The organism is Campylobacter sp. BCW_4321, assembly GCF_001763075.1.
GTDB lineage: Bacteria > Campylobacterota > Campylobacteria > Campylobacterales > Campylobacteraceae > Campylobacter_D > Campylobacter_D jejuni.
The window spans coordinates 114,364-169,561 of the sequence record NZ_MJYA01000035.1 but is presented as its reverse complement, the minus strand read 5'-3'; the positions used below and the strand labels follow the sequence as shown (position 1 = coordinate 169,561).

At 30.3% G+C, this 55,198-nt stretch carries 53 protein-coding genes and 1 pseudogene (1 of these 54 cut by a window edge); 30 read left to right on the top strand and 24 right to left on the bottom strand.

From position 1 onward, the window contains the following. The first annotated feature begins 291 nt into the window (after positions 1-291). The 4 genes from AJN58_RS05895 (at position 292) to dnaK (ending at position 4,893) form a co-directional block, all read left to right on the top strand. Entirely contained in the window at positions 292-1,473 is a 1,182-nt protein-coding gene (locus tag AJN58_RS05895) for a hypothetical protein (protein WP_070233301.1), read from the top strand. Between the two features lie 207 nt (positions 1,474-1,680). Continuing rightward, on the top strand, positions 1,681-2,472 hold the full coding sequence (locus AJN58_RS05890; RefSeq protein WP_070233302.1) for an HrcA family transcriptional regulator: 792 nt from the start codon (positions 1,681-1,683) through the stop codon (positions 2,470-2,472). Beyond that, positions 2,469-2,999, top strand: a complete 531-nt coding sequence (gene grpE, locus AJN58_RS05885; RefSeq protein ID WP_070233303.1) for a nucleotide exchange factor GrpE — start codon at positions 2,469-2,471, stop codon at positions 2,997-2,999. The genes AJN58_RS05890 and grpE overlap by 4 nt, the downstream gene beginning before the upstream one ends. 22 nt (positions 3,000-3,021) lie before the next feature. Next, the gene (gene dnaK, locus AJN58_RS05880; RefSeq protein WP_002861408.1) at positions 3,022-4,893 is read left to right on the top strand and encodes a molecular chaperone DnaK; all 1,872 of its coding nucleotides are present in this window, start codon (positions 3,022-3,024) and stop codon (positions 4,891-4,893) included. A 57-nt stretch (positions 4,894-4,950) separates the two neighbouring features. Here the strand turns inward: dnaK and AJN58_RS05875 are convergent, their stop codons facing one another. Then, on the bottom strand, positions 4,951-5,733 hold the full coding sequence (locus AJN58_RS05875) for a flagellar basal body-associated FliL family protein (RefSeq protein WP_410002398.1): 783 nt from the start codon (positions 5,731-5,733) through the stop codon (positions 4,951-4,953). A 147-nt stretch (positions 5,734-5,880) separates the two neighbouring features. Between AJN58_RS05875 and AJN58_RS05870 the strand changes: the two genes are divergently transcribed. Next, entirely contained in the window at positions 5,881-6,891 is a 1,011-nt protein-coding gene (locus tag AJN58_RS05870; RefSeq protein WP_070233304.1) for an MBL fold metallo-hydrolase, read from the top strand. A gap of 81 nt (positions 6,892-6,972) precedes the next feature. Next, a complete protein-coding gene (locus AJN58_RS05865; RefSeq protein WP_044794551.1) occupies positions 6,973-7,314 on the top strand; it encodes a cupin domain-containing protein in 342 nt (113 codons plus the stop codon). Positions 7,315-7,335: 21 nt separating this feature from the next. On the opposite strand, the gene AJN58_RS05860 is transcribed toward AJN58_RS05865, so the two are convergent. From AJN58_RS05860 to AJN58_RS05790, 15 genes are all read right to left on the bottom strand, one after another. After that, positions 7,336-8,502, bottom strand: coding sequence for a pyridoxal phosphate-dependent aminotransferase (locus AJN58_RS05860; RefSeq protein ID WP_070233305.1), 1,167 nt, complete (start codon positions 8,500-8,502; stop codon positions 7,336-7,338). A 170-nt stretch (positions 8,503-8,672) separates the two neighbouring features. Further along, the gene (gene cysE / locus AJN58_RS05855; protein WP_070233306.1) at positions 8,673-9,311 is read right to left on the bottom strand and encodes a serine O-acetyltransferase; all 639 of its coding nucleotides are present in this window, start codon (positions 9,309-9,311) and stop codon (positions 8,673-8,675) included. Then, positions 9,312-11,147, bottom strand: coding sequence for a biosynthetic arginine decarboxylase (gene speA, locus AJN58_RS05850; RefSeq protein ID WP_032595244.1), 1,836 nt, complete (start codon positions 11,145-11,147; stop codon positions 9,312-9,314). Beyond that, complete coding sequence (hisS, locus tag AJN58_RS05845; RefSeq protein ID WP_070233307.1) at positions 11,144-12,370, bottom strand: histidine--tRNA ligase; 1,227 nt, start codon at positions 12,368-12,370, stop codon at positions 11,144-11,146. The genes speA and hisS overlap by 4 nt, the downstream gene beginning before the upstream one ends. Next, positions 12,367-12,945, bottom strand: coding sequence for a dTMP kinase (gene tmk, locus AJN58_RS05840; RefSeq protein WP_070233308.1), 579 nt, complete (start codon positions 12,943-12,945; stop codon positions 12,367-12,369). The genes hisS and tmk overlap by 4 nt, the downstream gene beginning before the upstream one ends. Then, positions 12,936-13,412, bottom strand: a complete 477-nt coding sequence (coaD, locus tag AJN58_RS05835; RefSeq protein WP_002852633.1) for a pantetheine-phosphate adenylyltransferase — start codon at positions 13,410-13,412, stop codon at positions 12,936-12,938. Before coaD ends, tmk begins: the two co-directional genes overlap by 10 nt. Positions 13,413-13,451: 39 nt before the next feature. Next, positions 13,452-14,015 carry a UbiX family flavin prenyltransferase gene (locus AJN58_RS05830; protein ID WP_002871446.1) on the bottom strand — a complete coding sequence of 188 codons (564 nt, stop codon included), beginning with the start codon at positions 14,013-14,015 and terminating at the stop codon, positions 13,452-13,454. Then, positions 14,012-14,674, bottom strand: coding sequence for a flagellar basal body P-ring formation chaperone FlgA (flgA, locus tag AJN58_RS05825; protein ID WP_002852578.1), 663 nt, complete (start codon positions 14,672-14,674; stop codon positions 14,012-14,014). Before flgA ends, AJN58_RS05830 begins: the two co-directional genes overlap by 4 nt. Before the next feature lie 83 nt (positions 14,675-14,757). Further along, positions 14,758-15,534 carry a MetQ/NlpA family ABC transporter substrate-binding protein gene (locus AJN58_RS05820; RefSeq protein WP_070233309.1) on the bottom strand — a complete coding sequence of 259 codons (777 nt, stop codon included), beginning with the start codon at positions 15,532-15,534 and terminating at the stop codon, positions 14,758-14,760. 9 nt (positions 15,535-15,543) lie between these two features. Then, positions 15,544-16,314 carry a MetQ/NlpA family ABC transporter substrate-binding protein gene (locus tag AJN58_RS05815; RefSeq protein ID WP_070292071.1) on the bottom strand — a complete coding sequence of 257 codons (771 nt, stop codon included), beginning with the start codon at positions 16,312-16,314 and terminating at the stop codon, positions 15,544-15,546. 47 nt (positions 16,315-16,361) lie between these two features. Further along, on the bottom strand, positions 16,362-17,135 hold the full coding sequence (locus AJN58_RS05810; protein ID WP_002872575.1) for a MetQ/NlpA family ABC transporter substrate-binding protein: 774 nt from the start codon (positions 17,133-17,135) through the stop codon (positions 16,362-16,364). A gap of 189 nt (positions 17,136-17,324) precedes the next feature. Further along, complete coding sequence (locus tag AJN58_RS05805; protein WP_044780307.1) at positions 17,325-18,236, bottom strand: methionine ABC transporter permease; 912 nt, start codon at positions 18,234-18,236, stop codon at positions 17,325-17,327. Next, positions 18,233-19,243, bottom strand: coding sequence for a methionine ABC transporter ATP-binding protein (locus tag AJN58_RS05800; RefSeq protein ID WP_070275167.1), 1,011 nt, complete (start codon positions 19,241-19,243; stop codon positions 18,233-18,235). The genes AJN58_RS05805 and AJN58_RS05800 overlap by 4 nt, the downstream gene beginning before the upstream one ends. Positions 19,244-19,247: 4 nt before the next feature. Beyond that, positions 19,248-21,860 carry a valine--tRNA ligase gene (locus AJN58_RS05795; RefSeq protein WP_070275166.1) on the bottom strand — a complete coding sequence of 871 codons (2,613 nt, stop codon included), beginning with the start codon at positions 21,858-21,860 and terminating at the stop codon, positions 19,248-19,250. Positions 21,861-21,882: 22 nt separating this feature from the next. Then, positions 21,883-22,902, bottom strand: coding sequence for a hypothetical protein (locus AJN58_RS05790; protein ID WP_002861422.1), 1,020 nt, complete (start codon positions 22,900-22,902; stop codon positions 21,883-21,885). 128 nt (positions 22,903-23,030) lie between these two features. Here AJN58_RS05790 and AJN58_RS05785 point away from each other — a divergent pair, with 128 nt between their 5' ends. From AJN58_RS05785 to purU, 14 genes and pseudogenes are all read left to right on the top strand, one after another. Further along, the gene (locus tag AJN58_RS05785) at positions 23,031-25,061 is read left to right on the top strand and encodes an ATP-dependent helicase (RefSeq protein WP_070275165.1); all 2,031 of its coding nucleotides are present in this window, start codon (positions 23,031-23,033) and stop codon (positions 25,059-25,061) included. Positions 25,062-25,084: 23 nt separating this feature from the next. Beyond that, positions 25,085-25,851, top strand: a pseudogene (gene peb2, locus AJN58_RS05780) (AcfC family adhesin PEB2). Positions 25,852-25,948: 97 nt separating this feature from the next. After that, complete coding sequence (tpx, locus tag AJN58_RS05775) at positions 25,949-26,476, top strand: thiol peroxidase (protein WP_070276072.1); 528 nt, start codon at positions 25,949-25,951, stop codon at positions 26,474-26,476. A gap of 223 nt (positions 26,477-26,699) precedes the next feature. Beyond that, complete coding sequence (gene napA / locus AJN58_RS05770; RefSeq protein ID WP_070275163.1) at positions 26,700-29,474, top strand: periplasmic nitrate reductase subunit alpha; 2,775 nt, start codon at positions 26,700-26,702, stop codon at positions 29,472-29,474. A 17-nt stretch (positions 29,475-29,491) separates the two neighbouring features. After that, complete coding sequence (gene napG, locus AJN58_RS05765; protein WP_070275162.1) at positions 29,492-30,232, top strand: ferredoxin-type protein NapG; 741 nt, start codon at positions 29,492-29,494, stop codon at positions 30,230-30,232. Then, positions 30,229-31,011 carry a quinol dehydrogenase ferredoxin subunit NapH gene (napH, locus tag AJN58_RS05760; RefSeq protein WP_074469907.1) on the top strand — a complete coding sequence of 261 codons (783 nt, stop codon included), beginning with the start codon at positions 30,229-30,231 and terminating at the stop codon, positions 31,009-31,011. The genes napG and napH overlap by 4 nt, the downstream gene beginning before the upstream one ends. Beyond that, on the top strand, positions 31,008-31,532 hold the full coding sequence (locus AJN58_RS05755) for a nitrate reductase cytochrome c-type subunit (RefSeq protein WP_010891887.1): 525 nt from the start codon (positions 31,008-31,010) through the stop codon (positions 31,530-31,532). The genes napH and AJN58_RS05755 overlap by 4 nt, the downstream gene beginning before the upstream one ends. Before the next feature lie 4 nt (positions 31,533-31,536). Further along, entirely contained in the window at positions 31,537-32,451 is a 915-nt protein-coding gene (locus tag AJN58_RS05750; protein ID WP_070275161.1) for a WD40 repeat domain-containing protein, read from the top strand. After that, complete coding sequence (locus AJN58_RS05745; RefSeq protein ID WP_002852435.1) at positions 32,444-32,782, top strand: chaperone NapD; 339 nt, start codon at positions 32,444-32,446, stop codon at positions 32,780-32,782. The genes AJN58_RS05750 and AJN58_RS05745 overlap by 8 nt, the downstream gene beginning before the upstream one ends. 9 nt (positions 32,783-32,791) lie before the next feature. After that, complete coding sequence (tatA2, locus tag AJN58_RS05740) at positions 32,792-32,965, top strand: Sec-independent protein translocase subunit TatA2 (protein ID WP_002852615.1); 174 nt, start codon at positions 32,792-32,794, stop codon at positions 32,963-32,965. Between the two features lie 78 nt (positions 32,966-33,043). Then, entirely contained in the window at positions 33,044-33,292 is a 249-nt protein-coding gene (locus AJN58_RS05735) for a tetratricopeptide repeat protein (RefSeq protein ID WP_002859818.1), read from the top strand. Further along, a complete protein-coding gene (locus AJN58_RS05730) occupies positions 33,289-33,780 on the top strand; it encodes a CiaD-like domain-containing protein (protein WP_044794316.1) in 492 nt (163 codons plus the stop codon). The genes AJN58_RS05735 and AJN58_RS05730 overlap by 4 nt, the downstream gene beginning before the upstream one ends. Then, positions 33,749-34,867 (top strand): CCA tRNA nucleotidyltransferase, encoded by a 1,119-nt coding sequence (locus tag AJN58_RS05725; protein WP_070275160.1) that lies wholly within the window; start codon positions 33,749-33,751, stop codon positions 34,865-34,867. Before AJN58_RS05730 ends, AJN58_RS05725 begins: the two co-directional genes overlap by 32 nt. Beyond that, positions 34,864-35,688, top strand: coding sequence for a formyltetrahydrofolate deformylase (gene purU / locus AJN58_RS05720; RefSeq protein ID WP_070292070.1), 825 nt, complete (start codon positions 34,864-34,866; stop codon positions 35,686-35,688). The genes AJN58_RS05725 and purU overlap by 4 nt, the downstream gene beginning before the upstream one ends. Here purU and AJN58_RS05715 read toward each other — a convergent pair. Beyond that, positions 35,685-36,959, bottom strand: coding sequence for an aminotransferase class V-fold PLP-dependent enzyme (locus tag AJN58_RS05715; RefSeq protein ID WP_074469910.1), 1,275 nt, complete (start codon positions 36,957-36,959; stop codon positions 35,685-35,687). The genes purU and AJN58_RS05715 overlap by 4 nt on opposite strands. A gap of 35 nt (positions 36,960-36,994) precedes the next feature. Between AJN58_RS05715 and AJN58_RS05710 the strand changes: the two genes are divergently transcribed. The 3 genes from AJN58_RS05710 (at position 36,995) to AJN58_RS05700 (ending at position 40,320) form a co-directional block, all read left to right on the top strand. Beyond that, positions 36,995-37,873 (top strand): DUF234 domain-containing protein, encoded by an 879-nt coding sequence (locus AJN58_RS05710; RefSeq protein WP_044794322.1) that lies wholly within the window; start codon positions 36,995-36,997, stop codon positions 37,871-37,873. 3 nt (positions 37,874-37,876) lie between these two features. Further along, a complete protein-coding gene (gene flgS, locus AJN58_RS05705; RefSeq protein WP_032582703.1) occupies positions 37,877-38,896 on the top strand; it encodes a fla regulon two-component system sensor histidine kinase FlgS in 1,020 nt (339 codons plus the stop codon). Between the two features lie 98 nt (positions 38,897-38,994). Further along, positions 38,995-40,320: a Cj0814 family flagellar-dependent secreted protein gene (locus AJN58_RS05700; RefSeq protein WP_070287140.1), complete on the top strand. Its 1,326-nt coding sequence runs from the start codon at positions 38,995-38,997 to the stop codon at positions 40,318-40,320. 58 nt (positions 40,321-40,378) lie between these two features. Here AJN58_RS05700 and AJN58_RS05695 read toward each other — a convergent pair whose 3' ends face one another. The 6 genes from AJN58_RS05695 to AJN58_RS05670 are packed head-to-tail and all read right to left on the bottom strand — an operon-like array spanning position 40,379 to position 46,239. Then, positions 40,379-41,806 (bottom strand): Mur ligase family protein, encoded by a 1,428-nt coding sequence (locus AJN58_RS05695; protein WP_070278358.1) that lies wholly within the window; start codon positions 41,804-41,806, stop codon positions 40,379-40,381. Further along, positions 41,807-42,526, bottom strand: a complete 720-nt coding sequence (locus AJN58_RS05690; protein ID WP_052949979.1) for an alpha/beta fold hydrolase — start codon at positions 42,524-42,526, stop codon at positions 41,807-41,809. It abuts the gene before it with no gap. Between the two features lies 1 nt (position 42,527). Next, complete coding sequence (locus AJN58_RS05685; RefSeq protein ID WP_002852622.1) at positions 42,528-42,743, bottom strand: type II toxin-antitoxin system Phd/YefM family antitoxin; 216 nt, start codon at positions 42,741-42,743, stop codon at positions 42,528-42,530. A 59-nt stretch (positions 42,744-42,802) separates the two neighbouring features. Then, entirely contained in the window at positions 42,803-43,843 is a 1,041-nt protein-coding gene (locus AJN58_RS05680) for a D-alanine--D-alanine ligase (protein WP_070275158.1), read from the bottom strand. A 9-nt stretch (positions 43,844-43,852) separates the two neighbouring features. Beyond that, positions 43,853-44,404 carry a Holliday junction branch migration protein RuvA gene (gene ruvA / locus AJN58_RS05675; RefSeq protein WP_070275157.1) on the bottom strand — a complete coding sequence of 184 codons (552 nt, stop codon included), beginning with the start codon at positions 44,402-44,404 and terminating at the stop codon, positions 43,853-43,855. Continuing rightward, positions 44,380-46,239 (bottom strand): flagellar assembly protein A, encoded by a 1,860-nt coding sequence (locus AJN58_RS05670; protein WP_070287139.1) that lies wholly within the window; start codon positions 46,237-46,239, stop codon positions 44,380-44,382. Before AJN58_RS05670 ends, ruvA begins: the two co-directional genes overlap by 25 nt. Positions 46,240-46,342: 103 nt before the next feature. Here AJN58_RS05670 and murJ point away from each other — a divergent pair, with 103 nt between their 5' ends. From murJ to AJN58_RS05635, 7 genes are read left to right on the top strand one after another with little or no spacing between them, the layout of a single operon-like run. Next, positions 46,343-47,794 carry a murein biosynthesis integral membrane protein MurJ gene (gene murJ, locus AJN58_RS05665; RefSeq protein ID WP_002856935.1) on the top strand — a complete coding sequence of 484 codons (1,452 nt, stop codon included), beginning with the start codon at positions 46,343-46,345 and terminating at the stop codon, positions 47,792-47,794. Continuing rightward, on the top strand, positions 47,794-49,182 hold the full coding sequence (gene cysS, locus AJN58_RS05660; protein ID WP_070278354.1) for a cysteine--tRNA ligase: 1,389 nt from the start codon (positions 47,794-47,796) through the stop codon (positions 49,180-49,182). Before murJ ends, cysS begins: the two co-directional genes overlap by 1 nt. Next, on the top strand, positions 49,175-50,917 hold the full coding sequence (locus tag AJN58_RS05655) for an ABC transporter ATP-binding protein (RefSeq protein ID WP_002881145.1): 1,743 nt from the start codon (positions 49,175-49,177) through the stop codon (positions 50,915-50,917). The genes cysS and AJN58_RS05655 overlap by 8 nt, the downstream gene beginning before the upstream one ends. 31 nt (positions 50,918-50,948) lie before the next feature. Beyond that, complete coding sequence (locus AJN58_RS05650) at positions 50,949-52,007, top strand: quinone-dependent dihydroorotate dehydrogenase (RefSeq protein WP_002872967.1); 1,059 nt, start codon at positions 50,949-50,951, stop codon at positions 52,005-52,007. After that, complete coding sequence (locus tag AJN58_RS05645; RefSeq protein WP_070278352.1) at positions 52,004-53,254, top strand: M16 family metallopeptidase; 1,251 nt, start codon at positions 52,004-52,006, stop codon at positions 53,252-53,254. The genes AJN58_RS05650 and AJN58_RS05645 overlap by 4 nt, the downstream gene beginning before the upstream one ends. Further along, the gene (gene dapA, locus AJN58_RS05640; protein ID WP_070275152.1) at positions 53,247-54,143 is read left to right on the top strand and encodes a 4-hydroxy-tetrahydrodipicolinate synthase; all 897 of its coding nucleotides are present in this window, start codon (positions 53,247-53,249) and stop codon (positions 54,141-54,143) included. Before AJN58_RS05645 ends, dapA begins: the two co-directional genes overlap by 8 nt. Next, positions 54,143-54,922, top strand: coding sequence for an enoyl-ACP reductase (locus AJN58_RS05635; RefSeq protein ID WP_070278348.1), 780 nt, complete (start codon positions 54,143-54,145; stop codon positions 54,920-54,922). The genes dapA and AJN58_RS05635 overlap by 1 nt, the downstream gene beginning before the upstream one ends. A 40-nt stretch (positions 54,923-54,962) precedes the next feature. Here the strand turns inward: AJN58_RS05635 and AJN58_RS05630 are convergent, their stop codons facing one another. After that, positions 54,963-55,198, bottom strand: the 3' portion of a protein-coding gene (locus tag AJN58_RS05630) for a hypothetical protein (protein ID WP_070278346.1). Its footprint extends 70 nt past the window's final position; only the last 236 of its 306 coding nucleotides appear in the window; the start codon falls outside the window, past its right edge; its stop codon occupies positions 54,963-54,965.

The following is a 55,198-nucleotide window of genomic DNA, read 5'->3' as shown; positions in this document are numbered from 1 at the left end:
TGATACTACGCCTTACTGGCAGGGGGAAAGTAGCTCATTGCGGACTTGTTAAATGTCTTCATTGCTTACTTTATATATAAATCCTATGTTTATTTTTATTGTTGTTTTAGATGGTGCTTAGAATCGTGTTTAAAAAAGAGTTTGTTGCTGGTTAAGGTTTTTAAGAGAATAGGGTGTTTTTAGGGGTTTGGAAAATAATAGAGGATAAAATTTAAAATTTTATAAGTTAAAATTAAATAAAATATATTAGCAATATTTTTGAAAAGATGTCGAAAATTTGAAGGCATCAAAATGGATTTTATAAAATTTCTTAATCATTTTCAACCCATATCTAAATCTTCTCAGCAAGCTAGTGTATACAAATCTTTTAAGTTGAATTTAAAACCAAATATTCTTAATGAAAAAGACGAAAATTCCTCTTCATTTCAAGAGCAAAAAACAGATGTAGCTCAAACTATGCTTCAAAGATTAGAAGATGAAAAAGTTTTCAATCAAAAGGTAAGTGATAAAGTAAAAAAAGCTGAAAGAGGTATGACTACTATATATTTTAGAGATCCTATTACAAATAAACTCGTTCGTAGTGCTTTAAGTTCAACAGCTATTAATAAAATGGGGATTGAATTTGACAAAGAAGATATGACTAAAAGACTTGATGGATCATATATATTAAGTGGAAAAGCTGAAAATTTCGTGTCTGGATGGTATGCTGATATAGCATATACTAGAGCTTATGTGGCTAGTGATAGAAATAATGATGGATATTTAGAAGATTATGAACTTGAAGATACGAAAAGTGGTTTTGTAGCACAGGAAACAAATTTAGGACTTTTTGTGCAATCTTATACACAATTAAATGGTAGCGTGGATACTCTATTTGGTTTTGAAAAAGATTTTAGAGAAATGCGCCCAGATGATACCAAGGATACAGATTATGCTGGTAGAACTATAGGTTTAGAGCTTGATAAAATGATAAGAAAAGATGGAGATTTTAATGGGAAGCTTAGTTTTAGCGAAACTGGCATGCAAGCAGTAAAAACCAAAGCTCCAAATTCTGGATGGACTGAAAGTGTAGGTATGTTAACTTTAACTAAATTTAATCAAACTAATACAATAGAAATTAAAGATATCTTGGATAAATTAGGTAAAGGTGTAAAATATGATGATTTAAGTGAAGATGAAAAATCTCTACTTAAAATGCAATTATCTGATAAAATTTTTGATGAAGTTGAAGATAAAGAAACTGGTAATAAAAAACTTGTTTTTAATCTGGATAAATTTAAAATTTTCTATGAAGGTTTTGTTGATTTATTCAAACAAAGAAGTGCAAAAATGCTAGGTTTAAAACCTGAAGATGCAACTAAACTTAATTATAACAATCTTAGTGAAATTGTCAACGAAATGAAGCAAACTTATTTTGATACAAATTCTACAAGTTATGGAAAAATAGCTGATTTAATTAAAATTTGGGCTTAGTTTTTATAATTATCTTGTAAAGTGTATTGTTATTTTTTATTTTGATATATTGTATTTTTATAAAAAATAACTAATAAAAGTTTAGTCATATAGACTAAATAAAATTAAGTATATTTTTTATATTTATACTTGACAAAATAACACTCAATGTTGTATAATACTTCTAGCAATCAAAAAATAGAGTGCTAAAAATTTAAGGAAAGAGCTATGAAAAGCCGAGATAAAAAGGATTTGATTTTAGATTCCATCATCCAAACTTATCTTTTAGATAATGCTCCTATTGGTTCAAATGAATTGAATTTAAATCTTTGCATCCCTGCTTCAACTATACGCGTTTATCTTAAAAGGCTTAGCGACGAGGGTTTGATCACTCAGCTTCATATAAGTAGTGGTAGAATTCCTACTATTTTGACAATGCAAAATTACTGGCAAAGTTTTTGGAAAAAAGAACAAGATCAAGATATCAATATCAAAAGTGAGAATTTTTTAAAAGAATTGAGCAAAGAATTTGAAATTTATTGTCTTGTTTATGGTGGTAGAAGCTTAGTACTTAAAGAAGTGCTTGATTTAAATGCTAAGTTTATAGTGCTTGATTTTAAAGAAGAAGAGCTCGTTTTAAAATATGAAAAAGAAGCATGGAATTTTTTACAAAGTCTTATAGGATTAGATCTTTTTAGTATAGAAAAAATAGCTTTGAGAGTTCATTTTATGGATCTTGTAGAAAAAATAGCTAGCTTAAGACAAAATTTGATTTGCTATAGAAGTAATGAAGAAAGAGCTTATCAAATTTATCAAAATGATGAATTTGTTAAGCTCTTAGATTGCGGAGTTCATCGTTATTTTAAAGAAAGTCTTGAATTTGAACCTTTATTTAAAGAAGGTTTTATGGGGCTTAAGGTGGATGCGCAGTTTTTGGGCGAAGATGTAAATATTATCTTAGCAGGTAGTGTTTATACGGATTATAAAAAAATATTACAATACATAAAGGAGGCGGCGTGAGCGAGCAAAAGCAAGAATTTGAAAACGAAAACGCAGAAAATTCTGAACATTTGCAAGATGAGAATTTGCAAAATATCGAAGATGTTGAGCAAAACAAATTGCAAAAAGACTATGATGAATTAAAAGACAAATTTATGCGTGCAAACGCTGAATTTGAAAATATTAAAAAAAGAATGGAAAAAGAAAAGCTAAGTGCTATGGCTTATGCAAATGAAAGCTTTGCAAAGGATTTGCTTGATGTTTTAGATGCTTTAGAAGCAGCTATCAATGTCGAATGCCATGATGAAATTAGCTTAAAAATCAAAGAAGGAGTGCAAAACACTTTAGATTTGTTTCTTAAAAAACTTGAAAAGCATGGAGTGGCTCTTATTAAAGAAGAAAAAGAGTTCGATCCAAATTTACATGAGGCAATGTTTCATGTAGATAGTGAAAATCATCAAAGTGGTGAAGTGGTTACCGTGCTTCAAAAAGGCTATAAAATAGCCGATCGCGTAATCCGCCCAACTAAAGTTAGTGTAGCAAAATAAATTTTAATAAAAAGGATAAAAAATGAGTAAAGTTATAGGTATAGATTTAGGAACAACCAATTCTTGTGTTGCTGTGTATGAACGTGGTGAGAGTAAAGTAATCCCAAATAAAGAAGGTAAAAATACAACTCCTTCTGTGGTAGCTTTTACAGATAAAGGCGAGGTTTTAGTAGGAGATAGTGCAAAACGCCAAGCGGTGACTAACCCTGAAAAAACTATTTATTCTATTAAAAGAATTATGGGTTTGATGATCAATGAAGACGCGGCCAAAGAAGCTAAAACAAGACTTCCTTATCATATCACTGAAAGAAATGGTGCTTGTGCGATTGAGATCGCAGGTAAAATTTATACTCCGCAAGAAATTTCAGCAAAAGTTTTAATGAAACTAAAAGAAGATGCTGAAGCTTTCTTAGGCGAGAGTGTTGTAGATGCGGTTATTACTGTGCCTGCATATTTTAACGATGCGCAAAGAAAAGCGACAAAAGAAGCAGGAACAATAGCAGGACTTAATGTATTAAGAATTATCAACGAGCCTACTTCAGCAGCTCTAGCTTATGGACTTGATAAAAAAGATAGTGAAAAAATCGTGGTTTATGATCTAGGTGGGGGAACTTTTGACGTTACCGTGCTTGAAACTGGCGATAATGTAGTAGAAGTTTTAGCAACGGGTGGTAATGCTTTCTTAGGTGGCGATGATTTTGATAATAAACTTATAGATTTTCTAGCTAATGAATTTAAAGATGAAACAGGCATAGATCTTAAAAATGATGTTATGGCTTTACAACGCTTGAAAGAAGCAGCGGAAAATGCTAAAAAAGAATTAAGCTCAGCTAATGAAACTGAAATTAATTTACCATTTATCACAGCAGATGCAAGTGGGCCAAAACATTTGGTTAAAAAACTTACTAGAGCTAAATTTGAAGGTATGATTGATTCTTTAGTGGCTGAAACCATCACTAAAATCAATGAAGTAGTAAGTGACGCAGGTCTTAAAAAAGATGAGATTAAAGAAATTGTTATGGTAGGGGGCTCTACTCGTGTTCCTTTAGTGCAAGAAGAAGTGAAAAAAGCCTTTAATAAAGATCTTAACAAGTCTGTAAATCCTGATGAAGTTGTGGCTATTGGTGCGGCGATTCAAGGTGCGGTTATAAAAGGTGATGTAAAAGATGTGCTTTTACTTGATGTTACTCCGCTCTCTTTGGGTATAGAAACTCTAGGCGGGGTAATGACTAAGATTATCGAAAAAGGTACAACTATTCCAACTAAAAAAGAGCAAGTTTTCTCAACCGCTGAAGATAATCAAAGTGCTGTAACTATCAATGTTTTACAAGGGGAAAGAGAATTTAGTCGTGATAATAAATCTTTAGGAAATTTTAATCTTGAAGGAATTCCACCAGCACCACGCGGTATGCCACAAATCGAAGTTACTTTTGATATCGATGCAAATGGTATTTTAACTGTTAGTGCAAAAGATAAAGCAACAGGTAAGGCTCAAGAGATCAAAATCACAGGTTCAAGCGGACTTAGCGAAGAAGAAATTAACAACATGGTAAAAGATGCTGAACTTCACAAAGAAGAAGATAAAAAACGCAAAGAAGCTGTAGATGCTAGAAATGCAGCTGATAGCTTGGCTCATCAAGTAGAAAAATCTTTAAGTGAGTTGGGTGAAAAAGTTGCCACTGCTGATAAAGAAAATATCCAAAAGGCTCTTGATGATTTGCGCGAGACCTTGAAAAATCAAAATGCAAGCAAAGAAGAGATTGAAAGCAAAATGAAAGCTTTAAGTGAAGTTTCTCATAAGTTAGCTGAAAATATGTATAAAAAAGATGAGCCAAATGCAGCGAACGATAAAAAGAAAAAAGATGACGATGTAATCGACGCTGAAGTTGAGTAATCTTTCAAAATCTTCATTCAAGCCTTTTTAAAAGGCTTGAAAATTTTTTAAAAATTTTTAGGAAATGACAAAATCTTTAAAATATAATCCTTTTATTAGCTTACTACCTAATTTTTCATTGATTTTTTTAAGCAATTCTCTTTGAAGTTCTAATTTAAAATCAGATAATTCATTTTCTTGTATTTCTTTTGCTAGAATGGTTTGAATAATGATATCTCTAATAACAGGCAAAATTCTTGTAAAATTTTCTGAAGAAATCTTACCTGTTAATTCCAAATCAATAGCACAATGTATATATTTTTGTCTGCCAGATTGTGATAGGTTAAGAGTAAAAGGTTCTAGGGAATAAAAATAGTTTGTATGAAAGCTATACGAAGAATTTTCTTGTCTTATATTTTTAGAAGATTTATTAAGTAAAAAGTAGGTGATAAAAACAATGCAAGATAAAATACATATAAATAAAAAAATAATCAATACTTCCAGTGGTTTTAGTATTTTTTTCTTGGTGTTTTTTTCTTTTGAAATAAAATTGAAATTATGTGGATTATTTTTAAAATTAACAATATTTTGTTTGAGCTTTGGCAAATCATAGCGAATAAGGTTTGTTACGATATTTAAATCCATAGCTTGACTATTATGAGCCGCAATATTTCTACTTTTTGAGAGTCTTTTCATATCTTCTTCGCGAAAAATTACCATAACTTCAGTATCTTCGCTATCTTGAATATTTTTTATTGTTTCTTTAATATTGATTAGGGACATGAAAATAGCTTTTTGTTTGGTTTCATTTTTTAAAGCTTGCACAAGTTCGCCTTTAGTTTGTTCAAATATAAAATCAATTTCTTGAATTATAATTCTCTTTTTGCATCATTTTACCTAGTATTTAATTTACTTATTTTAACACAAGCAAACTAAAAACTTAGCAATAAAATAAAATTAGTCTAAAAACTTTTTAGATATAATCTTGATAAACATAAAAGGAAAAATTTGAATTTATCATTTAAAACCTTTGATATTTCTAATGCGCAACGATCAAAAGCTAAAAAAGTGCAGGGTAGAAAATATGAATTTTTTCTTAATGAAAACGAGCAAAGTTTTATAACTCCTAAAGTGTCTTTTAAAGAAATTTTGAGGTATTATTATCTTTACCCAAAAAACGCCATTCCTTCTTTTAAATTGCCTTTTTTTAAGCCTGATTTGAGTGATTTTAGCACCTCGCATATTGCTTGGCTTGGACATTCTTCGCTTTTTATAAGTTTTAAAGAATATAAAATTTTGATTGATCCTATTTTTAACACTCATGCTTCGCCTATTTTTTTTATCAACAAGGCTTTTAAAAATGCTCCTGTTTATAATGTAAATGATTTTAATAAAATTTTTGCTGTGATTATCACGCATTCGCATTTTGATCATTTAGATGCTAAGAGTGTAAAAGCTTTAAAAGATAAGGCTAAAATTTTTATTACTCCTTTAAAAGTGGGAAATTATCTAAAAAGTTATGGGGTGAGTGAGAAAAAAATCATAGAGCTTGATTGGTGGAGTGGAATAGAATTTGATGATTTAAAAATCATTGCAACACCTGCACAACACAGTTCAAGTAGGGGAGATGGTAAAAACAAAACCCTTTGGGCTTCTTTTGTGATGGAATTTTTAAGTGTAGGTAAGAGAGTGTTTTTTAGTGCAGATGGAGGGTATTTTACACATTTTAAAAAAATAGGTGAGTATTTTGGAGGTTTTGACTTAGCTTGTCTTGAAAGTGGACAGTTTAATATCGCTTGGCCATATTCGCACTCTTTTCCTGAGCAAATTTTAAAAGAAGCAAAAGATCTTAATGCAAAAGCTGTCATGCCTATACATTGGGGGAGATTTTTAGCAGGAACTCACGCGTGGAATGAAGTAGTAAAATTTCTTTATAAAAATTTAGATTTACCCCTTATCACACCAAAAATGGGCGAGGCTTATGAAATAAGGGCTAAATTTAAACAGGATTTTTGGTGAAAAGAAGGATAAATTAACACAAGTTTATAATCTATATTTTGGTTTTTGCTATAGTTTTATAAAACTAAAAAAGGAGATTTTGTGAAAATTATTCAATGGAATAGGGCGGAATTTAGCCCAAAAGAAGTAAAAATCAATGTTTTAATTGACAATGAAAAAGGTAAAGAAATTCAAATTTTATTAGCTAAAGATAGTGTGATGAAAGAGCATAAAGCTCCTTTTGCTATACATATTCAAGTTTTAAGCGGTAAAATTTGGTTTGAAGTGGAAAAGGAAAAATTTGAATTAAATGCTTTAGATATGATAAGCCTAGAGGCAAATGTAGCGCATTCTTTAGGTGGATTAGAAAATTCTATAATAAGATTGAGTTTAAATAAATCAGATAGTATTCAAAGAGTAAATGCTGTGCTTAAAAAGCCTTAAGTAATTTTAAGGCTTTAGGGCTTAATAAGAAGCAATGAAATTTGCTATTCTTTCTAAACCTTTTTCGATGAGTTCATCGCTTGTGGCATAAGAAAGTCTAAAGTATCCATCCGTGCCAAAACCTATGCCTGGAACAACGGCAACTTTTTCTTGTTCAAGTAATTTTTGGCAAAATTTCATAGAATCTTTTTCTATTTTTTGTATATTTACAAAAAGATAAAAAGCACCTTCTGGTTTATAAACACTGATATTTGGGATTTGTTTAAGCATATCTAAAGCTAAGTTACGGCGTTTTTCAAAGGCTTGACGCATTTTTTCTATATCTTTATCACATTTTCCATTTAAAGCAGGAATGGCTGCATGTTGAGTAATGGAGCAAATATTTGAAGTGCTTTGTCCTTGAAGTCTTTTAACAGCTGAAATTAGGGCTTTATTTTTGCTTGCCATATAGCCAAAACGCCATCCTGGCATAGCTCCACATTTACTAAGTCCGTTAATGGTCACAGTGCGTTTTAAAGCGTCTTCGCTTACACTTGCAAAAGCTACAAAATCAAAACCATCATAGCGAAGTTTTTCATACATTTCATCACTTAAAACAGTAATTTGCGTTCCTTCTAGAATTTTAGCAATTTGAGTTAATTCTTCTTTAGAATAAATCGATCCCACAGGATTTGAAGGAGAATTTAGCATTAAAACCTTGGTTTTAGCTGTGATAGCTTTTTTTAATTGTTCAGCGGTAATTTTAAAGCCATTTTCTTCTAAGCCTTCTATAAATACAGGTTTTCCACCTGCAAATTTTACCATTTCAGGATAGCTTACCCAGTAAGGACTAGGGATAATGACTTCATCATCTTTTTCTACTAAACATTCTATACATTCAAAAAGAGAGTGTTTTGCGCCTACATTGGTGATAATTTCGCTTGTTTCATAATCAAGATTATTATCTTTTTTAAATTTGATTTGAATAGCTTTTAATACTTCAGGAATTCCCGCAACAGCAGTGTATTTTCCACATCCTTTTTCAATAGCACTTATAGCGGCATTTTTGATGGTTTGCGGTGTGTCAAAATCAGGTTCGCCTGCTGAAAAACTAATGATATCCTCGCCTTTAGCTTTAAGTTCATTGGCAAGTGCGGTGATAGCTAAAGTGATAGATTCTTCTAAAACTTGAGATCTTTTTGTAAGCATTTTTCAATCCTTAATAATTTTTGTTTAATTTTAGCAGAAAATTGCATTTTTGTAATAAATTTAATTTAAAAATGAGTTATAAAATTCAATAAATGTGAAAATTTGTATTAATTTTTAGGAAAAATTAATACGCATAATAATACATATAATTTTATGTATTATAAAAATTATTATTTTTGTGATTCAGGTCGTTTTAATATAAGATTTTCAAGTTCTAAAATTTTATTTTCTAGCTTTTCTAATTTATCATCGCAATTTGCATCTATGGCTCTAATGTTTTTATTTTTACGCTCTTCGATAATATAAGCAGGAATTCCAACGGCAGTTAAATTTGCACCTACATCTTTAACCACTACAGCATTTGAGCCTATTTTGGCATTTTCTCCTATGGTGATATTGCCAAGTATTTTTGCGCCTGAACCTATGATCACTCCTTTTTTTATGGTTGGATGACGTTTAGTGCCTTTTTCAAGACTTGTTCCGCCTAAAGTAACGCCTTGATAAATCAAAACATCATCTTCTATGATTGCTGTTTGGCCTATAACCACTCCATTGGCATGATCTATAAAAACACGCCTTCCAAGTTCTGCACCAGGGTGTAAATCTACTCCAGTTAAAAATTGGGAAATTCCGCTAATCATTCTAGCAATGCGTTTAAAATTTCTTATGTAAAAAAAATGTGCAAAGCGGTAATTTACTACAGCCCATACTCCAGGGTAATTAAAAAAAAGTTCTATAGAAGAATTAAAAGCTGGATCTTGCACCTTTGGTTGAGAAAAATCTTCTTTTATAATACCCCAAAAATTCATCTAAACTCCTATGCTTTTTAAATAACCATTATCATTTAAGAAAAGATAAAGTTCACCTAAAATATGCTTTTTTTGCTTGTCATTGACAAGCTTAGAATTACTTATGCGTTCATTAAGTATATCCATGATAGCGTGTATATCATAGTCTAAATCTTCTAAGGCATCAAGTATGGATTGTGCTTCTATAATCCCCTCAACTTCATAGCCTTTTTCATTGATACTTATAATAGCTTCAGTGGGATGAGTAAAAAGATTGTGTTTCATTCCAAGTACTTCTTGATAGGCACCTACAAGAAAAAACCCTAGAAAATAATTTTCTTTTTCTACATCTACATCGTGTAAAAATAAAGGTTTATCTTTAGAATATGAAATTTCTCCATCGCTATCGCAGGTTATATCCCAAATACTTGCACTTCGAGTCGGTTCTTCATCTAAGCGATCAAGGGGCATGATGGGGAAATTCTGTTCTAAGCCCCAAAAATCGGGTATGCTTTGAAAGAGTGAAAAATTTACCAAATACCTTTCTTGCACTTCATCTTGTATGGCAAGTAAATCCGCAGGATTTTGTTTATCGCCTAAAAGCAAGATGGCTTTTTTCGTAATCAAATGAGTTAAAATTTCAGCATTGGAACGATCTTGTAAATCCACATAGCCCAAATCAAAAAGAGTTAGAATACTCTCTAAATGATCTATGCTATCGTGCAAGTATTCTAAAGCATTGGAAGGTTTTATGCTTTTATAAAGATCATAAAGCTCATCGATAAGTTTTGGATTTTGTTTTTTAAGTATGAGTTTGTTTTCTGCGTATTCTTGAGAAAAAAGTTCTAATACAGGAGCGATTAAAACAGCATGATTGGCTGCTACAAAACGTCCGCTTTCTATGAAAATATCAGGCTCTAAATCTTTTTTTTGTTCAGCTATATTTTTTAGGATAAAAACTACATCGTTAGCGTATTCCCTTAAGGTATAATTTCTACTTTTTTCATTTTTAAATTGTGAGTATTCCACAGCTAAACCGCCACCAAGATTGATAGCTTTTAGATTTTTAGCTCCCATTTTTCTAAGTTCTGTGTAAATATTTCCTGCTTCGTTTAAGGCTTTTTTTAAAGGATGAATTTCGGTAATTTGTGAGCCTAGATGAAAGTGAATCATGGTAAATTGTTCTAAAAGTTTGTTTTCTTTGAGTAAATTTACTGCTTCTATGAGTTCAGTGGATGTAAGTCCAAATTTAGAATTAATCCCACCGCTTTTTGCCCAAATTCCAACTCCAGCAGAATGCAAACGCACACGTAAGCCTATATTTGGTTTGGGTTTAAAGCGTTCTTTGGCTATGTCTATGATAGCTTCAAGTTCATTAAGTCCTTCTATGGTTAAAGTGATATTATGTCCCATTTCAGCTGCGATAAAGCCTATATTGATAAGTTCTCTATCTTTAAAGCCATTTACTGTAATAGGTGCACCTTCATTATTATAAGCCATAGCGAGTAAAAGCTCTGCTTTAGAACCTGCTTCAAGTCCGTAGTTATAGTCTTTTCCAAGCTTTACAAGATTTTTTACAAAACCAGGGTATTGATTTACCTTTAAAGGATAAACAGCGTTAAATCCTCCTTTATAGCCAAATTCTTTTCTTGCTTTATTGAAATTTCCGTAAATATTTTCAATTTGTTTTTGAATAAGATGAGGAAATCTTAAAAGTAAAGGTCCCTTGTATCCATCATCTCTTAATTCTTTAACTATATCAATAATAGCAGGTTTTTTCTCATGATTGATACAAACTTTACCATTTTTGATAATGAAATTTTCATTTCCCCAAATATCAATACCATAATCCATTATAAAACCTTCTTTAAGTCTGAAATTTTAATCATTTTTTCTTCTTTTTTTGCTAAATTTTTATAAAACAAACTTTCATTTTGTGCTTCATTTTCTCCCATACAAAGAAAAATTTCAGCATTATTTTTATCCGCGTTTTCAAGATGTTTAGCTAGTTTTCTTGCTTCATAGCTTAAAAGCACTTTATGTTCTTTTCTTAAATTTGTAGCGATATGCAAAAGTTTTTGGATATAAATTTCATCCATAGCACAAAGATAAATTCCTTCTCTTTGAACCTTTTCTTCTTTTTGTTCTAAAATAGCTATAATTCTTTCTATACCCATGGCAAAACCTACACCAAAACCACTTTTTCCATCAAGGTATTCAATAAGTCTATCATATCTTCCGCCCCCAGCAATAGCAGCTTTTGCACCAATTTCATCGCTAATGAATTCAAAAGCCGTTTTAGAGTAGTAATCAAGCCCTCTAACAAGTTTAGAATCCACTTCAAAATCCACTCCGTTTTCTTTTAAAACGCTTTGTAAAATTTCAAAGTCTTTTTGGCAAGATGAGCATAAATTTTGATTTAAAAGCGGAACATCATTAAGTAAGCTTTGACAATGCTCATTTTTACAGTCTAAAACACGAATGGGATTTAAGTTTTTTCTACGCAAACAATCCTCGCAAAAACCTTTTTTGCTATCTAAAAAATGTATCAAATTTTCACGATATTTTGGCATACATTCTAAACAACCTAAAGAGTTAATCAGTAGTCTAAATTTAATATCTAAGCGTGAAAAAATTTCTACTAACATTAAAATAATACTTGCATCTTCATAAACGCTTGCGTTTCCAAAACTTTCAACGCCAAATTGATGAAATTCTCTTAAGCGTCCCTTTTGGGGTCTTTCATAGCGGAACATGGAACCATGATAAAACCATCTTTTCACACTAGTGTTTTTATCGAGTTTTTTTTCTATATAGGCACGCACCACCCCAGCAGTTCCTTCAGGACGCATGCAAACATGATTTTCGCCTTTATCGATAAATTCATACATTTCTTTGCCTACTATATCAGAACTTTCTCCTACGCTTCTTTTAAAAAGGGTGCAAAGTTCTAAATGCGGTGTGTTGATAAAAGTAAAGCTATAGTTTTTAGCTACTTCTTCACAGATTTTAATCACTTTTTCATAGTAATATGCATCTTTATCTAATAAATCTTTCATTCCTTTTAAAGCGTTAATCATTGTAAAAATTCCTTTATTTGTTGGTGTAATTTTTCTTTACTTTCTTTTGCGTCAAGTGTTAAAATTTCTATAGAAATTTTTTCTTTTAAAAAATAAAGCACTTTTTCGAGTTTATCTTGTATGCTTAAAAAATACTCAATGCCACGTTTTTCTATGCTATCTAGTTCTTTTTGACTGAGACGTTCTTGGATAAGGTTTACATCTCCTTTTAAAAAGATAATTTTTTGTGGAAAAAAATTTTCTAAAGCAAAACTATTTAAAGCAAAAAGCAAATCGTTTTCAAAATCTTTGGCATAAGCCATGCCTGAAATAAAACTTCTATCGCTAATAATGAGTTTGTTTTGATTGGTTTTTAAGATTTCTTCAAAATGTTGAGCACGATCAGCTAAAAAAAGCAAGAGTTCAGCTCTTTTGCTAATAGGATGAGTTTTATTAAGTAAAATTTCTCTTAAATGTTTTCCAAGTTCTGTTCCGCCAGGTTCGAGTGTGAAAATGGCGTCTTTATAAATTTCTTTTAAAAGTGAAATTTGCGTACTTTTTCCTACGCAGTCAATACCTTCAAAAACTACATACAAGATTGATCCTTTAAAAAAGGTAGAATTTCTTTTGGAACAAGAGAACTTACATCACCCCCATGTGCTACTATAGAGCGAACAATAGAACTTGAAATAAAAGCATGTTTTAGACTTGGCATAAGATAAATGGTTTCCATATCTTCCCAAAGTGCGTGATTTGCATAGCCAATTTGCAATTCGTATTCAAAATCACTCACCGCTCTAAGTCCACGGATTATAGTATTAACTTTTAATTCTTTGGCTAAATCTACAAGTAAATTATCAAAAGCAATGATTTTAACATTTTTTAAATTTTGTGTTGCAAGCAGGGCTAGTTCTTTGCGTTTTTCTAAATCATAGCAAGGTTTTTTATGTTCACTTTTTGCTATGGCAACGATGACTTCATCAAAAATTTTTAAAGCTCGTTTGATAACATCCAAATGTCCGTTGGTAATAGGATCAAAAGTCCCAGGATATAAACAAGTCATTTTTGCTCCAATTTTTTTTAAAAATATAACAAATTTAAACTAAAAATTTTGCCATTTTTCATATAAATTGTGTTTTATTTCTAAAAGATCTAGCCATTTACCTACGATAAAATTTTCCATTTGTTCTAGATTGTTTGCTTTAGAATAACTTGCGATAATAGGAGGTGCGATAATAACTCCCATTTGGCTAAGTTTTAACATATGTTCTAAATTTAAAGTAGAAAAAGGCATTTCACGTACGCCTAAGATGAGTTTTTTTCTTTCTTTTAAGGCCACTGCTGCAGCACGCATTAAAAGAGTGTCTGCAAAACCAGCGTGAATTTTTGCTAAACTTGAAATCGAACAAGGAGCAATGATAGTTTTTTCTATTCCAAAAGATCCACTTGCTACACTTAGACTTAAATTTTTATCATCTAAAAAATGAGTGTATTTAAAATTTTCTTGACAAATTTCTTCTAAATTTGCTTCATTTTCAGCTTTGAAACTAAGTTTTGCACCTTGAGTTAAAATACAATAAAGTTCGCATTGATTTTCTAAATTTTTTAATAATTTTAAGCCTAAATTGACACTGCTTGAACCAGAAATTCCTAATAAAACCTTCATTGTATAATCATCCTATTTTTACCCACTACGATGCCTTGCATAACTTTACCTTCTTTGTTTTTTGCACGAATCCTTTCGCCCATATTTGCACTTTGCAAAGCCACAAGTTCGATTAAAACATCAACATTTGCTTCACTTAAAACTCCGATTATAGGATCATTTCGGCGTATTAAAGCTGTGGTTTTAAACATATTTGCTCTTAAAATGGCGTTTTTGTTAATATTGCTTTTAGCTACAAGATTATCTACATCATCTAAGGTTAAGGCATTTAAAGGAACTTTATCAAAATCAATCAATACGCTTTTATAGTCAAAAGCTCCAAGTTTATCTCCTCTTTTTATAGCGCGTTCGCTTTTTAAAACTTCTAAATTTGCTTGAATGAAATATCTAAAAAATACATTTTTTTGTATATTTTGCGGAGTTTTAAATTCAGCCCTTAAAAAGCCTTGTGCTTGATTAAAACGCCCATTAGCGATTCTTAGAAATTCATATTGATCAAAATCTTTAGGCAATGATGTTATTTTTAAATCAATTTGAGAAATTATAATTTTAGGAAAATTATTTCTAAATTCTTTAGCTAGTGCTGTTTTGATTTCTTCTAAACTAGCTGCTTGGATATAATTTATCACAATAAAAAAAGTTAAAAAAATAATTTTCATTTTTATCCTAAGAATTATAATGCAATAAATAGTATTTTAGCTTTTATAAGTTTAACAAAGCCTTTAGAAGGCTTTGTATAGAGTTAAAAAGTAGGGATAACAGAGCCTTTATATTTTTCTATGATAAAATTTTTAATTTTATCGCTTGTTAAAATTTCTTTAATAACAAGACTTTTTTGACTTGTTTCTTCACCTTTTCTTGCAGCTAAAACAATAGCATATAAACTATCTTTATCTTCTATAAAAATACCATCTTTTAAAGGGTTTAAACCTGCTCCAAGAGCATAGTTTGTGGTAATAACAGCCAAATCAGTATCATTTAGGGCTCTTGGAAGTTGTGCGGCTTTAAGCTCTATAAATTTAAGTTTTTTTGGATTTTTACTTATGTCAATAGGGGTTTTAAGGGTGTTTTGACTTTTAAATTCTATTAAATTTGCTTTAGCTAGTAAATCAAGGGCTCTGCTTTCATTGGTAGCATCATTAGGTATAGCGATTTTAGCACCATTAGGAATGTCTTTTATATCTTTTATGGAGTTAGAATATATAGCCATAGGAACTAAAACAATAGCACCTAAAGAACTTAAATTTGTTCCTTTGTGGGTATTAAAATCATCTAAAAAAGGTTTATGCTGATATAAATTTGCATCTAAATCTTTCTCATTTAAAGCGATATTAGGTATATTATAGTCATTAAATTCCTTAACTATCAACCTCCAACCTTTTTCTTGAAATAAGGGTTTAGAGAAATTTAAAATTTCAGCATAAGGCGTTGGTGTTGCACCTATGATTATGGTTTTATCTGCCCCAAAACTAAGGCTAATTGTAAATAAAACACTTAAAAATATTTTTTTAATATTCATGCTATACTCCTAAAAAGCTGGGATTAATATATCTTTATAATGTTCATTAATGATGGCTTTAAATTTATCGCTTCTTAAAATTTCATCAATTACTTTGGTCTTTTCGCTATTTTTATCTTCTGAGCGTACCACAACATAATTTACATAAGGGCTATTTTTATCTTCCCTAAAAATAGTATCTTTACTTGGATTCAGACCGGCTCCAAGTGCGAAATTAGAATTAATTATAGCAATATCAACATCATCTAAAGCTCTTGGAAGTTGTGCGGCTTTAAGTTCTATAAATTTAAGTTTTTTTGGATTTTTGTTTATGTCCAATGGGGTTTTTAGAGTATTTTTGTTAAGCTCTATTAATTTTGCTTTCTCTAAAAGCTCTAAAGCTCTGCTTTCATTGGTCGCATCATTAGGTATAGCAACTCTAGCATCTTCTTTAAGATTTTCTAAATTTTTGATTTTTTTACTATAAACTCCTACTGGAGCTATAAGTACAGGCGTTGTTGCAATTAAATTTGAACCTTTTTTTAGGTTGTATTCTTCTAAAAAAGGTTTGTGTTGATATAAATTTGCATCAAGTTCTTTTTCCTCTAATGCACGATTGGGCAAAATATAGTCTGAAAATTCTACTATTTTAAGCTCATACCCTTTGTTTTTAAAATCATCTTTCATTAGTTCTAGTAAGCTACCAAAAGGATTTGGAGTGGCTCCTATAGTAATGTTTTGTGCAAATAGGCTAGATAAATTTAGAATGCAAGCGAGTATAATAATTTTAAATAAATTCATAAAAACTCCTTTGTATTTAAAAAAAAGTCCCTAGGTAAGGGACAAAATTAAAAAGCAGGTAAAACAGATCCGTTGTATTTTTCTATGATAAATTGTTTGATTTTATCACTTTGTAGAGCTTGGATTAAGGCTTTGATTTTTGGATCGTTTTCATGTCCCACTCTTACAACAAGAATGTTTGCATACGGGCTTTCTTTATCTTCGATAAATACGCTATCTTTTGCAGGATTTAGATTTGCAGAGAGAGCGTAGTTGGAATTAATTACAGCAAAATCAACATCATCCAAAGCTCTTGGAAGTTGTGCGGGCTTTAATTCTACAAATTTAATTTTTTTAGGATTGTCTATAATATCAAGAGGTGTTTTTAAAGCCTTATCTTTAAATTTTACCAAACCTTTTTTTGCAATAATATCTAAAGCTCTACTTTCATTGGTTGGATCATTTGGAATGGCGATTTTAACCCCTTCTTTAATATCATCTAGACTTTTGTATTTTTTGGAGTAAACAGCCATAGGTTCTATGTGTATGGCAGCTACTTTGATAAGTTTGGTGCCTTTGTTTTTATTAAATTCTTCCAAATAAGGAGTATGTTGGAAAAAATTTGCATCGGCTTCTCCGTTATCAACAGCTAGATTAGGTAAAACATAATCCGTAAATTCTTTGATTTCAAGTTTATAGCCTTGTTTTTCTAAATCAGGTTTTACTTGTTCTAGGATTTCAGCATGAGGGACGGGAGTTGCTGCAACTGTGATGGTTTCTAATGCATTTGCATTAAGACTTAATGTTAAAATACTTGCTATAAATAAAGATTTGATTTTCATTTTTTTCCTTTTTAGTCATTTTGTGCTTGCTTTAATCTTAATAAATTCACTCTGACTATCAGGAAGAAGCATATAAAAACTTGTTGATAGTCAGATTAACGCATCTGATACATCATTTTAATTCCTTTAATTTTTTTTAAATTTTACTTAAAAAAACTTATATTTATCTTAAAAGGAGATATAATCTCCTTATTTTTTGAAACCTTTATAAAGCAAACTTCCTAAAAATAAGATAAAAATAATTGCTTGCCAAAAGAAATTTTCATCATTGTTTATATTGATAACTATACTAACTCCAAGTAAAATCAATAGAGTGGCAATGATATATGTAGTTTTACTATTTTTAGCCCAAGTATAAAATAAATTACCTAGAATTTGAACTAACTGAACTAATATAAGTAAAATAACTACAGTTTGAATCATAACTTCTTTGTTAAATCTTTCATAACCATAGCGAATAGCGACATCTCCCAAACCTCCACCACCGACAGTTCCAGCAAGAGCAGAAAAACCAATGGTAAAGATTAAAGTTAGAGTAATTCCGCTAATTATAGCAGGAAGAGCCTCACTAAAGATAACCTTGAAGATAATTTGAATATTGCTAGCGCCATAACTTTTTGCTGCTTCTATGATTCCTTTGTCTATTTCTTTAAAAGCACTTTCAAGCATCTTTGCCAAATAAGGAGCTATTCCGATAGCTAATGGAACTATGGCGGCATTTGTACCTATGCTGGTGCCTACTATGATTTTAGAAAGTGGTAAAAGAACAACTATAAGAATTAAAAATGGAAAGGCACGCAGTATATTTGTAATAAAATCTAAAATGCTATAAGCGATTTTATTTTCTTTAATTCCGTTTTTATCCCAAATAGCAAGTAAAATTCCAGGAATAATAGCCAATAAAAATCCAAATAGTACAGCCATTAAACTCATATAAATTGTTTCATTAAGTGCAGGTTTTAAAATGTTCTCATAATTTTCACTGAAACTTGTGATAGAACTTAAACTCACTTCTTTAATATCCTGCCAAGAAAATTCATTAAAAAATTGAGAAATTCTACCAAAAAAAGCACTGATGATAGAGATGTTTTCTTCATTCATGATGCCACCTCCCATAATACTCCACTTTTTTCTATGTAATCAAGAACCTTGTCTTTATCCTTTTCATTTATATTTATAACTAAATTTCCTAAGGCTTTTCCATTAAGTTTTTCTATTTTACCCCAAACTATGTTAAAGTCTATATTTAGAGTTCTTGCCATATGAGTGATGACGCTATTTTGGGCAACTTCTTTTGGAAAGTAAAGTTTGATATTAAGTCCGTGTTTAGGCAAAAAATCACTTTCTCCTAAAAATTCTTTCATTTTGGCATTAGGCTTTAAAAAAAGCTCATCAATTGCTCCACTTCCTATGATTTGTCCATGTTCAAGCAATAAAGCTTTTTGAGCTATGTCTTTTACCACATCCATTTCGTGAGTTACTAAAACAACAGTAATCCCAAATTCAGTATTGATTTTAGATATAAGCTCTAAAATATTTTTTGTAGTGTTTGGATCAAGAGCCGAAGTAGCTTCATCACTAAGTAAAATTTTTGGGTTTAAAGCTAAGGCTCTAGCAATAGCAACGCGTTGTTTTTGCCCCCCACTTAGTTCTCTTGGGTAGGATTTGTTTTTATGATCAAGTCCTACGATTTCAAGCAAAGAATTGACTTTTTGGGCAATTTCTTTTTCACTCATGTATTCTTTATTAAAAAGCTTGGCATGAAATTTACACTGAGTATAGTGTGTTCTTAAAGGCATAGCAACATTTTCAAATACATTTTTGCGCTCCATTAGGGCAAAATTTTGAAAAATCATCCCTATATCTTTTCTAAGCACTCTTAGCTCTTTTGATTTTTTTTGACTTAAATCTTTAATTTCTTGATCAAAGACTTTTAAGCTTCCTTCTTGATAATTCTCAAGTCCATTAATACATCTTAAAAGAGTGGATTTTCCAGCTCCACTATGACCTACTATGGCGTAAATTTCACCCTTTTTAATCTCCAAAGAAACATCGTTTATCACGAGTTCCTTGCCATAATATTTTTTTAAATTTTTTATTTTTATCAAATTTTCAACCTCTTAGATTTTGAAGTTCAACTGATATTTTTTCAAGCTGAATTTTTAAATTTTCTAGAGCTTCTTTATTTTGCTCCACCACCTCTTTAGGTGCGTTAGCAGTGAATTTTTCATTTGAAAGCATGGAGTTAAGCTTGAAGCTTTCTTTTTCAAGCTTATTTTTTTGATTTTCAAGTCTTGTTAAAATACCACTTAAATCAACATTTTCAAGCGTAATGAAAATTTCTAAATTCTCGCTAACATCACATATTGCCTTTGGTAATTTTTCTTCACTAAATTCTATTTGCTCGCACTTTGCGAGCATCATGATAAAATTCATATAAGCTTTGATTTCATTTTTGATTTTTTTATCGTTAAATTTGATATAAGCTTTTTCTATTTTAGAATTTCCAAGATCGATTAAACTTTTAGCACGGCGGATACCAACTATGCTTTCTATAAGTAAAGAAAAGATTTTTTCTATATTTTTATCTTGTTCTTTAAATTTTGGATATTTGCTTATCATAATAGAAGGGCTTGTTTTAAGTTCTGTATCGCTTAGTTTATGATATAAATATTCACTGATAAAAGGCATAAAAGGATTTAAGAGCTTTAAAGCTTCTTTGAAAATACTACCAAGTTCTTTAACGCTTGATTTTTCTGCTTTGCTAAGCTCTATACCCCAATCGCAAAAATCATCCCAAAAGAATTTATATAGAGTATTGGCTGCATCATTAAAGCGATAATTGTCTAAATTTTCTCTTACATCCTTAACACAAGTTTGAAATTTGGCATAAATATATTTTGCTAATTCTGAATGAAGTGTGATATTTTCCAAATCTTCAAATTTACTTTCATTTAAAAGCAGATAATTTGTAGCATTATAAATTTTATTTGTAAAATTTCTAACTTGTAAAAGTTTATCATTGCTAAGTTTAATATCGCGTCCTTGTATAGCAAGAAGTGCTAAAGTAAAGCGTAAAATATCGGCACTATATTCTTTAATACTTTCATTTGGATCGATGACATTTCCAAGACTTTTACTCATTTTTCTACCTTGCTCATCTTTCACAAGAGCGTGTAAATAAATATCTTTAAAAGGAAGTTGATGTAAGGCATTAGTGCTTTGAAACATCATTCTAGCCACCCAGAAAAATAAAATATCAAAACCTGTAATGAGTAAAGAATTGGGATAAAAATCTTTTAAATCCTTTTCAGACCAAATTTTATCTTTACCCCAATTTTCATTCCCCCAGCCTAGAGTACTCATAGCCCAAAGTCCTGAAGAAAACCAAGTATCAAGTACATCTTCATCTTGTTTGAAATTTTGACTTTGACATTTTGGACAAGTTTTAGGCGTATGTTGGCTTGCCCATTCATGAGAGCATTCGCAATAATACACAGGAATTTGATGCCCCCACCAAAGTTGTCTTGAAATACACCAATCTCTTAAATCTTTCATCCAAGCATTAAAGCTATTTATCCAGTGATTTGGATAAAATTTGCTTTCGCCAAGTGCAACTTTTTCTATACTTTCTTGGGCGATTTCTTTTTTTACAAACCATTGCTTGGAGATATAAGGTTCAACTACATTGTTGCAACGATAACAATATCCTACCTGATTATTATGTTCTTCTGTTTTTTCTATAAAGCCAAGACTTTCAAGTTTGGCTACGATTTTTTCTCTTGCTTCTAAGCGTTCTAAACCTTGAAACTCTAAACAATGTTCGTTTAAAATTCCTTTTTCATTAAAAACGCTTATAAATTCTAAATTATGTCTAAGTCCTACTTCATAATCGTTCATGTCATGAGCGGGAGTAACTTTTACAACTCCTGTTCCAAATTCTTTTTCTACATGCTCATCAGCTATAATTTTAATGGCTTTTTTACTTATAGGCAAAATCACTTCTTTGCCCACAAATTTAGTATAGCGTTCATCGTCAGGATGTACCATAACTGCAGTATCGCCAAAAAAAGTTTCAGGACGCGTTGTGGCTACTACTAAAAATTCATCGCTATCTTTTAAAAAGTATTTAATATGATAAAGTTTTCCTTTGTTTTCTTTGTATTCAACTTCTATATCACTTAAAGCGCCATCGTGAGTACACCAATTTATCATGTAGTTTCCACGTACAATAAGTCTTTTATCATAAAGTTCTACAAAGGCTTTTTTTACGGCATTAACCAAACCTTCATCCATAGTAAAACGCAAGCGACTCCATGCAGGAGTGATGCCTAGTGTTCTCATTTGGTCTAAAATTTTTCCACCGCTTTGCTCTTTCCACTCCCAGACTTTTTCTATAAATTTTTCTCTACCTAGTTCTTCTTTTTTAATGCCTTGAGCAAGAAGTTGTTTTTCTACAACATTTTGAGTAGCAATACCTGCGTGATCAAGCCCTGGTTGATAAAGAACCTTATAGCCATCCATTCTTTTGTAACGCGTCATAATGTCTTGTAGAGTAAAAGTTAAAGCATGTCCTATGTGTAAAACTCCAGTGACATTAGGAGGAGGCATCATAATGCAGAAATTTTTATCTTTTTCTTGTATGGTTTTATTGCCATCGATCTCAAAATATCCGCGTTCTTCGCAAATTTGATAATACTCTTTTTCTAAATTTTTATCATACATTATTTGCCTTTATTGTTTTAGCTTATTTAATAGAGCTAATTTCTATAATTTCACAAAACGGGAAGAAATATTGTGCTGTATTAAGTCCAGTTTTCAAACTTTTGATATGTTTAGAAAAATCACTTCCTTTGCCATCTTTTTTAATTTGAAGTTTAAGTCTTTCTAAAATTTCTTCACGTGCTACATGTTCATTTAATTCTTTTGGATTGTTTAAATATGGGCTTAATCTATCTAAGCTAATATATTTATAAGCTTTTTTCATATCTGAAAAGATAATTTCTTTGTTATAGATAGTTAATTTCATTTCCCCTTTTGGTAGCATTTTAACAAAAATACTTAGATAATAATCTTTTGCATTATCTTGTATAACGCTTAGCATATCTTTTAACAGATTGATTCTATATTGGCTTAAAAATTTTCCATCTAAAATATAAACTTTCATATTTTCTGTACTAAGTTCAGGTTCTAAACGACTGTTTTTTCCTATGCTTAGATACTCTCTAGCGGTATTTAGATATTTATTTTTGTTTGACTTGTTTGATTGAAGTTCTTTTTTTACGGCTCTCTCTCTTTCTAAGATCTTTTGTTGTTTGCTGATTTCTTTTTTAAGAGCTTCTATTTTGGCTTGTTTATTTTCTTGTTTTAATTTTTCTTTATCCGTATCTAAAATTTGCTTATTTTCATTTGTATTAATATTATTACTTGTATTGGTGTCATTATTTAAGCTTTGATTGTTTTCGCTTATTGGCGTATTAAATGTATTGTTATTTAAGCTTTGATTTTCATCTAATGGGTTTGTTTCTTGCTTTTGGATAGTATTGTTATTAATATTTATATCTGATGAACTATTGTTGGTTTGGATCGAGGGCGAATAGGAATTATCGTAGTTATTAGTATACGATTTTTGCTCGGTGTAAGTGTTGGTGTTTAAGGTGTAATTCTTTGGTTTTGAATATTCAAAAAGATAATAATAGGTTCCACCTAATATCACAATAATAGCAATTAATATGCCAACAATAATAGAAAAAATTTTCAAATTCATTTGCTATCCCTTAAAAACAGAAAGTTAAATAATTTTAGCATTGTACTATAATCTAATATAAAGTAATTTTAAATTTTTATATTTTTAAGTAATTTTTTTTTATAATTTTAACTTTTATAAGGAAAATAATGCCACTTTCAAAATTAAATAATGAACAATATCTTGCTGCTACTGCTGATTTTGGACACAATCTTGTTATTGCAAGTGCAGGGACGGGAAAAACTTCTACTATTGTTGCAAGAATTTCTTATCTTTTAAGCAAGGGAGTGGCACCTCAAAAAATTATGCTTTTGACTTTCACAAATAAAGCCAGTAAAGAAATGATAGGGCGTTTAGGGAAATTTTTTGATAAAAATATTACCAGTAAAATACTTGCAGGAACTTTTCATAGTACGGCTTATACCTTACTTAGAAATGCGGATAAAAATATAATTTTAAAGCAAGCAAGCGAGTTAAAAACTCTACTTAAAAGTGTCTATGAAAAAAGAACCTTTAGGCATTTAAGTGATATAAAACCTTATCAATCAAGTTATTTATATGATCTTTATTCTTTGTTTCAAAACAAAGCACACAATCAAGATTTTTATACTTGGTTTTGTCAAAACTATGAAGAACAAAGTATTTATGCTGAAATTTATGAAGATATTTTAAAAGAATATGATAATGAAAAAAAGCGTTTTAATTATGTAGATTTTAATGACTTACTTATCAATCTAAAAGAGCTTTTAAAAGAAGAAAAATATGAATTTGATGAAATTTTAGTGGATGAATATCAAGACACAAATACTTTGCAAAGTTCCTTAATAGAGGCTTTTCATAGTAAAAGTTTGTTTTGCGTAGGGGATTATGATCAAAGTATTTATGCTTTTAATGGAGCGGATATTAATATCATAGGTGGGTTTAAAGATCGTTTTAAAGATGCAAAAATTTTTTCTTTAAATAAAAACTACCGTTCATCAAGAAGTATTTTAGCTTTGGCTAATAAAGTGATTTTAAATAACGAAAGATTATATCCAAAAGAACTTATTGTTACAAGAAATGATGAGTTTAAAGCCCCATCTTTGCTTACTTTTGAAGAATTATTTGATCAGTATCAAAATATAGCCAAAATGATACTTACAAGCGGAGTAAGTTTGGAAGAAATTGCCGTGATTTTTCGCAACAACTCAAGTGCTGATGGGGTTGAAGTAGCTTTAAGGGAGCAGGGCATTGCAAGTGTGAGAAAGGGAAGTGGAAGTTTTTTTGAAAGTTTGGAAGTTAAAGCTTTTAGCTCCATGCTTGCGCTTGTGGTAAATCCTAAAGATATCATGGCTTTTATTCATTTGGTTCAATATACCAAAGGTGTGGGTGGAGTTTTAGCAAAAGAAATTTTTGACGCACTTTTAAAATTAGGGCATGGAAATTTAATAAAAGGTTTTTTAGATCCTGATAAAAATGTAAATTTGCAAAATCATCAAAAAAGAAATTATCAACTTGGGCTTTTTGCAGATTTGGAAGAATTAGCCAGCGAAACTCGTTTTAAATTTGAGAGTGAATTTGATGCACATCCTATTTTAAGACTTTCAAAAATCAATGATTTGTGCGCTAGAAATTTGGAAAAAATCTATCTTTTTTTAAAAAAAGCTATGGAAATAAAACATTCTTTGACTTTGGTAAATTTAATTTGTGAAAATTCTTTTTATAGAGAAATTTGCGAAGAACTTGCAACCAAAAGAGCGACAAATAAAGCAGGGCAGGTGGATTTATTAAGAAAGAGTGAAAATTTAGAAAAAATAGAAACAAAATTCAATGTTTTAAAAGAGCTTACAAAAAATTATAGCGATATTTACAAGTATTATAATTTTCTAACTTTAGGTGCAAGCGAAATGAGTAGTGGCAAAGGAGTTAATTTGCTTAGCGTGCATGCAAGTAAGGGCTTGGAATTTGATCTTGTTTTTGTGATTGATCTTGCGCAAGGTCGCTTTCCTAATCAAAAGCTTATGGGAATGGGTGGAAGCTTAGAAGAAGAAAGAAGACTTTTTTATGTTGCGGTAACTAGGGCAAAAAATATACTTTATTTAAGTTATGCTAAATATGATAAAAACAAAAAAACTTCTTTTACTCCTTCTCGTTTTCTTATAGAAGCAGGGCTTTGCAAGGGAGAGTTAACTATAGATTGATAGAATTTTCTTTCAAGTAAGTTATATTATTAAAGAAAGGTTTATTTTATGAAAAAAATATTAATTTTTTAAGTTTAGTAGCAGCAAGTTTTTTAAATGCTGAAATTTTAGTTTATGGTCCAGGTGGTCCTGCTCCTGTACTAAAAGAGCTTGCTTTAAAATTTGAAGAAAAAACAAAAGAAAAGGTGATTGTAACCGCAGGTCCAACTCCAGCTTGGATAGATAAAGCAAAAGAAAATGCAGATTTGATTTTTTCAGGCAATACTTCAATGATGGATGATTTTGCTAAAAAATTCCAAGTTTAAGTTTAGAAAATTTAAGCGTTTTAAATATGCGTCCATCAGGCATTATCGTGCGTCCAAATAATCCAAAAAATATTAAAAATTTTGAAGACATTTTAAAAGATGGCGTAAATGTTATGGTGGTTGATGGTGCAGGACAAGTTGGACTTTATGAAGATATGGCTTTAAAAAGTGTAAAAAGAGAAAATTTGGTAAAATTACGTAAAAATATAAAAATTTATGCTAAAAATTCCAAAGCTGCTGTAGATGAGTGGAATAACAATCCAAATATTGATGCTTTAATCATTTGGTCTCATTGGGCAAAGGCTTTAGGCGATGATAAAGCTTTATTTATCAAAGATAAAAATGCAGTGATTTATCGTGCAGCTGAAATAGCTCCTACAAAAAAAGGTTTAGAAAATAAAAAAGCTTTAGAATTTGTCGATTTTATTAAGAGTAAAGAAGCTCAAAAAGTGTGGAAAAAATATACTTGGAAAGAAGTAAAATAATTTTCAGTGAAATTAAAAATAATTAATGTTTATAGGATATAATCGCTCCTAAAACATTAATTGCAATAATGTTTAAAATATCAAAAAAGGAAATTAAATGAGTACAGTAAATTTTAAAGGAAATTCTGTAAAACTTAAAGGAAATTCAGTAGAAGTTGGAGCAGATGCTCCTAAGGTAAATCTTAAAGCTAAAGATTTAAGCGTGATTGAAATCGGTGCAGCGGGTAAAACTCAAATCATTTTAAGTGTTCCAAGCTTAGATACACCAGTTTGTGCTACAGAAGCTAGAGAATTTAATAAAAAAGTAGCCAGCTACAATGGTGCTGAAGTGATTATAGTAAGTATGGACTTGCCTTTTGCTATGGGAAGATTTTGCAGTACAGAAGGTATTGAAAATTTAAGTGTTGCAAGTGATTTTGTGGCAAAAGAATTTGGTGAAAAATATGGTGTTTTGATAAATGAAGGTGCTTTAGAAGGGCTTTTAGCTCGTGCCGTATTTGTGATTAAAGAGGGTAAAGTGGCATATAAAGAACTTGTAAATGAAATCACAGAAATGCCAGATATTGCAAAACTTGATGCATTTTTTGGTGGTTCTAGCTGCTGCGGTGGTTGTGGTTGCCATTAATTTTGATTAAGCCCATTCTTAGGGCTTAATTTTTACATCTTCATTTTTTTATTATTTTAAGTTGATTATTTTTAATATTTATTTTGTGTAAGAATAATATAAAAAGGACAATAAAACTCCTATAAAATAGAGCTTTAAAATTATTATTTTTATTAAAATTTCAAGAGATTTTTATACTCCATTTTTTATAATAAGATGATTTTTTTATTTTGGAGGAATAAGGATGAATAGAAGGGATTTTATTAAAAATACCGCTATTGCAAGTGCTGCTAGTGTTGCAGGACTCAGTGTTCCAAGCTCTATGCTTGGCGCGCAAGAAGAAGATTGGAAATGGGATAAGGCTGTTTGTAGATTTTGTGGAACTGGCTGTGGAATTATGATAGCCAGAAAAGATGGCAAAATCGTAGCAACAAAAGGTGATCCTGCAGCACCCGTAAATCGCGGACTTAATTGTATCAAAGGTTATTTTAATGCTAAAATCATGTATGGTGAAGATCGCCTTGTTATGCCTTTGCTTCGCATGAATGAAAAAGGCGAATTTGATAAAAAAGGCAAATTTCAACAGGTTTCTTGGCAAAGAGCTTTTGATGAAATGGAAAAACAATTTAAAAAAGCCTACAATGAACTCGGCGTTACAGGTATAGGGATTTTTGGTAGTGGGCAATACACTATCCAAGAAGGTTATGCTGCTTTAAAACTTGCAAAAGCGGGTTTTAGAACAAACAATATCGATCCAAATGCAAGACATTGTATGGCCTCTGCAGTGGTTGGTTTTATGCAAACTTTTGGTGTAGATGAGCCATCAGGCTGTTATGATGATATAGAACTTACAGATACTATCATCACTTGGGGAGCTAATATGGCTGAAATGCACCCAATCCTTTGGTCAAGAGTAAGTGATAGAAAACTAAGTAATCTTGATAAGGTCAAAGTTGTTAATCTAAGCACTTTTTCTAACCGTACTTCAAATATTGCTGATATTGAAATTATTTTTAAACCAAATACAGATTTGGCTATTTGGAACTACATAGCAAGAGAGATTGTTTATAATCATCCAGAGGCTATGGATACGAAATTTATCAAAGAACACTGCGTATTTGCAACTGGTTATGCTGATATTGGTTATGGTATGAGAAATAATCCAAATCATCCAAAATTTAAAGAAAGTGAAAAAGATACAGTTGAAAAAGAAAATGTAATCACTTTAGACGATGAAGAGGCTACTTCTTTATCTTATCTTGGCGTTAAAGCGGGTGATAAATTTGAAATGAAACATCAAGGTGTGGCTGATAAAAACTGGGAAATTTCTTTTGAAGAATTTAAAAAAGGTTTAGCCCCTTATACTTTGGAATACACTGCAAAGGTAGCCAAAGGTGATGATAATGAGTCTTTGGAAGATTTTAAGAAAAAACTTCAAGAATTAGCTAATCTTTACATAGAGAAAAATCGCAAAGTCGTAAGTTTTTGGACTATGGGCTTTAATCAACATACAAGAGGTTCTTGGGTAAATGAACAAGCTTATATGGTGCATTTTTTACTAGGAAAGCAAGCTAAACCAGGTAGTGGAGCCTTTTCTTTAACAGGACAGCCAAGTGCTTGCGGAACGGCTAGGGAAGTAGGGACTTTCTCCCATCGTTTGCCTGCGGATATGGTTGTGGCAAATCCAAAACACAGAGAAATTTCTGAAAAAATTTGGAAAGTTCCTGCAAAGACCATCAACCCAAAACCAGGTTCTCCTTATCTTAATATCATGAGAGATTTAGAAGATGGAAAAATTAAATTTGCATGGGTGCAAGTGAATAATCCATGGCAAAACACTGCAAATGCAAATCACTGGATCGCAGCAGCAAGAGAAATGGATAATTTTATTGTTGTAAGTGATTGTTATCCTGGAATTTCAGCAAAAGTAGCTGATCTTATTTTACCAAGTGCTATGATTTATGAAAAATGGGGTGCTTATGGTAATGCTGAAAGAAGAACTCAACATTGGAAACAACAAGTCTTACCTGTAGGTGCTGCCATGAGTGATACTTGGCAAATTTTAGAATTTGCAAAACGCTTTAAGCTTAAAGAAGTTTGGAAAGAGCAAAAAGTGGATAATAAGCTTACCTTGCCAAGTGTTTTAGAAGAGGCAAAAGCTATGGGTTATAGTGAAGATGATACACTTTTTGATGTACTATTTGCCAATAAAGAAGCAAAAAGCTTTAATCCAAACGATGCTATCGCAAAAGGCTTTGATAATACTGATGTTAAAGGCGATGAGAGAAAAATTCAAGGCAGTGATGGAAAAGAATTTACAGGCTATGGCTTTTTCGTTCAAAAATACCTTTGGGAAGAATATCGTAAATTTGGCTTAGGACACGGCCATGATTTAGCGGATTTTGATACCTATCATAAAGTAAGGGGTTTAAGATGGCCTGTGGTTAATGGCAAGGAAACACAGTGGAGATTTAATACTAAATTTGATTATTATGCTAAAAAAGCGGCTCCAAATTCAGATTTTGCTTTTTATGGTGATTTTAACAAAATGCTTACAAATGGAGATTTAATAGCTCCTAAAGATGAAAAAGAGCACAGTATTAAAAATAAGGCTAAAATTTTCTTTAGGCCATTTATGAAAGCACCTGAAAGACCAAGTAAAGAGTATCCATTCTGGCTTGCAACAGGAAGGGTTTTAGAGCATTGGCATAGTGGAACTATGACTATGCGTGTGCCTGAGCTTTACCGTGCTGTCCCTGAAGCGCTTTGCTATATGAGTGAGAAAGATGGAGAGAAATTAGGCTTAAATCAAGGTGATTTGGTTTGGGTGGAATCTCGTCGTGGTAAAGTAAAAGCAAGAGTAGATATGCGTGGAAGAAACAAACCGCCTGTAGGACTTGTGTATGTGCCGTGGTTTGATGAGAATGTATATATCAATAAAGTTACTTTGGATGCGACTTGTCCGCTTTCAAAACAAACTGACTTTAAAAAATGTGCTGTAAAAATTTATAAGGCTTAATTTAGGGTTTTGATTAAATGAAAGGTAGAAGAGAATTTTTCGTTAGCGCCTTTAAGGCTGCATGTTTATGTACAGGAGGTGGATTTTTGGTTAATTTGACTTTAAAAGCCGATGATAATTATGCCTTGCGTCCTCCTGGGGCTGAAGATGAAGCTAGATTTTTAAGCAAATGTATTCGTTGTGGGCTTTGTGTAAAAGCCTGTCCTTATAATACTTTAAAGCTCGCTAGCTTGTTAGATAGTCCAAAAAATGGCACGCCTTTTTTTAGAGCAAGAGAAATTCCTTGTTATCTTTGTAAGGATATTCCTTGCATTAGAGAATGTCCAACTGATGCTTTAGATAAAAAGCATTTAGAGCAGGGTATAGAATCCTTGAAAATGGGTATTGCTATTGTTGATAGTGCTTCTTGTGTGGCACACTGGGGAATTCAATGCGATGCTTGTTATAGAGCTTGTCCTTTGATAGATAGGGCTTTAAAACTTGAGCTTAAACGCAATGAACGCACCGCCAAACATGCTTTTTTACTACCTAGTGTGGATCATGAAGTGTGTGTAGGTTGTGGGCTTTGTGAACTTGCTTGTATTACTGAAAAACCGGCCATTCGTGTTTTACCAAGGGAGTATGTATTGGGAAAAGCAGGATCTCATTATGTAAAAGGCTGGGATGAAAAAGATGAAGGTCGTATAAAAAATGCAGATACTTCAAAACATTTTAATGCTAAAAAAGCAACCAATTATTTAAATGATGGAGAACTGTGATGAAGTATTTAATTGCTAGACGCATCGTTCAGCTTGGAATTTTAGCGCTTTTTAGTTTTAAAGCTACAGATTTTATCTTGCAGGGAAATTTAAGTTCTTCTAGACTTTTTAATACCATACCTTTAAGCGATCCTTTTGCGGTTTTGCAAATCATTTTAGCAAGCTGGAGTATAGATTTAATGGCTTTAATAGGAGCTTTGATTATATTTTTTATCTATGGTTTGCTTTTAGGAAGGGTTTTTTGCTCTTGGGTTTGTCCTGTTAATTTAATCACAGATTTTGCTGCTTTTGTGCGAAATAAATTAACCCTTAATAATAAATTTTTAATTTTACCTAAAAATTTACGCTATTTTGTATTAGTCTTGGTTTTAATCCTTTCTTTTGTATTTTCATTACCTGTGTTTGAAAGTTTTTCTTATATAGGAATGATACATAGAGGGATTATTTTTGCTACAAGTTCTTGGATTTTTGTAGCCTTTATACTTTTTTGTATCGATACTTTTTTAAGCCCTAGGGCAATTTGTTCACATTTTTGTCCACTAGGAGCTTTTTATGCTTTTATTTCTCGTTTTGCTTTGCTTAAAATAAAGCATGATAGTGATAAATGCACTAAATGTTATGAATGTATCCGTATTTGTCCTGAAAAACAGGTTTTGTGGATGGTTGGAAAAGAAAGTGCTAGCGTGAAATCAGGAGAGTGTATAAGGTGTGCAAGATGTATAGAAGTTTGCAATGATGATGCTTTGAATTTTAATATTTTTGATTTAAGGAATAAATAATGAAGAAGAAATTGGTTTTATTAGGAAGTGCTGCAGTGGTATTTTTTGCCGCTTGCGCAATGAATAGTGGGGTAAGTTCAGAACAAATTGGACTTAGAAAAGCAAGTTTAGAAAATGAAAATAAAGTAAATTTAGTGGAGGCAAATTTCACAACTTTACAGCCTGGGGAATCTACTCGTTTTGAGCGTTCTTATGAAAATGCACCACCATTAATTCCGCATGCTATTGAAGATTTGTTACCTATAACTAAAGATAACAATATGTGCTTAAGCTGCCATGATAAGGCTATAGCAGCAGATGCTGGTGCAACTCCACTTCCTGCTAGTCATTATTATGATTTTAGACACAACAAAACCACAGGAGATATGATTAGCGATAGTCGTTTTAATTGTACTCAGTGTCATGTTCCACAAAGCGATGCAAAACCTTTAGTGGGAAATAGCTTTAAACCTGAATTTAAAAATGAACAATTAAAAAGTCGTTCAAATTTAATTGATGTGATTAATGAGGGTGTAAAGTAAATAAATGAAAAAATTTCTTTTTATTTTGAGTCTTTTTTGTGTTTTATCTTATGCTTATGAGCTGAAATTAAATGCCAATATAACAGCTTTAAAACTAGATAAGCAAAACTTATATATAGGCACTGATAAAGGTGAAATTTTACAATATAACATTAAAGATAAAAGTTTAAAAGAACTTTTATCTTTGCCAAAGATTAAAAATTATTATGGTGATGATTTTGCTAAAATTTACAACATTGATATTTTTAAACATACACTTTTAATACTTAGCGAGGGTGATTTTGGTGCTAAAAATTTAAGTTTTTATAAGGAAAATTTACAAATCAAAAAGCTCGAAGAAAATAGCATAATAAAAGCATTTTTTATCAATGAAAACACTTATCTTTTGATTTCTATTGGTTCTGAAATAGAATTGATTGATAAAAGTTTAAAAAATATAAAAAAATTTAATTTTTCTCATTCTAGTCTTAATGATGCAGTTTTAAATGAAGATAAGAGTATGCTGGTTGCAGGTTTTGAGAGTGGTGAAGTAGAACTTTTTGATTTGAAAAATTGGAAGATGTTAAAAAACTATGATAAAATGCATAAAGATAATATCTATCAAGTAGATTTTAAAAATAATATTATTTTAAGTTGTGGAACGGATAGGCGTATAGGAGTTGTAAAAAATGAAGAGCAAAATTTTTTGCAAAAAGATTTTTTGATATATACTTGCGCTTTAAGTCCTAATGGAGAATTCGCTGTTTATAGCGATAATGAAGCTGGAGTTAGTGAAGTTTTTAGCACAAGTGATTTTAAGCCTGTTAAAACTTTTAATAATGAAAATTTGATGAGTGAGTTTATTATTTTTTTAAACAATAAAGATTTTATTGTTTCAGGCTTTGGTGATAGTATAATGTTTAGGAGTATTGATGAATAATCTTTCTAGTGTTTTGATTTTAGCAAAAGAAGAATATATAAATGATTTAAAAAAGGCTATATCTGAAATTCCTTTTTGTTCTGTAGAACTTTGTGAAAATGAAAAGATTATAGTTGTGATTGAAAGTGAAAATTTAGAAGATGAATTAAACTCTTATAAAATGCTTGAGAAATTGCCAAATATTATCAGTATTAATATGGTTTTTTCTTATCAAGATTTAAATGATGATATCCAAAAAGCAATCAATAGTGGCGCAATAGAAACGATAGAAAAAAATGAAAATGCTGAGAATGTTCGCTACTATGGTAGTGTATTTAATCAATTTTCTTAAAGTGTAAAGATGGTATTTTTAATCCCATTGCTTATTATAATTGGTGTTATTTTTGGAATTGATTATGTGTATTTTAAAAATCAAGATTTAAAAGTGCAAGTTAAAAAAGAACAAAAAGAATTAAATTCTAGTTTAGAGAAAGAAAAAAAAGAATATATAGAAAAATTATTTAAAACAAAATAGACATTAAAAATCATATTATTTTCTTAAAGATAAATTAAAAAGCTTTTTGCTAGAATTAAAGAAAAATTTTAGGAAACAGTGATGAAAAATACAGTCACTGAAGCTTCTATCTATGAGGCTCAAGGGTTAAAAGACGAAGCTTTAGAAATTTATAAAAATATCTTAAAAGAAGATCCAGATAACCAAAACGCTATCGATGCGGTTCGTCGTCTTAGTGGTTTTAGATCCAAGCATAAAGATTTAAACACTCAAATGTTGGATTTTTTTATTAATATGAAAAGCGATGAAGAAATTAATGAATTTAAAAGGTGGTTGATAAAAATATGAATTTGGAAGATTTAGCTAAAAAAACCATTAGCGAAGTTAGCTCTATCATGGAAGAGCAAAGAAGACAAAATGAAATTTTAAAAGAACAAGAATTAAGCAGAAAAACTGAAATAAAAGATGAATTACCACCTATGGAGTTTGTATGCGAAGAACTTGATACTCCGCAAGACTTAGAAGATAAAATTTCTATGGCAAAATTTGAAGAAGAGCAAAAAATACAAAATAATATTGAAATTTCTACTCAGGAAAATAAAGAGTTTAAAAAAGAAGAGCCTTTTTTACAAAGTGAAATTTTAAATCCCAGTGTTATGACAGAGGTTCAAACGCTTAATGAGGATATTTTTTTAAAACATCTTAGAGAGAGAATTTTAGTTCTTTTTGAAGGTTTAAATAGTATAAAAAAAGATGATCTTGAAAATAGATTAAACTTGACCATAAATTTTTTAGAGTTTTTGCTTGCAAATATCGAAGATAAGCTTAAAAAATAATCCCGATTTACAGTTTATCGCTGAGTTTTTAAAGCCTTATACTAAACGAGCGTATTTGGTTGGAGGTAGCGTTAGGGATTTGTTTTTAGGTTTAAAAATTTGCGACTATGATATAGAGCTTTATGATATAAAATCTAAAGATTTTGAAAAGATTATGCAAAAATTGGGCGCACAAGGCTTTGGAAAAAGTTTTTTTGTATATAAGTTTAAAAATTATGATTTAGCTCTTGCTAGAACCGAAAATAAAATAAGCTATGGACATAAAGGTTTTGAAGTTCAAATTTGCAATGATGAAAAACTTGGCGCCAAAAGACGCGATTTTACCATAAATTCTATGATGATTAATCTTTTTAACGATGAGTTTTTAGATTTTTACGGAGGATTAAAAGATCTAGGAGTAGGCTTTTTAAGGCATATTGATAAACAAAGCTTTCAAGAGGATAGTTTAAGAGTATTAAGAGCGGTAGTATTTGCTTCAAGGTTTAACTTTAAGATAACTAGCGAAAGCTTGAAATTGATGCAAAGTATGGATATTACTGATCTTAGCAAAGATAGGATCAATGCAGAGCTTTATAAATTCTTTAAAAGCCCTAGACTTGATGTCGGCTATAGATATTTACAAGAACTTGGCTTAGAGAAACAGATTTTTGGCTTTGAGAGTGTTTTTAAGAGTTTGGAATTTCAAAATTTACTCAGACAAAGTAGAGAATTTGTAAAAAGTGATGCTTTATTCTTGTATTTGTATTTGAATTTTTTTAATTTAGAAAAAGATATATTTTTTAAAAGAACTAAACTTAAAAAAGAATACCTAAAATACGCAAATCAAGCTTTTTATCTTGATGATATAAGTGATTTTGAACTAGCAAAAATTGCTTTTGAAATGCCTTTGAAGGAATGGCTTGGACTTTGGAGTAAAAAGCGTATTGAACAAGCTAAAAGATTAGGGCTTTATGAGAATAAGTTTGAAAGTAAAATTTTAGCAAAAGATTTCATAAATGCTGGATTTTGTGGTAAAATTCTTGGTTTAAAGCTTCAAGAAGCAAGAGAGAATGAATTAAAAGAATATATAAAAGGTTTAGCTAAATGATTTCTGTATTAAAAATTTGTACCAAAGATCAAAAAGGTTTAATCTATAGAATTTCTGATGTTATTTTTAAATATCATATCAATATAGTAAAAAACGATGAATTTGTAGGCGAAGGAATGTTTTTTTTTCGTGCTCTTTTAGAAGGTGAATTTGATAAAGAAGCTTTTATAGGAACGCTTGAGGCTATGCTTGGACAAGAAGCCTTGATAGAGCTTTGCGAGAAGAGAAAAAAAGATATTGTTGTTTTTGCTACTAAAGAAAGTCATTGTTTGGGAGATTTGCTAATAAAGCATTATAGTAACGAACTTGAAGCAAATATCAAAGCTGTGATTTCAAATCACAACTCTTTAAAGGATTTAGTTGAGAAATTTGAAATTCCTTATCATTTTATCAGCGCTGAAAATTTAGATCGTAAAGAGCAAGAAAGTCACATTTTAAAATGTCTTGAACAATATAAATTTGATTATTTGGTTTTGGCAAAATATATGCGAATTTTATCTCCTGATTTTGTTGAGCATTTTGAAGGTAAGATTATAAATATTCACCATTCTTTCTTACCTGCATTTATAGGAGCAAATCCTTATAAACAAGCCTTTGAAAGAGGGGTTAAAATAATTGGAGCTACGGCACATTTTGTAAATAATAATCTTGATGAAGGTCCTATTATCACTCAAGCTGTTTTACCTGTAAACCATGAATTTACTTGGCAAGATATGCAGCAAGCAGGTAGAAATATAGAAAAAGATGTTCTTTCAAAAGCACTTGATTTGGTTTTTGAAGATAGAATTTTTATACATAATAATAAAACTATAATATTTTAATGCGATAATTTTACTATAGTTTTATTTAAAGCATTAAAAAAATAATCAATATCCTCTTTTTCATGCGTATAATGCAAGCTTATTCTTAACCAACCTGGTTTTGTTTTAAGTTTTTGATTATCTTTTAAGCCTAGCAAATCATGACCATAAGGCCCAGCACAAGCACATCCAGCGCGTGTTTCTATGTGGTATTTTTTACTAAGTTCGTAAGCGATATCAAAAGGAGAAATTCCTTTGATATTGAAAGCAAAAATAGGCAATCGAGTTTTTAAATTCTTTGCATATAAAATTAAATTAGGTATAGTTTTTAGTTGTTCAAAAAAATAATCTTTTAAAATTTCTTCTTTTTTTTCTATATTTTTAACCCCTATAGAATCTTTGATTTTAAAAGCTAAGCTAGCGCGAATGAGTTGTAAAATTCCAGGTGTTCCTCCTTCTTCTAAAGCTTCTTCATTGCAAAGGTAGCATTGTGAAGTGCGAGAAACATAGCCCACAGTTCCACCTGCTGCAAAGCTAGGCTTGTTTCCGCAAAGATCTTTTTTGATGGCTAAAAGTCCAGAACCGCCAATACCACCGATTAATTTATGAGAACTTATAAACAACGCATCATAGTATTGACAAGATATGTTTTTATAAGGAATGAAACTAGATGCATCAAAAGCAACTATCCCTTTAAATTTACGAACCATTTCAGAAATGCGTTTGTAATCACTTAATATCCCAGTAACATTTGAAGCTAAAGAAAAGCTAGCGATTATTTTCCTTTTTTTGTTTTTTTGTAAAGTTTTTTCTAGAAAATCAAAACCAATTTCTCCATTTTTATCCAAGGGAATTCTAATACATTCGCACAAGCCTTCTCGAAATGAAAGTTCATTAGAATGATGCTCATAAGGCCCTACGATAACTAAAGGTAAAGTATTTTTATCAATTTGCGTAAAATATCTTTCTTTTACAAGAGGGGGAATGTAAATGCCGATCAATTCTTGAAATTTTTTAATAGCACTGCTTGATCCTGTTCCGCAGGCTATAAGGGCAAAATTTTCATCTAATGATAAACTTTTTTTTATATCTTTTCTTGCTTGTTCGTAAATTTGTTGAGTTTTAAAAGAATTTAAAGAGCTATCAGAATGTGTGTTTGCATAGGTTGGGAGAATTTTTGAAATTTCTTTTTCTACACATTTTAGAGCTAAAGCACTTGCTGTGAAGTCAAAATGCAAAATACCTTTTTTTAAGATCAATTCTTTTTTTAAATCTGAAATTTGCAAATACAATCCTTATAAAAATTTGCTAAAATTATACTATAAAAATGCTTTATAAAAGGAAAAATATAAAATTTAAGAACTTTGTAGATTTGCATAAGAATTTATCTTTAAGTAAGCTTTTTGATTTTTATAGTGTGTTTGAAGGTTTTGAAAAATTAAACATTTTAAATTTTGAAGACGATGTATTTGTAAATATAGAGCGAATTTTGCTTGATGATTATCTAAAAATCAAAAGTTATTTTGCCTTGGATGAAACAAGTTCTTACGCTCTTACTTTACTAGCTAAAAACAATCGCAAGCGTTTTTCTATCAATAGAAAAATTCAGCATTTTAAAGCTTTATCTACACTTAAATATCTTTTAGAAACAGGTATAATAAAACTTGAGTATAGTAAGGAAGCTAAAAAAATAAAAGATAAAAGACAAAAAATCAAAAAAGAACTAAGATCTTATGTTGTCCAAGATAAGATTATATTTAGCAATCATTTTACTCGTTTCTTTTTTTATTTTTTAAAGCCCAATGAAAAGCTTATTTTACAAAATCGTTATAAAGAAGTTTTAGAATGCATTAAAGAAAAATTTGAACTTTATCAAAGTTTTTGTTTTGAACAGCTTTCTAGAGAATTGCTTGAGAAAAAATTCAATATCAATGGAGTGCAAAGTTACTGGGATAAGAATTTAGAACTTGATCTTTATTATCAAGATGAAAATTTGTGTTTTGTCGGAGAAGTTAAATTTAAAAATAAAAAAATTTGTAAAAATATTTTAAATCTTTTAAAATCAAAAGCAAAGTCTTTAAATTTGGCTCCAAATTATTATATTATAATCTCAAAAAATGGTTTTAGCAAGGAATTTGATAAAATATGCGAACAGAATTTGCTTTTATTTGATTTGAATGATTTTAAGATTTTATTAGAGGAATGATAAATGAATGAAAGTATTTTAAAAAGTTTAGACTCAAATGAAAAAGAAACCCTACAAAAAGGCTTAGAAAGTCTTATAGAACAAACTTATGTAATAGAAAATGAATACAAAACTTTAAATGAAAACTATAATTCCTTACGTGCAATGGTTGATGAGATTATAGAGGTATTGCCTAGTGCGCTTTGGATTTTAGATAAAGAAAAAAATATTATTTTACAAAATCAAGAAGCCTTGAAAAATCCAAAATTACTTAGTATCATTAGTCTTGATAAAATTCGTGATGAGCTTGAATTTGAAGGTAGGTTTTATGCGGTAAAAATCATAGCACATAATGAAAAAACTATAGTTTCAGCTACAGATATTAGCGATGAAAAACGCAATGAAAGGCTTGCAAGCATGGGTAGTGTAGCGGCTCATTTGGCACATGAGATAAGAAATCCTATTGGATCTATATCTTTACTTGCTTCAACCCTTTTTGCTCGTAGTGAGCTTAAAAATAAGCATATAGTTCTTGAAATCCAAAAGGCTATTGCCAGAGTAGAGCGTATCGTAAATTCAACTTTACTTTTTACTAAGGGTGTGCACATCAATGCTTTAAATTTTAATCTTTTAGAGTTAAAAGAAGAGTGTGAAAGCGCCATTAACTCTTATAATTTTACTTCTCAAATAGACTTTGAAATATCTTTTTTGAATAAGCAGATTTGTGCTGATAAAGCTCTTCTTGGTTTGGTTTTGCAAAATTTGATTTATAATGCTATTGATGCAATAGAAGAAAGCGAATGTGAAAAGCCTATGATTAAAATTTTAGCAAGTTGTGATAATGAAAAAATATGCATCAGAGTGTATGATAATGGTTGTGAAATAAAAGATGAGAAATTGGTTTTTGAAGCTTTTAAAACAACAAAACTTAAAGGCAATGGGCTTGGCTTGTCTCTTTCTAAAGAAATCATAAACGCTCATAAGGGAGAGTTAAGTTTTCAAAGCGATCCTAAGAATTTTTATTTTACCTTACCTTTGGTGTGATAAATATTTTCTTTTCACTCCAAAACGGAACAGATCTTGCTTATATTATTTTAATATATTTAGGTTGAAGGCAGAAAAATCTAAATTAAGGAATTAATATGAGTATCTTTAGCATCAATGATAACTCGAACTATAATTCTATACTTTCACAAAGTAAAGCTAATAAAGAAAGTAAAGAAAATTCTAAAATAAGTTTTGCTAATGCTTTTTTAAAACAAAATGCCAGCAAGTTAAGTGATATAGAAAGTAAAAATTCACAAACTCTAGCAAGAAGTGAAATATTAAATTCTACTAATACAACAAATACTAGCAATAATACTAATTTTAGTATAAGTAGTAAGACAAGTTCTCCTAATTATGATATATCAAGTGAATTTAAAAACTCTATTTATACTCTAAAATACAAACAAGCAGATATAAGTAATAATACAGCCTATGGTTATAGTGTAGATAAAGATGGTTATATGGGAAGTGATTTTAACAAAGCTGCAGGACTTCCTGAAGATTTTAAGATACATAAATCTACTTTGGATGAGATTAAAAAAGCTGCCGAAAATGATCCTGTTGTTTCAAGTACAAAAGAATACTTAGGCGTAAGCGAGTATTATACTAATATAGATATGGCTGAAACCATAAAACAATATTATAATCTTTTTTCTAATGCTTTAGGTCAAAGTTTTCCAAATGATAAAACAAGTTTTAGTGAAGCAGATATAAATTCTATGCCTAGTGGTTATGGTGTAAGTGGAACGCAATGGATGGACTTTAATGATCCAAGCAATAGAATGAATATTACAGGTTTAAAAGATTTTTCAAATTCTTTAATTTCAAATGTTTATAAAACCCCTGAACAAGCAAAAGAAGCCGATGATCTTTGGGCTGATTCTGGATATATGATTGATGGATTATTGCCTAAAACTTTAGGTTTATCCTTAGAAGAAATCAAAAATGTTTCTAAAGGTGAAGATTGGCAGTTTAATCCTGATATGTCAGTTTATCCACAAAATGAAGATGGAAGCTATTCTAAAGAAACTTTGTTTATGAGTTTTTTAAAATCTCAAGGTGGACAACCTGTTGAGAGTCTAAAAACCACACTTAATCCAAAAGTAGAAGCTTACAATACAGCTATGGCTAAAGAGAGTTTTTCAACTACTAGTGTAGATATAGGTGATATTATGACAGGTAAAGTAGATTTTGCAAGTCTATTTAAATATCTAGCTAGTAAAAATGGAAAATTAGAAGGGCAACTTTATATGTATGAAAATAACATTCCTAAAGAATCTGCTATGGGTAATTGGGCTTTAGATGCTGAAATTAAACAAGCCATTGCCAATGGCTGGAAAGCAAGTAGTGAAAGTATAAATTCTTATGTTGGATCTATAATGGATAGATTAAATAATCTTATAGGACAAACTAGGGTTTAAAGAAGTATTTGCACGAAGTCAAATTAAAAATGATGACATTTGCAAATACTTATGCGAATCACATAAAGCTAGGCGCATCGTTTGAAAAGAGTATTAAATCTCCGTTTTTTGTTTCTTTAGCCAGAGTTTGAACTAGCTGACTCTTTTCTTTAAGTATAATGGTTTTTATTTTTAACTCTTTTTTGAAAATTTCAGCATTGATTTGTGCGCTAATGATAACAAGATCAAAACACTCATTGATGATTTTAGCAAGTTTTATATTTTCTTCTTCGCTTACTTCCACTATACCAGGACTTACTAAAACTTTTCGTCCTTTATAGCTTTTACAAAGTTTATAGCTTGTGCTCATACCTTTAAAATTTCCATTAAAACCATCATCTATGATAAATTTAGGCTCTCTTGAAAGCACTTGCAAGCGATGTTCTACGGAGTTTATATTTAAAACTTGCTTTTGAATTTTTTCTAGCTTTATGCCAAGATAATGAGCACAAAGTATACAAACACAAAGATTTTGCGCGTTAAAATTCCCTAAAATTTGACTTTTAAAATCATAGGATTTATTTTCTATATTTACCCTAAATTCTAAACCTTCAAGACTTGAATGAATAAGACTTAATTTATCATCATAAAGGCTAATGAGTTTATCTTCTTCTTTTTGGGCGCTAGAGTGTAAAAAAGCCTTTTCTAGTCTTTTGGAATTTAAGGCTTCAAGTTTGGTTGAGCGGATATTTTCAACACTTTTAAAATACTCTAAATGTGCATTGCCTATCTCTCCTACTATGCTGATGTGAGGTTGTAAAAAACGCGTGATTTCATCGATATCGCCTTTAAGTCTAGCGCCTGCTTCAGCTATGTAAATTTGAGTATCTTGGCTTAAATTGGTATTAATATCAGCAACTATACCTAGCAAGGTATTGACAGAGCGTGGTGTTTTGTAGCTTTTAAAGTCATCTTTTAAAAGTTCGTATAGAAAATTTTTAATACTTGTTTTTCCAAAACTTGCGGTAATGAGTATGATTTTTAAATTTTCATTGGCTCTTAGTTTGGTTTTGGCTTGTTTTTTATAATATAAATTTGTAAAAAACTCATAAATTTTAAGACTCAATAAAGCAAAAGGAAGGCTAAAAAGATTAAAAAGAAAAGAAAAACGCAAAGCAAGTATAGCAAAAATAGCATTATAAACAAAAACAAAAACAAAAAACCATTTAACCTTGCTTGTAAAAACAAGCTTTTTATCTATACCTTTGTTCCAAAAATACAAAATTGGAGCATGGAACAATGCAAAATATGCCAAAGAGTATAAAGGAAAAGCTAAGAATAAAAAATAAGGAATAAATAAAAAATACAAATGCCACAAAGGTTTATGATAATGAAAAAACACGCGTTTAAATTTATAAGAATACCATTGTAAAGCACTCATAAGATAAAAAGCTATACAAAAATTAAAAAATAAAGAATTAATAAAATAAAGAGTATTGATAAGCATTTAAATTTCCTTAATTTTTTGAGCTATGAAAGCAGAATGTTTTAAAAAGAAAAAATGATCCCCCTCTAAAGGATAAAAAGTGCTATTTTTTAAAAATTGATGCATTTTCTCGCCACAATATAAAGGCGTAGCTTCATCGCTTTTTCCCCAAAAAATCAAACTTTTAGCCTTTTGCTTGGCAAAAATTTCACTAAAATCCTCATCAACAACCTTTTTAAAGGTTTCATACATCATAGGACTAAGATTTGCTCCATCTTTACTAGCAAAATAGCGATAAAATTTTCCCAAACCAAAGAGTTTTAAAATTTTAAAAATACGGATTTTAAAACGCACTTTTAGGGATTTTTTAGCCAAAATTCCCGCACTTGAAAGTAAGATTAGGATGTCTTTTTCTTTTGCGAGTAGGGTACTTACTTTTCCGCCAAAAGAATGCCCCATGAAAAAACAGATATTGAGTTTTTTTTGTTTTAAAAAAAGTTCTGTGATATTGGCATAATCTTGAGTGTTTAAAATTTCTTCCACACTTGAATTTCCAAAACCTGCTAAATCCATATAAATTTGACAAAAATCTTTTAAAAAAGGACAAAAACTTTGCTTCATAAGTTCTTTATCAGCTCCCCAGCCGTGTAAGATAAGTATTTGCGGTAAGGAAAGATCACCTAAAATTTCATAAGAAATTTGATAAGTTTTGTTTTTATAAGAAAGTTGAGTTTGAGCCATTTTAAGCCTTTTGATTTTTGTAGATATTTTCTAAAAGTTGCATGGCGTTTTGTAAGCGTTCAAATTCCTTCATACTAAGCATTACAGCTTCAAATTTGTTATTTTTTAAAATAACTATTTTTCCACTTTCACTTTTTTTGAGTTTTTCCATAATGGGGCTAAAATTTCTTACCACCTCGGTGGCAGTGTAAATTTCATCTTGTTTAAAAGAGAGCATTTTTCTTCCTAAAATACGCTAAATTTTATGTATAATTTAGCGTATTTTGACTTAAAAGCTTATAATTTTCCTTTTTGTCCGTTGATGGAGTGAAGGAAGTTGTAGTTGATTTTTATCATTTTTTCAAGTGAAATTTGATCAGCTAAAGCGTTTAAAGTGGTATTAAAATCTTTAAAAAGATAATTAGCCAAAGAACCAGGATTTGGGTTGATTTCATTTAAATATACTTCATTATCCAGTATAAAAAAATCGCAGCGTATTAAAGCACCTTTAAACAAAGGATTGTAAATCTTTTTAAAGCTATCTTTGAGTTTTTCTTTTAATTCTTCGCTTAAATCCGCTTCTATAAGCTCATTGCGTCCTGAAAAGCTAAGATATTTTTGTTCAAAGTCTAAAAATTCTTTTTTCTTTGGCTCTTCTATGATGGAAAAAACAAACCCATCATTGATCATACATCCTGCAAGATTGTATTCTTTGATATTGTTTTTAAATTCTTCTACTACAAGATCATTATCAAATTCAAAACCTACATCTTTGGCGTATTCTAAATCTTTTTCATCTTTTACTATGCTAATACCTATACTACTTCCAAGTCTTGCAGGTTTGATAATGCAAGGAAAACTAAGCTTTTCTTTAGAGTTTTGATTTTTTCTTAGCATGGTATAATCAAGTGTTTTTACTCCAACGCTTTTGGCATAAAGTTTGGTAAGTTCTTTGTTAAAAGATAATACACTAGCTTCAAGCCTAGGTCCTATAAATTTAATAGAATAAAACTCAAATAAAGCCGCAATTTTTCCATCTTCTCCATCTCTACCATGGATAAGATTGATCACGCATTCGCACTCTAGTTTATTTTCTTTTAAAAAACCTTTGCTAAAAAAACCTCCTTGTTTGATGAAGAGTTCTTTTTCTTTTTTATAAGCTTTAGTGCTAAAAGTTTTAGAATTCATTTTTTCACTTGGAATATGATAAAATCTTCTTTCTTCATCGCAAAAAATAAATTCTAAATTTTGATTGATAACTTTTTTAAGCACTACAGCACTTACTATACTGATCTCATGTTCATAAGAATTTCCGCCAAAAAGTATTGCAAATTTCATTTTATTCCTTTATCCTAGTTTTTTAAGAGCTTCTTTGATGAGTTCGCTTGTGCCTGTTGCTTGAGCACTTGCTAAAACACTTATGATTTTTTCTTGTTTAAAGCCTAGAGTAAGAAGTGCGGCTAAGGCTTCGCTTTTATCATCGCTTACACTTTCAAGTTTGGTTTTTGTGTCAGAAAGTTCTACTATAATGCGTTTTGCACTTTTTGGACCTATGCCAGGTACTTTTTTAAGCACACTTTCATCGCCCAAACTTAACGCCTTGTAAAAAGAATTTACATCAAGACTAGAGCATACCGCCATAGCAGTATTTGCACCCACTCCATTGACTTTTAAAAGCATTTCGAACATTTTTTGTTCATCTTTATCCAAGAAGCCATAAAATTTATTAGAATCTTCTTTGATGATTTGAGTGATAAAAAACTCATGCTTTTCTTGAGTTTGAATTTTAGCAGAACAAAAAAGCGAAATAAATATCCCATAGCTTAAACCACTAGCGCATTTAACAATGATAAAAGCAGGTTCTTTTTTTGTGATTATTCCTTCGATGCCGACAACCATGCTATATCCTTTTCTTCATAATCTAATTTTTTATGTATTTCTATACTTTCTTGGTTGTTTTGTATGACTTTTTTAATACCTATAAATTTAGCACTTTCATTAACAAATGAAGAGTAAAAAATATCTTCTTTAGGCTCTAGAAGTGAAAATTTGATCTCATTCATATCAGTCCATTTGCCACTTTTATTTATAAAAGTTGCTTCAAAAAGCATTTTTTGTAAATTGATTAATTCTAATTGTAAAGATTTTTTGCGTTCAAGAAGTTCTTTTTCTTCATTTTGTAGTTTATTTAATTCAAGATTTTGTAAAGAGAAATCTTTTAGGGCTTTTTCGTATTGTACAGGAACATTTTGACCTTGATTTTTAAGTTCTGTTATCTTTTTTTCAACGCTTAAAATTCCATTTTTACTTGATAAAATGTATTGTCTTATTTTATTTATTTTATGATTTAACTTAGAAATTTGCTCTCCTAAAATCGCAAATTCTTCATCATAATTTTTATCAAGAGTTTTAATTTTAGCATGAAATTTATTGTTATCCCCGTTAATGCGTTCTATTGTGGTGTTTTCAAAAAACACACAAGAATTATTACTTTCTAAATTTTCTATATAGATTTTATCAGCTTGTATACTTCCACCTAAACTTTTTTTAATTCTCACTTCTTTGGCTTTGATTGTTCCCCCTTCGAGCAAATCTATATTTAAAATTTCGGCTTCTGCAAATCCTCTATGAGTTTTTATATAGGCTTGTTTGGCTTGAATTTTGGCTTTAGAGTGTGTAGTGCCTTCAATTTTCATTTTAGTGGCATTAAGTTGAGTGTTGCTTCCTATGCTTCCGACTACATTTAATTCTTCACATTCTATCCCAACGCCAGAATTTACAGCATCTTTTACTTCTGAAAGAAATTTTATATTGATTTTGACATTTTTGTCTAGTCCAGCTCTTATAATCCCTATATTTTTAAAATCCACCCCATTAAAATCTAGTTCATTGGCGATATCAAAATTTTCACCATCTTGTACTACATAACCTTTTTTTAAGGCTATATATTCTGTGTATCCATCTTGCTCTACTTGTTTAAAAGCCGAAGAACAAGAAAATTTAACTTTATTTTCATTTGCGGCTAAAACTTTTAAGGTGTGTAAATTTAAGTCTTTTCCTTCTTTACCTTGTTTAAATTTGGTGTGTTTTAAAACAACTTCATTTTCATCAACAGCAATAATACCTGAGCGTTTTTCATCGATAGTGTAGTTTTTGGTTTTTTCTTTATAAGTCAAGATTAGAGATTCGTCTTGACTTTCTATAGGATCAATACCTTGTGCAACGGTAATTTGTATAGTTTTATTTAAAGGGGTGTTTTTATGTTGGTTGCAAAAAGACATTAAATTTTTCTTAAAATCAAAAATGCGGATACCTATTAAAAATTTAAGTTTCAACATCTTTTTATAAATATTTTGCAAAAGTTCTAGTGCTAGTTTTTCATGAAAGTCTAAATTTGTAAAATCAATTTGAGCAACTATTTTGGTTAAATTTTTATTTGCAACTAGTTTGACTGCTTGAAATGCTTTGCTTTGGTTTATACCATGGAAAATTTCTATTTTGTATTCTTGCTTGATTTGAAGATCATTTTTTAAAAAAAATTCATCTTTATCAAAAAGAGTTAATTCTTTTTCAGAGATTTTTTCCCATTCTAAATCTCCAAAACGATATTGTGTAGAAAATGCCAATAAACTAAAATCAAGCTCATTTAAGCTAAGGTTTGTTCGTGAAGCTACGCTTAAAAGCTCTCGAGCTGGATTTTCTGTATAGGCAATAATTTTTTCATCCAAAGCCAAAACTTTCCCCTTGTAAAAAATTAAGAATGTAATTATAGTCAATTTTTAATCAATTTTAGTTAAAATAATTCTCTTTATATTTTGAAATTTATGAAAAAATTTAATGAAGAGTTTAGTATTTAAAAATTTTATTATCAATGCTTTAGGAATTTTATTTTCAAGAATTTTAGGGCTTGCTAGAGATGTTTTAATAGCGCTTTTTTTAGGAGCAGGGCTTTATAGTGATATTTTTTTTGTGGCTTTAAAAATGCCTGCTTTTTTTAGAAGAATTTTTGCAGAAGGGGCTTTTGGACAAAGTTTTTTGCCTAATTTTGTAAAAGCGAAAAAAAAAGGAGCTTTTTGTGTTAGTGTAATGATGCAATTTAGCCTTATAGTTTTTTTATTTTGTCTTTTGGTAAGTTTTTTCTCCTCTTTTTTTACTAAGCTTTTTGCTTTTGGGTTTAACGCAGATACTATAGCTTTAGCGGCTCCTTTAGTGGCGATTAATTTTTGGTATTTGTTTTTTATTTTTTTAGTTACTTTTTTAGGAGCTATTTTAAATTATAGACAAAAATTTTTCATTACCTCTTTTTCTGCGGCATTATTTAACTTAAGTATTGTTATAGCTGCCTTTTTTGTGGATAAAAATGCACCGCAAAATACACTTTATTATTTTTCTTATGCAACGGTTTTAAGCGGGGTGGCACAGCTTATTTTACATTTGCTTGTTTTAAAAAACAATCCTGTAATCCGTGCTATGGCTTTAAGTATAAAATTTAAAAAAGCCAAGGCGAAATTACAAGGTTTTTATGGCAATTTTTTTCATGGAGTTTTAGGTTCTTCTGCGACTCAATTTAGCTCATTGCTTGATACAACCATAGCTAGTTTTTTAATGAGCGGGAGTATTTCTTATCTTTATTATGCAAATCGTGTATTCCAACTCCCCCTTGCACTTTTTGCTATCGCTTTAACTCAAGTTTCTTTTCCAAAAATTTTAAAACATTTAAAAAGTGGTCAAGAAAATTTAGCCTTAAAATTTATGCAAAGAGCATTAGCGCTTTTAAGCATTTTGCTTATTGCTTCTAGTATTGTAGGTTCTGTGTTTGCTTTGGAAATTTCAAAACTTTTATTTGAAAGAGGAAATTTCACTCACGAAGATAGTGTAATTACGGCTTATGTTTTGATTGCTTATCTTATAGGGCTTTTACCTTTTGGTTTGCAAAAGCTTTTTTCTTTGTGGCTTTATGCAAAATTTAAACAAAAAACAGCAGCTTGGATCGCGGTAAAATCTTTAATTATCAGTGCTTTATGTTCTATGGCTTTTATATTTTTGATTAAAGATGAAAGTTTAAAGGTTATTGCAGTAGCACTTTCAAGCTCTATTAGTGCTTTTTATTTGCTTGGAGCTAATATCAAAGAATTTGGTTTTAAGAAATTTTTTGCTTTAATATCTATTAAAATTTGCTTGTTGGTTATAGTTGCTTTGATTGTTTTTACAATCTTACTTATTTTGATTAAACCTTATATTTTAAGTTTTTTTATAGGAATTTTTACAAGTTTTAAAGGAGTTTTTTAATGAGATTATTAGACAGTGTAGCAAAAGAGAAAATAAAACTTGATAAAAAAGATATTAGTATTTACTTATGCGGACCTACGGTTTATGATGATGCACATTTAGGACATGCAAGAAGTAGTGTTTGCTTTGATCTTTTGCGTAGGGTTTTACTTGCTCAGGGCAATAGGGTAAAATTTGCTAGAAATTACACAGATATTGATGATAAAATCTTAAAAAAAATGGCTCAAAGTGGTCAAACTTTAGAGGAAATTACGGAATTTTACATCAAAAGTTATGAAGAGAATATGAGGGCTTTAAATGTATTAGATCCCGATTTTAAGCCTCGTGCAACGCATTATATAACAGCTATGCTTGATTTGATTAAAAAGCTTGCCAAGGATGGGTTTGTTTATACTCTAGAAGATGGAATTTATTTTGATGCAAGTAAAGATGAAAAATATTTAAGCCTATCAAATCGCAATTTAGAAGAAAATATCTCTCGTTTAAGTAATGAAGTGCAAAAAAGAAATGAAAGCGATTTTGTGCTTTGGAAATTTGATGAAAATTTTTACGAAAGTGAATTTGGCAAAGGGCGTCCGGGTTGGCATACTGAATGTGTTGCTATGATTGATTCTATTTTTGAAAATACTCTTGATATACATGCTGGAGGGATAGATTTGCTTTTTCCTCATCATGAAAATGAGGCTGCGCAATGTCGTTGTGGATGTAAGAGAAAATTAGCAAATATTTGGCTTCACAATGGTTTTGTAAAAATCGATGGTGAAAAAATGAGTAAAAGTTTAAATAATAGTTTTTTCATAAAAGATGCTTTAAAAGAATTTATGGGCGAGGCTCTAAGATTTTATCTTTTGAGTTCTCATTATAGATCTCATTTTAATTATTCTTTATCGGATTTAGAAAATGCTAAAAAACGTTTAGATAAATTTTATCGCCTTAAAAAAAGATTGGATTTAGGTGAAATTTCTGATTTTGATGTTTTAAATGATATTGAAATAAAAAGCGAAATTGCTAAGCAAATTTTAGAGATTTTAAATGATGATTTAAATATTTCTAAAGCCTTAGCTCTTTTGGATGATTTTATAAGTAATGCAAATTTAGAGTTGGATAAAGAAAGCAAAAATAAAATTTTAAAACAAAATATCAAAAAAGCTTTAAGTGAGCTAGCTAAAATTTTTGGCTTTGGTTTTATGGATACAACTTTATATTTTCAATGGGGTGTAGGCAAAGAAGAACGAGAAGAAATTGAAAAGTTAATTTTAGAACGAACTGAGGCTAAGAAAAACAAAGATTTTAACACAGCTGATGCAATAAGGGAACAACTAAGTAATAAAAAAATCACTCTTTTAGATACTCCAAATGGAACAATTTGGGAGAAAATAAATGCATAATGAGATGAATTTAAAAGAGGTTTTAATACGCTTTAAGCCCTTTTATAAAAGATATTGGAAGCAATTTGCTATAGCTATTTTTGGTATGATTTTAGCAAGCGGAGGAACTGCTGGAAGTTTTTATGCTTTAGAGCCTATTTTAAATTATATTTTCGTTGAAAAAAATGAAGCTTTACTTTATACAGTGCCTTTTTTGCTAGTATTGATGTATTTTTTTAAAAATCTTGGAACTTATTTGCAAAGTTTTTATGTTTCCTTTATAGGAACAGATATGTTAAGAGTATTGCGTGCTAGGGTTTTAAAAAATATTTTACGCTTGGATATGGATTTTTTTAAACGCTATAGAAGTGGGGAGCTTGTAAGTCGTTGCACTAATGATATTAATGCGCTTCAAAGCATAGTATCAAACATTATTCCTGATTTTTTTAGAGAGCTTTTAACTGCTATAGGACTGCTTGCGGTAGTCTTGTATCAAAGTCCTACTTTGGCTTTTTTTGCTTTAGTGATTTTGCCTTTAGCTATTTTCCCTTTGGTGTGGTTTGCTAAAAAACTTAAAAAATATGCAAGAAATATACAAGAAACAAATTCGGATTTACTTTCTTATTTGGGTGAAATTTTTTCAAATATTGAATTGATCAAAGCTAATGATAATGAAAAAAAAGAAAGTGATAAATTTGCTAAGCATAATGATACTTTATGTAAATTAAACCTAAAATCCGCACGTATTGATGCACTTACAAGTCCTTTAATGGATATGATGGGCTCTGTTGGGGTTGCTGTGGTGATTATTGTAGGGGGTAGAGAGGTTATCAATGGTTCTATGAGTGTGGGAAGTTTTATTAGTTTTGTTTCGGCACTTTTTGCGATATATACTCCTTTAAAGCGTCTTTCGTCTTTATATGGAAAACTTCAAGGTGCTGTTGCGGCAAGTGAAAGAACTTTTTATTTATTGGATTTAGAACCTCAAATTAAAGGTGGAAGCAAAGAATTAAAAAACATTGAAAAAATTAGCTTTGAAAATGTTGAATTTGCTTATGAAAACCCGCATAAAAGTGTTTTAAAAGGCGTAAATTTTGATTTTGTTAAAGGGCAAATGCTTGCTCTTGTAGGGACAAGTGGGGGTGGTAAATCTTCTATTATTAATCTTTTGATGTATTTTTATGAAAAGCAAAAAGGTAAAATTTTACTCAATCAAGAAGATATTAGTACTTTTACCATAGAAAGCTTACATGCTAAAATAGGACTTGTAACACAAAATATTTATCTTTTTAATGATAGTTTTGCTGCAAATATTGCTTATAGCGAAGAGTTAGAAGAAGAAAAAGTTATCCAAGCTTTAAAATTGGCCAATGCCTATGAATTTGTTAAAGAAATGGGCGGGATTTGGGCTGAAGTAAAAGAACATGGTAAGAACTTAAGTGGAGGGCAAAAACAAAGAATAGCAATCGCTAGAGCTTTATATAAAAATCCTGATGTGCTTATTTTTGATGAAGCAACTTCAGCTTTGGATAATGAAAGTGAAAAAGCAATAGTTAAAACTATAGAAAACTTAAAACAAGACAGATTGATTTTAGTGGTTGCACATCGTTTAAGCACTATAGAAAATGCAGATAAAATAGTAGTATTGGATAAGGGCAAGGTATTGGCAATAGGTAAAGATGAAGAGCTTTTGCAAACTTGTTCTTTATACCAAAAATTTAAAAGCAAAGAAAAAACAAAGCCTAGCTTTAGTTAATTTTAGTTAGAATTTTAAAAAGGATTAAAAAATGGCTTATGAAATGATAAAACCTTTACTTTTTAAGTTAAACCCTGAGCATGCACATGCTTTGGTTGAATATAGCTTAAGAGCTTTAAGTGCCAGTTTTCCAGGAGCTTTAAGTTTTTTAGCACACAAATATATAGTTGATGATGAGAGTTTAAGACAAAATTTACTTGGACTTGATTTTAATAATCCTGTAGGTTTAGCAGGAGGCTTTGATAAAAATGCCACCATGATAAGACCTTTGAGTGCTTTAGGATTTGGCTTTTTGGAAGTGGGAACTTTTACTCCAAAACCTCAAGAAGGCAATGAAAAGCCACGTCTATTTAGACTTGTAAAACAAGAAAGTATACAAAATGCTATGGGTTTTAACAACGAAGGTGCTGAAAAGATTGCTTTAAGGCTTGCAAAAACTTATCCTTTTGTTTTGCCTTTAGGGGTAAATATAGGGAAAAATAAAATCACTCCAAATGACAAAGCCTTGGAGGATTATTTTACTTTGTTTAGAGATTTTAAGGATTTGTGTGATTATTTTATCGTTAATATCTCATCTCCTAATACTAAAAATTTAAGAGAGTTGCAAAATGATGATTTTTTAAATACCTTGCTTGAAGAAGCCAAAAAAATCACTTCTAAGCCTATTTTGATAAAAATTGCTCCTGATATGAAAATAGATGATGCTTTAAATTTATGTGAAAATGCCATTAAAAAAGGTGCAGATGGGTTTATATTAGCCAATACCAGTGTTGATTATAGCTTGTTAGATAATAATCGTACTTTTGGTGGTATTAGCGGAAGGCTGATTACGGAAAAAAGTGGTATTTTTTTCAAAGAAGTAGCTAAGATTCTTTTTGGTAAAACCTTGCTTATTGCAAGTGGAGGGATTGATAGTGCTGATATTGCTTATGAGCGTATTAAAAATGGGGCTAATTTGGTGCAAGTTTATACAGCTTTGATTTTTAAAGGTCCTTCTTTGGTAAAAAATATCAATCAAAATCTTATAGAGCTTTTAAGAAAAGATGGTTTTTTACATATTAGTGAAGCTGTTGGGGTAAATTTAAAATGATTGCTTATGAAAAAATTCAATTAAAAAACAAGCTTGAAGTTTATGCTTTGCCTGTAAATAAAAATAGCGATGTGATTAGCGTTGATATTTTTTATAAAGTGGGTTCAAGAAATGAGATCATGGGAAAAAGTGGCATAGCTCATATGCTAGAACATTTAAATTTTAAAAGTACTAAAAATTTAAAAGCTGGCGAATTTGATGAGATTGTTAAGGGTTTTGGTGGTGTGGATAATGCAAGCACAGGTTTTGACTATACTCATTATTATATTAAATGTGCGAAGAAAAATTTAGATAAAGCTTTAGAGCTTTTTGCAGAACTTATGGCGAATTTAAATTTAAAAGATGAAGAATTTCAGCCTGAAAGAGCAGTGGTTTTAGAAGAGCGTAGATGGAGAACAGATAATAACCCTTTGGGATATCTTTATTTTAGACTTTTTAATCACGCATTTATGTATCATCCTTATCATTGGACTCCTATAGGTTTTTTTAAGGATATAGAAAATTGGAGTATTGAGGATATTAAAGAATTTCACAGCATTTACTATCAACCTAAAAATGCGATTTTGCTTGTAAGTGGCGATATAGAAAGTAAAGAAGTTTTTGAGCTTTCAAAAAAACATTTTGAGAAGATTAAAAATACTAAGACTATACCTAAAATTCACACAAAAGAGCCTAAACAAGATGGAGCAAAAAGAATATATTTGCATAAAAACTCAGATACTGAACTATTAGCCCTTGCTTATAAAATTCCAAATTTCAAACACGAAGATATACCTGCTTTAAATGCTTTATCTGAGCTTTTAGGAAGTGGGAAAAGTTCTTTAATGAGTGAAATTTTGATTGATAAATTAAATTTAATCAATGATTATTATGCTTATGTTAATGATTGTATAGATGAAAATTTATTTATTTTTATTTGTAATTGTAACCCCAATGTTAATGCAGAAAAAGTAGAAAAAGAGCTTTTAAAAATCATTGATAAACTTAAAATGGGTAAAATTTCTCAAAAAGATTTGCAAAGAGTAAAAAATAATGTTAAAAGTGATTTTATTTTCTCACTTAACAATGCTAGTGCAGTGGCAAATATTTATGGTTCATATCTAGCAAGAGGAGATATCAATCCTTTGTTAGATTATGAGAAAGATATACAAAATTTGGAATTAAAAGATTTGATTTCTTGTGCTAAAAAATATTTTATTCAAGAAAATTCAACTACGGTAATTCTAAGAAAGGATTCAAATGGATAAAAATATTATTATTGGGGCGATGACTGCTCTTATTACACCATTTAAAAATGGAAAAGTTGATGAGCAAAGTTATGCAAGATTGATTAAAAGACAAATAGAAAATGGCATCGATGCAGTAGTTCCAGTAGGAACAACAGGAGAAAGTGCAACTTTAACTCATGAAGAACATAGAACTTGTATAGAGATAGCCGTTGAGACTTGTAAAGGAACTAAGGTTAAGGTTTTAGCAGGTGCGGGAAGTAATGCAACTCATGAGGCAGTGGATTTAGCTAAATTTGCTAAAGAACATGGTGCTGATGGGATTTTAAGTGTGGCGCCATATTATAATAAACCTACGCAACAAGGACTTTACGAGCATTATAAGGCTATTGCACAAAGTGTAGATATTCCTGTGCTTTTATATAATGTTCCAGGAAGAACAGGTTGTGAAATTTCAACAGATACTATTATCAAGCTTTTTAGAGATTGTGAAAATATTTATGGAGTAAAAGAAGCGAGTGGAAATATCGATAAGTGTGTGGATTTGCTTGCGCATGAACCTAGAATGATGCTTATTTCGGGAGAAGATGCGATCAATTATCCTATACTTTCAAATGGTGGAAAGGGAGTGATTTCAGTAACTTCAAATTTATTACCCGATATGATTAGCGCTTTAACTCATTTTGCTTTAGATGAAAATTATAAAGAAGCTAAAAAAATCAATGATGAGCTTTATAATATCAATAAAATTTTATTTTGTGAAAGTAATCCTATTCCTATTAAAACGGCTATGTATATAGCTGGATTGATAGAAAGTTTGGAGTTTAGACTTCCTCTTTGTCCTCCAAATAAGGAAAATTTTGCTAAAATTGAAGAAGTGATGAAAAAATATAAGATCAAAGGATTTTAATGAATACAGAATTTCAAGGAAAAACTTTAGTAATCAGCGGTGGAACTCGCGGGATAGGCAAAGCTATAGTTTATGAATTTGCTAAAGTGGGTGCAAATATAGCTTTTACTTATAATTCTAATGCGCAAATTGCTGATGAAATGGTGCAAGATTTGGAGAAAAATTATAAAATCAAAGCTAGAGCTTATGAATTTAATATCTTAGAACCTGAAACCTATAAAGAACTTTTTGAAAAAATTGATGTGGATTTTAATAGAGTGGATTATTTTATCTCAAATGCTATCATTTCAGGACGTGCGGTTGTAGGTGGTTATACTAAATTTATGAAGTTAAAACCAAAGGGAATTAATAACATTTTTACCGCCACAGTAAATGCTTTTGTGGTAGGAGCTCAAGAATCAGCTAAAAGGATGGAAAAAGTAGGGGGTGGAAGCATTATTTCTATTTCATCTACAGGAAATTTAGTGTATATAGAAAATTATTCAGGTCATGGTACAGCAAAAGCTGCTGTAGAAGCTATGGCAAGATATGCAGCTACTGAACTTGGAGAAAAAAATATCCGTGTAAATGTCGTAAGTGGTGGGCCTATTGAAACCGATGCTTTAAGAGCTTTTACAAATTATGAAGAAGTAAAACAGGCTACTATAAATTTAAGCCCTTTAAATCGCATGGGGCAGCCTGAAGATTTGGCTGGAGCATGTCTTTTTCTTTGTTCAAGTAAGGCAAGTTGGGTGACAGGACATACTTTCATCGTTGATGGTGGTACAACTTTTAAATAAAAATTAAGAAAAATCAATGGATTTTTCTTAAAAATATTTTTCAATCAAGCTTTAATTTCCACCCTAAAAAAACGCTTAATAATGCAAGTAAAAAAATAAAATTTAAAATCCAATTACCAAAACCTATAAAACCTATAGACAATACACTATAAAAAAATCCTCCCACAGCTGAATAAATACAAATGGTACTTAAAGATCCATTTTCTGCCATTTTTTTACATGGGCAGATTTTATAAAATTTTTTATCGTTAAATTGATTTTTCTTTTTATTTCCCA

What these genes read in the sequence shown, in the direction of transcription:
- AJN58_RS05895 (WP_070233301.1), top strand. Translation starts at nt 292, where the DNA reads ATGGATTTTATAAAATTTCTTAATCATTTTCAACCCATATCTAAATCT.
- AJN58_RS05890 (WP_070233302.1), top strand. Translation starts at nt 1,681, where the DNA reads ATGAAAAGCCGAGATAAAAAGGATTTGATTTTAGATTCCATCATCCAA.
- dnaK (WP_002861408.1), top strand. Translation starts at nt 3,022, where the DNA reads ATGAGTAAAGTTATAGGTATAGATTTAGGAACAACCAATTCTTGTGTT.
- AJN58_RS05860 (WP_070233305.1), bottom strand. Translation starts at nt 8,502, where the DNA reads ATGCTTACAAAAAGATCTCAAGTTTTAGAAGAATCTATCACTTTAGCT.
- cysE (WP_070233306.1), bottom strand. Translation starts at nt 9,311, where the DNA reads ATGAATTTTTGGGGTATTATAAAAGAAGATTTTTCTCAACCAAAGGTG.
- hisS (WP_070233307.1), bottom strand. Translation starts at nt 12,370, where the DNA reads ATGATTAACGCTTTAAAAGGAATGAAAGATTTATTAGATAAAGATGCA.
- coaD (WP_002852633.1), bottom strand. Translation starts at nt 13,412, where the DNA reads ATGACTTGTTTATATCCTGGGACTTTTGATCCTATTACCAACGGACAT.
- AJN58_RS05830 (WP_002871446.1), bottom strand. Translation starts at nt 14,015, where the DNA reads ATGAAGGTTTTATTAGGAATTTCTGGTTCAAGCAGTGTCAATTTAGGC.
- flgA (WP_002852578.1), bottom strand. Translation starts at nt 14,674, where the DNA reads ATGAAAATTATTTTTTTAACTTTTTTTATTGTGATAAATTATATCCAA.
- AJN58_RS05820 (WP_070233309.1), bottom strand. Translation starts at nt 15,534, where the DNA reads ATGAATATTAAAAAAATATTTTTAAGTGTTTTATTTACAATTAGCCTT.
- AJN58_RS05815 (WP_070292071.1), bottom strand. Translation starts at nt 16,314, where the DNA reads ATGAATTTATTTAAAATTATTATACTCGCTTGCATTCTAAATTTATCT.
- AJN58_RS05810 (WP_002872575.1), bottom strand. Translation starts at nt 17,135, where the DNA reads ATGAAAATCAAATCTTTATTTATAGCAAGTATTTTAACATTAAGTCTT.
- AJN58_RS05805 (WP_044780307.1), bottom strand. Translation starts at nt 18,236, where the DNA reads ATGAATGAAGAAAACATCTCTATCATCAGTGCTTTTTTTGGTAGAATT.
- AJN58_RS05795 (WP_070275166.1), bottom strand. Translation starts at nt 21,860, where the DNA reads ATGTATGATAAAAATTTAGAAAAAGAGTATTATCAAATTTGCGAAGAA.
- AJN58_RS05790 (WP_002861422.1), bottom strand. Translation starts at nt 22,902, where the DNA reads ATGAATTTGAAAATTTTTTCTATTATTGTTGGCATATTAATTGCTATT.
- AJN58_RS05785 (WP_070275165.1), top strand. Translation starts at nt 23,031, where the DNA reads ATGCCACTTTCAAAATTAAATAATGAACAATATCTTGCTGCTACTGCT.
- tpx (WP_070276072.1), top strand. Translation starts at nt 25,949, where the DNA reads ATGAGTACAGTAAATTTTAAAGGAAATTCTGTAAAACTTAAAGGAAAT.
- napA (WP_070275163.1), top strand. Translation starts at nt 26,700, where the DNA reads ATGAATAGAAGGGATTTTATTAAAAATACCGCTATTGCAAGTGCTGCT.
- napG (WP_070275162.1), top strand. Translation starts at nt 29,492, where the DNA reads ATGAAAGGTAGAAGAGAATTTTTCGTTAGCGCCTTTAAGGCTGCATGT.
- AJN58_RS05750 (WP_070275161.1), top strand. Translation starts at nt 31,537, where the DNA reads ATGAAAAAATTTCTTTTTATTTTGAGTCTTTTTTGTGTTTTATCTTAT.
- AJN58_RS05745 (WP_002852435.1), top strand. Translation starts at nt 32,444, where the DNA reads ATGAATAATCTTTCTAGTGTTTTGATTTTAGCAAAAGAAGAATATATA.
- tatA2 (WP_002852615.1), top strand. Translation starts at nt 32,792, where the DNA reads ATGGTATTTTTAATCCCATTGCTTATTATAATTGGTGTTATTTTTGGA.
- AJN58_RS05730 (WP_044794316.1), top strand. Translation starts at nt 33,289, where the DNA reads ATGAATTTGGAAGATTTAGCTAAAAAAACCATTAGCGAAGTTAGCTCT.
- purU (WP_070292070.1), top strand. Translation starts at nt 34,864, where the DNA reads ATGATTTCTGTATTAAAAATTTGTACCAAAGATCAAAAAGGTTTAATC.
- AJN58_RS05710 (WP_044794322.1), top strand. Translation starts at nt 36,995, where the DNA reads ATGCTTTATAAAAGGAAAAATATAAAATTTAAGAACTTTGTAGATTTG.
- flgS (WP_032582703.1), top strand. Translation starts at nt 37,877, where the DNA reads ATGAATGAAAGTATTTTAAAAAGTTTAGACTCAAATGAAAAAGAAACC.
- AJN58_RS05700 (WP_070287140.1), top strand. Translation starts at nt 38,995, where the DNA reads ATGAGTATCTTTAGCATCAATGATAACTCGAACTATAATTCTATACTT.
- AJN58_RS05695 (WP_070278358.1), bottom strand. Translation starts at nt 41,806, where the DNA reads ATGCTTATCAATACTCTTTATTTTATTAATTCTTTATTTTTTAATTTT.
- AJN58_RS05690 (WP_052949979.1), bottom strand. Translation starts at nt 42,526, where the DNA reads ATGGCTCAAACTCAACTTTCTTATAAAAACAAAACTTATCAAATTTCT.
- AJN58_RS05685 (WP_002852622.1), bottom strand. Translation starts at nt 42,743, where the DNA reads ATGCTCTCTTTTAAACAAGATGAAATTTACACTGCCACCGAGGTGGTA.
- AJN58_RS05680 (WP_070275158.1), bottom strand. Translation starts at nt 43,843, where the DNA reads ATGAAATTTGCAATACTTTTTGGCGGAAATTCTTATGAACATGAGATC.
- ruvA (WP_070275157.1), bottom strand. Translation starts at nt 44,404, where the DNA reads ATGGTTGTCGGCATCGAAGGAATAATCACAAAAAAAGAACCTGCTTTT.
- murJ (WP_002856935.1), top strand. Translation starts at nt 46,343, where the DNA reads ATGAAGAGTTTAGTATTTAAAAATTTTATTATCAATGCTTTAGGAATT.
- cysS (WP_070278354.1), top strand. Translation starts at nt 47,794, where the DNA reads ATGAGATTATTAGACAGTGTAGCAAAAGAGAAAATAAAACTTGATAAA.
- AJN58_RS05655 (WP_002881145.1), top strand. Translation starts at nt 49,175, where the DNA reads ATGCATAATGAGATGAATTTAAAAGAGGTTTTAATACGCTTTAAGCCC.
- AJN58_RS05650 (WP_002872967.1), top strand. Translation starts at nt 50,949, where the DNA reads ATGGCTTATGAAATGATAAAACCTTTACTTTTTAAGTTAAACCCTGAG.
- AJN58_RS05645 (WP_070278352.1), top strand. Translation starts at nt 52,004, where the DNA reads ATGATTGCTTATGAAAAAATTCAATTAAAAAACAAGCTTGAAGTTTAT.
- dapA (WP_070275152.1), top strand. Translation starts at nt 53,247, where the DNA reads ATGGATAAAAATATTATTATTGGGGCGATGACTGCTCTTATTACACCA.
- AJN58_RS05635 (WP_070278348.1), top strand. Translation starts at nt 54,143, where the DNA reads ATGAATACAGAATTTCAAGGAAAAACTTTAGTAATCAGCGGTGGAACT.